This window comes from Dokdonella sp. (assembly GCF_017744955.1).
Lineage (GTDB): Bacteria > Pseudomonadota > Gammaproteobacteria > Xanthomonadales > Rhodanobacteraceae > Dokdonella_A.
The window spans coordinates 115,344-171,955 of record NZ_JAGIAG010000006.1 but is presented as its reverse complement, the minus strand read 5'-3'; the positions used below and the strand labels follow the sequence as shown (position 1 = coordinate 171,955).

The 56,612-nt window shown below is 68.7% G+C and carries 51 protein-coding genes, 1 tRNA gene and 1 other RNA gene (2 of these 53 cut by a window edge); 17 read left to right on the top strand and 36 right to left on the bottom strand.

Annotated elements, in window-relative coordinates; genetic code table 11:
• Positions 1-102, bottom strand: partial view of an alpha/beta hydrolase gene (locus J7520_RS14020; protein ID WP_291189323.1) — the start only. 972 nt of this gene lie to the left of the window's left edge; only the first 102 of its 1,074 coding nucleotides appear in the window; the start codon lies at positions 100-102; the stop codon falls past the left edge of the window.
• A 203-nt stretch (positions 103-305) separates the two neighbouring features.
• On the opposite strand from J7520_RS14020, the gene J7520_RS14015 reads away from it, so the two are divergent.
• Together J7520_RS14015 and J7520_RS14010 are read left to right on the top strand one after the other, a co-directional pair.
• Positions 306-1,325, top strand: coding sequence for a sensor domain-containing diguanylate cyclase (locus tag J7520_RS14015; protein WP_291189321.1), 1,020 nt, complete (start codon positions 306-308; stop codon positions 1,323-1,325).
• 221 nt (positions 1,326-1,546) lie between these two features.
• A complete protein-coding gene (locus J7520_RS14010; RefSeq protein ID WP_291189320.1) occupies positions 1,547-1,942 on the top strand; it encodes a hypothetical protein in 396 nt (131 codons plus the stop codon).
• A 49-nt stretch (positions 1,943-1,991) separates the two neighbouring features.
• Here J7520_RS14010 and J7520_RS14005 read toward each other — a convergent pair whose 3' ends face one another.
• Entirely contained in the window at positions 1,992-2,633 is a 642-nt protein-coding gene (locus J7520_RS14005; protein WP_291189579.1) for a response regulator transcription factor, read from the bottom strand.
• Positions 2,634-2,638: 5 nt separating this feature from the next.
• Positions 2,639-3,781, bottom strand: a complete 1,143-nt coding sequence (locus J7520_RS14000) for a histidine kinase (RefSeq protein WP_291189319.1) — start codon at positions 3,779-3,781, stop codon at positions 2,639-2,641.
• 145 nt (positions 3,782-3,926) lie between these two features.
• Here J7520_RS14000 and J7520_RS13995 point away from each other — a divergent pair, with 145 nt between their 5' ends.
• Positions 3,927-5,012, top strand: coding sequence for a serine hydrolase (locus tag J7520_RS13995; protein WP_291189318.1), 1,086 nt, complete (start codon positions 3,927-3,929; stop codon positions 5,010-5,012).
• 21 nt (positions 5,013-5,033) lie between these two features.
• On the opposite strand, the gene J7520_RS13990 is transcribed toward J7520_RS13995, so the two are convergent.
• Positions 5,034-6,377, bottom strand: coding sequence for a M20/M25/M40 family metallo-hydrolase (locus tag J7520_RS13990; RefSeq protein ID WP_291189316.1), 1,344 nt, complete (start codon positions 6,375-6,377; stop codon positions 5,034-5,036).
• A 214-nt stretch (positions 6,378-6,591) separates the two neighbouring features.
• Between J7520_RS13990 and J7520_RS13985 the strand changes: the two genes are divergently transcribed.
• Positions 6,592-6,678: transfer RNA gene (locus J7520_RS13985), tRNA-Leu, on the top strand.
• Positions 6,679-7,288: 610 nt separating this feature from the next.
• Here J7520_RS13985 and J7520_RS13980 read toward each other — a convergent pair.
• From J7520_RS13980 to J7520_RS13970, 3 genes are all read right to left on the bottom strand, one after another.
• Entirely contained in the window at positions 7,289-8,293 is a 1,005-nt protein-coding gene (locus tag J7520_RS13980; protein WP_291189314.1) for a hypothetical protein, read from the bottom strand.
• A gap of 599 nt (positions 8,294-8,892) precedes the next feature.
• The gene (locus J7520_RS13975; protein ID WP_291189313.1) at positions 8,893-9,150 is read right to left on the bottom strand and encodes an RNA-binding protein; all 258 of its coding nucleotides are present in this window, start codon (positions 9,148-9,150) and stop codon (positions 8,893-8,895) included.
• A gap of 80 nt (positions 9,151-9,230) precedes the next feature.
• Positions 9,231-9,506: a hypothetical protein gene (locus tag J7520_RS13970; RefSeq protein ID WP_291189311.1), complete on the bottom strand. Its 276-nt coding sequence runs from the start codon at positions 9,504-9,506 to the stop codon at positions 9,231-9,233.
• An 805-nt stretch (positions 9,507-10,311) separates the two neighbouring features.
• On the opposite strand from J7520_RS13970, the gene J7520_RS13965 reads away from it, so the two are divergent.
• Together J7520_RS13965 and J7520_RS13960 are read left to right on the top strand one after the other, a co-directional pair.
• Positions 10,312-10,872 carry an isochorismatase family cysteine hydrolase gene (locus tag J7520_RS13965; protein ID WP_291189309.1) on the top strand — a complete coding sequence of 187 codons (561 nt, stop codon included), beginning with the start codon at positions 10,312-10,314 and terminating at the stop codon, positions 10,870-10,872.
• A 41-nt stretch (positions 10,873-10,913) separates the two neighbouring features.
• A complete protein-coding gene (locus tag J7520_RS13960) occupies positions 10,914-11,387 on the top strand; it encodes a YetF domain-containing protein (protein ID WP_291189307.1) in 474 nt (157 codons plus the stop codon).
• Positions 11,388-11,447: 60 nt separating this feature from the next.
• Here the strand turns inward: J7520_RS13960 and J7520_RS13955 are convergent, their stop codons facing one another.
• The 8 genes from J7520_RS13955 to J7520_RS13920 form a co-directional block, all read right to left on the bottom strand.
• Positions 11,448-11,957 carry a hypothetical protein gene (locus J7520_RS13955; protein WP_291189305.1) on the bottom strand — a complete coding sequence of 170 codons (510 nt, stop codon included), beginning with the start codon at positions 11,955-11,957 and terminating at the stop codon, positions 11,448-11,450.
• Between the two features lie 105 nt (positions 11,958-12,062).
• Positions 12,063-13,595 (bottom strand): DHA2 family efflux MFS transporter permease subunit, encoded by a 1,533-nt coding sequence (locus J7520_RS13950; protein ID WP_291189303.1) that lies wholly within the window; start codon positions 13,593-13,595, stop codon positions 12,063-12,065.
• A gap of 122 nt (positions 13,596-13,717) precedes the next feature.
• The gene (locus J7520_RS13945) at positions 13,718-14,932 is read right to left on the bottom strand and encodes an HlyD family efflux transporter periplasmic adaptor subunit (RefSeq protein ID WP_291189301.1); all 1,215 of its coding nucleotides are present in this window, start codon (positions 14,930-14,932) and stop codon (positions 13,718-13,720) included.
• Positions 14,933-15,041: 109 nt separating this feature from the next.
• On the bottom strand, positions 15,042-16,505 hold the full coding sequence (locus J7520_RS13940) for an efflux transporter outer membrane subunit (RefSeq protein WP_291189300.1): 1,464 nt from the start codon (positions 16,503-16,505) through the stop codon (positions 15,042-15,044).
• A gap of 23 nt (positions 16,506-16,528) precedes the next feature.
• Positions 16,529-16,987 (bottom strand): MarR family transcriptional regulator, encoded by a 459-nt coding sequence (locus J7520_RS13935; RefSeq protein ID WP_291189298.1) that lies wholly within the window; start codon positions 16,985-16,987, stop codon positions 16,529-16,531.
• Positions 16,988-17,243: 256 nt separating this feature from the next.
• Complete coding sequence (locus J7520_RS13930; RefSeq protein WP_291189296.1) at positions 17,244-17,822, bottom strand: cysteine dioxygenase family protein; 579 nt, start codon at positions 17,820-17,822, stop codon at positions 17,244-17,246.
• Between the two features lie 100 nt (positions 17,823-17,922).
• Positions 17,923-19,023 carry a homoserine O-acetyltransferase gene (locus tag J7520_RS13925; protein ID WP_291189294.1) on the bottom strand — a complete coding sequence of 367 codons (1,101 nt, stop codon included), beginning with the start codon at positions 19,021-19,023 and terminating at the stop codon, positions 17,923-17,925.
• Positions 19,024-19,201: 178 nt separating this feature from the next.
• Positions 19,202-21,991 carry a PA14 domain-containing protein gene (locus tag J7520_RS13920; protein WP_291189293.1) on the bottom strand — a complete coding sequence of 930 codons (2,790 nt, stop codon included), beginning with the start codon at positions 21,989-21,991 and terminating at the stop codon, positions 19,202-19,204.
• A 337-nt stretch (positions 21,992-22,328) separates the two neighbouring features.
• Here J7520_RS13920 and J7520_RS13915 point away from each other — a divergent pair, with 337 nt between their 5' ends.
• From J7520_RS13915 to J7520_RS13905, 3 genes are read left to right on the top strand one after another with little or no spacing between them, the layout of a single operon-like run.
• Entirely contained in the window at positions 22,329-22,949 is a 621-nt protein-coding gene (locus J7520_RS13915) for a CDP-alcohol phosphatidyltransferase family protein (protein ID WP_291189291.1), read from the top strand.
• On the top strand, positions 22,946-23,890 hold the full coding sequence (locus tag J7520_RS13910) for a phosphatidate cytidylyltransferase (RefSeq protein ID WP_291189289.1): 945 nt from the start codon (positions 22,946-22,948) through the stop codon (positions 23,888-23,890). Before J7520_RS13915 ends, J7520_RS13910 begins: the two co-directional genes overlap by 4 nt.
• Positions 23,890-24,531 (top strand): lysophospholipid acyltransferase family protein, encoded by a 642-nt coding sequence (locus J7520_RS13905; RefSeq protein ID WP_291189287.1) that lies wholly within the window; start codon positions 23,890-23,892, stop codon positions 24,529-24,531. The genes J7520_RS13910 and J7520_RS13905 overlap by 1 nt, the downstream gene beginning before the upstream one ends.
• Positions 24,532-24,740: 209 nt before the next feature.
• Here the strand turns inward: J7520_RS13905 and J7520_RS13900 are convergent, their stop codons facing one another.
• From J7520_RS13900 to J7520_RS13880, 5 genes are all read right to left on the bottom strand, one after another.
• Positions 24,741-25,571, bottom strand: coding sequence for a M48 family metallopeptidase (locus tag J7520_RS13900; protein WP_291189285.1), 831 nt, complete (start codon positions 25,569-25,571; stop codon positions 24,741-24,743).
• A 127-nt stretch (positions 25,572-25,698) separates the two neighbouring features.
• Complete coding sequence (ccmI, locus tag J7520_RS13895) at positions 25,699-26,928, bottom strand: c-type cytochrome biogenesis protein CcmI (protein WP_291189283.1); 1,230 nt, start codon at positions 26,926-26,928, stop codon at positions 25,699-25,701.
• A complete protein-coding gene (locus J7520_RS13890) occupies positions 26,928-27,356 on the bottom strand; it encodes a cytochrome c-type biogenesis protein (RefSeq protein ID WP_291189281.1) in 429 nt (142 codons plus the stop codon). Before J7520_RS13890 ends, ccmI begins: the two co-directional genes overlap by 1 nt.
• A gap of 134 nt (positions 27,357-27,490) precedes the next feature.
• Entirely contained in the window at positions 27,491-28,036 is a 546-nt protein-coding gene (locus J7520_RS13885; RefSeq protein ID WP_291189279.1) for a DsbE family thiol:disulfide interchange protein, read from the bottom strand.
• Entirely contained in the window at positions 28,033-30,057 is a 2,025-nt protein-coding gene (locus tag J7520_RS13880; RefSeq protein ID WP_291189277.1) for a heme lyase CcmF/NrfE family subunit, read from the bottom strand. The genes J7520_RS13885 and J7520_RS13880 overlap by 4 nt, the downstream gene beginning before the upstream one ends.
• Before the next feature lie 277 nt (positions 30,058-30,334).
• On the opposite strand from J7520_RS13880, the gene J7520_RS13875 reads away from it, so the two are divergent.
• Positions 30,335-32,368, top strand: a complete 2,034-nt coding sequence (locus J7520_RS13875; RefSeq protein ID WP_291189275.1) for a S8 family serine peptidase — start codon at positions 30,335-30,337, stop codon at positions 32,366-32,368.
• 238 nt (positions 32,369-32,606) lie between these two features.
• Here the strand turns inward: J7520_RS13875 and ssrA are convergent.
• The 7 genes from ssrA to J7520_RS13840 form a co-directional block, all read right to left on the bottom strand.
• Positions 32,607-32,958, bottom strand: a transfer-messenger RNA (tmRNA) gene (gene ssrA / locus J7520_RS13870).
• A 36-nt stretch (positions 32,959-32,994) separates the two neighbouring features.
• Complete coding sequence (locus J7520_RS13865) at positions 32,995-33,426, bottom strand: MmcQ/YjbR family DNA-binding protein (RefSeq protein WP_291189273.1); 432 nt, start codon at positions 33,424-33,426, stop codon at positions 32,995-32,997.
• 105 nt (positions 33,427-33,531) lie between these two features.
• Positions 33,532-34,887, bottom strand: a complete 1,356-nt coding sequence (locus tag J7520_RS13860) for a HAMP domain-containing sensor histidine kinase (RefSeq protein WP_291189271.1) — start codon at positions 34,885-34,887, stop codon at positions 33,532-33,534.
• Positions 34,884-35,558, bottom strand: coding sequence for a response regulator transcription factor (locus J7520_RS13855; protein WP_291189269.1), 675 nt, complete (start codon positions 35,556-35,558; stop codon positions 34,884-34,886). The genes J7520_RS13860 and J7520_RS13855 overlap by 4 nt, the downstream gene beginning before the upstream one ends.
• Positions 35,559-35,679: 121 nt before the next feature.
• Positions 35,680-36,924: a TCR/Tet family MFS transporter gene (locus tag J7520_RS13850; protein ID WP_291189267.1), complete on the bottom strand. Its 1,245-nt coding sequence runs from the start codon at positions 36,922-36,924 to the stop codon at positions 35,680-35,682.
• 322 nt (positions 36,925-37,246) lie between these two features.
• Entirely contained in the window at positions 37,247-37,915 is a 669-nt protein-coding gene (locus J7520_RS13845) for a dihydrofolate reductase family protein (protein WP_291189265.1), read from the bottom strand.
• Positions 37,916-38,170: 255 nt separating this feature from the next.
• Complete coding sequence (locus tag J7520_RS13840; RefSeq protein ID WP_291189262.1) at positions 38,171-38,722, bottom strand: hypothetical protein; 552 nt, start codon at positions 38,720-38,722, stop codon at positions 38,171-38,173.
• Between the two features lie 129 nt (positions 38,723-38,851).
• On the opposite strand from J7520_RS13840, the gene J7520_RS13835 reads away from it, so the two are divergent.
• Positions 38,852-39,784, top strand: coding sequence for a DUF3667 domain-containing protein (locus J7520_RS13835; protein WP_291189261.1), 933 nt, complete (start codon positions 38,852-38,854; stop codon positions 39,782-39,784).
• Positions 39,785-39,818: 34 nt separating this feature from the next.
• On the opposite strand, the gene J7520_RS13830 is transcribed toward J7520_RS13835, so the two are convergent.
• The 3 genes from J7520_RS13830 to J7520_RS13820 form a co-directional block, all read right to left on the bottom strand.
• Positions 39,819-41,195, bottom strand: a complete 1,377-nt coding sequence (locus J7520_RS13830) for an amidohydrolase (RefSeq protein ID WP_291189259.1) — start codon at positions 41,193-41,195, stop codon at positions 39,819-39,821.
• Positions 41,196-41,271: 76 nt separating this feature from the next.
• Entirely contained in the window at positions 41,272-41,631 is a 360-nt protein-coding gene (locus J7520_RS13825) for a DUF1428 domain-containing protein (protein ID WP_291189257.1), read from the bottom strand.
• Between the two features lie 87 nt (positions 41,632-41,718).
• Positions 41,719-42,669, bottom strand: a complete 951-nt coding sequence (locus tag J7520_RS13820; RefSeq protein WP_291189255.1) for a DMT family transporter — start codon at positions 42,667-42,669, stop codon at positions 41,719-41,721.
• Positions 42,670-42,964: 295 nt separating this feature from the next.
• Between J7520_RS13820 and J7520_RS13815 the strand changes: the two genes are divergently transcribed.
• The gene (locus tag J7520_RS13815) at positions 42,965-43,774 is read left to right on the top strand and encodes an aminotransferase class IV family protein (RefSeq protein ID WP_291189253.1); all 810 of its coding nucleotides are present in this window, start codon (positions 42,965-42,967) and stop codon (positions 43,772-43,774) included.
• A gap of 195 nt (positions 43,775-43,969) precedes the next feature.
• Positions 43,970-44,971: a hypothetical protein gene (locus tag J7520_RS13810; protein ID WP_291189251.1), complete on the top strand. Its 1,002-nt coding sequence runs from the start codon at positions 43,970-43,972 to the stop codon at positions 44,969-44,971.
• Here J7520_RS13810 and J7520_RS13805 read toward each other — a convergent pair whose 3' ends face one another.
• A complete protein-coding gene (locus J7520_RS13805; RefSeq protein WP_291189249.1) occupies positions 44,972-45,826 on the bottom strand; it encodes a DUF72 domain-containing protein in 855 nt (284 codons plus the stop codon). It abuts the gene before it with no gap.
• 72 nt (positions 45,827-45,898) lie between these two features.
• On the opposite strand from J7520_RS13805, the gene J7520_RS13800 reads away from it, so the two are divergent.
• A complete protein-coding gene (locus tag J7520_RS13800) occupies positions 45,899-46,567 on the top strand; it encodes a Pr6Pr family membrane protein (RefSeq protein WP_291189247.1) in 669 nt (222 codons plus the stop codon).
• A gap of 4 nt (positions 46,568-46,571) precedes the next feature.
• Complete coding sequence (locus J7520_RS13795) at positions 46,572-47,858, top strand: NAD(P)/FAD-dependent oxidoreductase (RefSeq protein WP_291189245.1); 1,287 nt, start codon at positions 46,572-46,574, stop codon at positions 47,856-47,858.
• Between the two features lies 1 nt (position 47,859).
• Here the strand turns inward: J7520_RS13795 and J7520_RS13790 are convergent, their stop codons facing one another.
• Positions 47,860-48,297: a VOC family protein gene (locus J7520_RS13790; protein ID WP_291189243.1), complete on the bottom strand. Its 438-nt coding sequence runs from the start codon at positions 48,295-48,297 to the stop codon at positions 47,860-47,862.
• A gap of 79 nt (positions 48,298-48,376) precedes the next feature.
• Entirely contained in the window at positions 48,377-49,192 is an 816-nt protein-coding gene (locus J7520_RS13785) for a helix-turn-helix domain-containing protein (RefSeq protein WP_291189241.1), read from the bottom strand.
• 84 nt (positions 49,193-49,276) lie between these two features.
• Between J7520_RS13785 and J7520_RS13780 the strand changes: the two genes are divergently transcribed.
• Complete coding sequence (locus J7520_RS13780; RefSeq protein ID WP_291189239.1) at positions 49,277-49,564, top strand: GNAT family N-acetyltransferase; 288 nt, start codon at positions 49,277-49,279, stop codon at positions 49,562-49,564.
• A 42-nt stretch (positions 49,565-49,606) separates the two neighbouring features.
• Here J7520_RS13780 and J7520_RS13775 read toward each other — a convergent pair whose 3' ends face one another.
• From J7520_RS13775 to J7520_RS13765, 3 genes are all read right to left on the bottom strand, one after another.
• Complete coding sequence (locus J7520_RS13775) at positions 49,607-52,426, bottom strand: serine/threonine-protein kinase (RefSeq protein ID WP_291189237.1); 2,820 nt, start codon at positions 52,424-52,426, stop codon at positions 49,607-49,609.
• A 115-nt stretch (positions 52,427-52,541) separates the two neighbouring features.
• Positions 52,542-55,304, bottom strand: coding sequence for a serine/threonine-protein kinase (locus J7520_RS13770; RefSeq protein ID WP_291189235.1), 2,763 nt, complete (start codon positions 55,302-55,304; stop codon positions 52,542-52,544).
• Positions 55,301-55,885, bottom strand: a complete 585-nt coding sequence (locus tag J7520_RS13765; RefSeq protein ID WP_291189233.1) for an ECF-type sigma factor — start codon at positions 55,883-55,885, stop codon at positions 55,301-55,303. Before J7520_RS13765 ends, J7520_RS13770 begins: the two co-directional genes overlap by 4 nt.
• A 119-nt stretch (positions 55,886-56,004) precedes the next feature.
• Between J7520_RS13765 and J7520_RS13760 the strand changes: the two genes are divergently transcribed.
• Positions 56,005-56,612 carry the beginning of a hypothetical protein gene (locus tag J7520_RS13760; protein ID WP_291189231.1) on the top strand. It continues 850 nt past the right edge of the window, so 608 of the gene's 1,458 nt are visible here — the first part of the coding sequence; the start codon lies at positions 56,005-56,007; its stop codon lies off the right edge, out of view.

Genomic DNA, 56,612 nt, shown 5'->3' with positions numbered 1-56,612 from the left:
GGGCGCCACGATGCGGTCGAGGTCGCGCACGATCGCGCGCGCGTCGGCGTAGGGCGCGGTGTCCTTGCATTCGGCGAAGGCCGTTCCGGCGGCGGACGACATCAGAAGCGCGAGCGAGGCGAGAAGGCGGTTCATACGGACCTGTGCGACGAGACGGACGGAGCGCCGCATCGGAGGCGCGAAAGCATCCTCCCACGAATCGTGCGGAGTGCAAATTCGCGTAACGCAAATCGTGCATCGGGTTGCCGGGCGAGGCGCCTGCGGATTTAATCGCGCCGCCGTCCCTCGCCTACCGCTCATCTCCGATGTCCCCGAACCGCGATTTCCTCGACAAGCTCGCCGACTCGATCACCCACGCGCACACGCTGGAACAGCTCGTGCGGCCGCTGCTGGAGCTGCTTCAGGCGGTGACGGGGCTGGAGTCGACCTACCTGACCACGATCGACGACGGTGCCGGCGTGCAGCACGTGCTGTTCGCGCGCAACAGTCGCCGGCTGCAGATTCCCGAAGGCTTGTCGGTGCCGTGGGAGGGCACGCTGTGCAAGCGCGCGCTGGAAGAGGAGTGCGCCTACACCGACGACGTCGCCAGTCGCTGGAGCGATTCGGACGCCGCGCGCGCGCTCGGCATCGCCACCTACGCCAGCACGCCGGTGCGTACCGGCGACGGCGCGCTGTACGGCACGCTGTGCGCGGCCAGCGACGAACGCACGCCGCTGGCCGCGGGGGCGCCGAAGGTGCTGCAGATGTTCTCGCAGCTGATCGCCCAGCAGGTCGATCGCGAACGCACGCTGCAGGCGCTGCGTCATGCCAACGACCTGCTCGCGCGGAGCGCGCTCACCGACACGACCACGCAACTGCCCAACCGCCGCGCGCTGATGGAGGAAATGCACCGGCGCCGGGCCGCGCATGCGAGCGACGGCGAGGTGCTGGTCGCCGCTTTCGTCGACCTCGACGGCTTCAAGGCGATCAACGACCGCTACGGCCACGATGTCGGCGACCGTTTCCTGAGCGCGATCGCCGGCCGTTTGCAAGGCGCGCTGCGCCTGGACGGATTCGTCGCGCGGCTCGGCGGAGACGAATTCGTCGCCTTGTCGAGCGTGCGGCGCGAGGCGGCCGCCGAGGCGACGGCGTCGATGCAGGCGCGCCTGCTCGCGGCAACCATCGGCGCGTTCGACCTGGACGGCGTGCGCATCGACTATGCCGGTCCCAGCATCGGCGTGGTCGCGGCGGAGTCCGCCGACGCCGATCCGCTGGCGCTGCTGGCGCGTGCCGACCAGGCCATGTACGAGGTCAAGCGCCGGCGCAAGGCGGCGCGGCCGCACTGACGCCTCGTCGCGCTATGCTGCGCGGGTTTCGCCCTGTGCCCGGTGCCGCCTCGTATGGACGCTTTCAGCTACCTCTCGGTCCTGATCTCGCTGATCCTGGGGCTGGCGATCACGCAGGTGCTGAAGGGCGTGCGCGGACTGATGCAGTCGCGCGCGCGGCTGAAGGGCTACTGGCCCGCCGTGCTGTGGGCGGTCCTGATCGTGGTGATCGCGGTGCAGTCGTGGTGGTCGATGTACGGCCGCGCCACTACGCGAACTGGACCTTCCTGGCGTTTTCCGCCGTGCTCGCGCAGACGATCGTGCTGTACCTGCTCGCGGCGCTGGTGCTGCCGGACGCCTTCGGCGATGCCGCGGTGGACCTGCGCGAGCACTACTACGGACATCGCACCTGGTTCTTCGCGCTGCTCGTGTTGCTGATCGTCGCCAGCCTCGGCAAGCAGCTCGTGCTGTTCGGCACGGCGCCGCGCGCCGCCGATCTCGCCTTTCACCTCGGCTTCGCCGCGATGGGCGTCAGCGGCATCGCGATCGCGCGGCCGCGCTATCACCAGCTCCTGGCGCTCGCCGCGACCCTGCTCATCGGCGCGTACATCGCGCTGCTGTTCACGCGCCTGGATTGATTCGAGCGCCATCGGATCGCATCGGCGCCTGCCGGCGAAAAAGCCTCGCCTAGATGAGCTTCAGCGTGATCGCCTTCAGCACCGCCCGCGTGCGGTCGCGCGTGCCGAGCTTGTCGAAGATGTCCATCAGATAGTTCTTCACCGTGCCCTCGGTGACGTGGATGGCCTGCCCGATCTCGCGGTTCGTGTAGCCGCCGGCGAGCAGGCGCAGGATGTCCAGTTCGCGCTTGTTGAAGGTTTCGCCGGAAAGCTCGCGGTCGCGATAGGCGTAGCGTTCGCGAATCGCGTCGGTGGCGACCGGCGCGACGATCGAACGGCCGGCGGCGACTTCCTCGATCGTCTCGACCAGTTCGAGCGGCGAGGCGTCCTTCAGTAGGAAACCCTTGGCGCCGGCCTCGATCGCGCGCAGCGCGAGATCCGCATCGTCGAAGGTGGTCAGCAGGATCACCGGCGGCGCGTCGGCGAGACGGCGCAGGCGCGCGCAGACGCCGAAGCCGTCCAGCCGCGGCATGCGCACGTCGCAGAGCACGACGTCGATCGTCACCGCAGGCAGCTTGTCCAGCAGCTCCTCGCCATCGCTGGCCTCCAGGACGATCTCGAACTGCGCGAAGCCGCCGAGCAGGGCCTTCAGTCCGCCGCGCACCAGCGCCTGGTCGTCGGCGAGGGCGATGCGGATTGGCGCGGGCTCGATGCGTTTCACGCGGGCGACCGCGCTTCCGGCAGGCGCGCCTGCAGATGGAAGCCGTCACCGGCGCGCTCGAAGCGCAGTTCGCCGCCGAGCGCCTGCAGGCGCTCGCGCATGCCGGACAGCCCGCCGCCGGCGCGGACCTCGCCGTGGCCGCGACCGTCGTCGCGCAGATCGAGCACGATCTCGCCGTTCTCGCGGCGCAGGCTGACCAGCAGCTCGCCGGCGTCGCCGTGCCGCACCGCATTGGTCAGGCCTTCCTGGAACGCACGCAGCAGGGCTTCGGCCTGCTCCAGCGTGCCGACGCGCGCGTCCGCGGCGACGTCGAAGCGGACGCGCGGGCGCGGAAACGGAGCGGCCATGCGCCGCAGGGTCGCGCCGAGGTCGAGGCCGTCGTGCAGGCGCAATTGATGCGCGACCGAGCGCAGATCGTCGAGCAGTTCCTCGGACAGGCGCGTGCACAGCGCGACGATCTCGCCGGTGTCGAGCTGTTTGTTGTGCGCCAGCGCGGCCAGATTCAGGCGCAGCGCGGTCAGCTTGTGTCCGGCGACGTCGTGCAGCTCGCGCGACAGACGCAGGCGCTCCTGGCCGCGGGCGATCTCGGCCAGCATGCCGCGCGTGGCCAGCAGTTCGGCATGCGTGGCGGCGAGTTCGTCGCGCGCCTGCTCGGTTCTGCGCGCCGAGCGCACGAGCAGGATCGCGAACAGCTGGAACCCGGCCTGCAGGCCGACGTAGGTGAGCGGAAAATCCATCTGCCGGAACGCGACGACGACGGCGAGCAGCGCGACGTTCGTCGCCACGTAGGCGCAGGCCAGCGCGCGCAGGCCGAGCAGGCCGGCGAATTCCAGCATCGGAATGACCAGCAGCGCCGCGGCGGAGTTGTAGCGGTAGAGCGCGACCAGCACCAGCGCAATCGCGCAGAGGAGAATTGCCGAAGCGAGCCTCGCCGGGCGACGCGCGCGAAGCCCCAGCGAGATCGCGACCACCAGCCCGAAGGCCAGATGCAGGGCGCGCGCGAAGCCGTGCACCGGCAGCGAGGCGCCGATCGCGGTGGCGACGACCGGTCCGGTCCACAGCTCCAGCCCGACCGCCGCCCAGGCGATCGCGGCGGCGATCGCCGCGAGCGGATGGGCGTAGGCGGTGCGGCGCGACATGCGGCCAGCTTCGCGTTCGCGCGCGACGAAGGCAAGCCGATTTGCGAAGTGGTGACTTTCGTCATCCGCTTCGATGACTTCCGTTATCTGGGCGCATCCGGCGCCGGCGCGGACAGTACGCGTCGTCCTCCCGGAGCGATGCCGCATGAACCCGAAAATCCGCAAGACCCTGAAGATCGCCGCATGGGCGCTGCCGTGCCTGATCGCCGCCGCGACTGCGCTGAGCGCGATTCCGGCGATCCGCGTCGGCGAGCGCAACGCGTTCGGCACCGATCTGCCGGCCGCGACCGTGACGCATCCCGATGCGATCCGGGAGGCATACGCCTACCTGCCGCAGCAGACGCGCTTCGACGCCTTCGTCGCGCTGAAGGACGGCAAGCGCCTGGCGCAGTGGGGCGATGCCGACCTGCCGATCAACACGCATTCGGTGCGCAAGAGCCTGCTCAGCGGGCTGTACGGCATCGCGATCGAGAAGGGCTACCTGCGCCTGGACCAGACGCTGGCCGAGCTCGGCATCGACGATGCGGTGGTGCCGCTGACCGCGACCGAGAGGACGGCGACGATCCGCGATCTGCTCGAGTCGCGCTCGGGCATCTACATCGAGGCGGCCGGCGAGGCCAAGGGCATGAAGGACGGCCGTCCGCGGCGCGGTTCGCACAAGCCGGGCGAGGCGTTCTACTACAACAACTGGGGCTTCAACGTGCTCGGCGTGATCTTCGAGCGGCGTACCGGCATGAGCATCGGCCAGGCGTTGTACGACTGGATCGCCAAGCCGACCGGCATGACCACGTTCAAGCCCGAGCACGTCATTTACGACCAGCCCGGCTACACCGAGCACCGGCAGTTCGTGATCTTCCTGTCGGCGGCGGACCTCGCGCGCTTCGGCGCGCTGTACGCGAACGGCGGTCGCTGGGGTGCGACGCAGGTGATCCCGCAGCACTGGGTCGAGGAGAGCACGCGGGCGTACTCGCAGGTCCGCGACATGGCCCCGTTCGACGCCTATGGCTATCTGTGGTGGATCGACCGCGACGCCGACACGATCTGGGCCGACGGCTGGGGCGGGCAGTTCATGATCGTCGACGCGAAGCGCCGGCTCGTGCTGGTGTCGCGCAACGACACCGGCCGCAGCCTGCTGCAGCTCGGCCTGTTCATGCTGTTCGACGGCGACGGCTGGCGCAGCCACCATCAGAAGCTGCACCAGCTGATGATCGCGGCGTCGCGGGACACGTGACGGCGCCCCGCGACGGATCGCCTACGGCTCGAAACCGTCCGCGAAGATGCGATCGTCCGGCTCTGCCGCGTGCGTCTTCGCCAGTTCGCCGATGAAGGCGAGACCGAACTGTGCGAACTTCACGCTGTGGATCGCCGAGTCGTCCATGTTGGCGAGCGTGTCGCCGCTGGAATGGATGTAGGGGAAGTCGCCGAGGTCGAACGGATTGTTGGGGTCGCGCGTCCGGCCGGCCTCGAACACCATGCCGGCCGGATAGCCGGCCTCGGTCCAGGATGCGTGGTCGGAGCAGCCGTAGCCGCAGGCGAGCGGCGAGCGGACCAGTCCGAGCGGCGCGAGGTAGGCGTCGAACAGTTCGGCGAAGTACGTGAGCAGGGCGGCGTCGGAGTTGTCGGAGATGATCTGCAGGTCGTACGGCGCGTCGGTCTTGTAGTTGGTCATGTCCAACTGCAGCACGCCGACGACGTTCACGTCGTCGGCACGAAAGCGCGTGGCGATCGAGTTCGAGCCGTACAGGCCGACTTCCTCGGCCGCGTAGCCCATGAACTTGACCGTGCGCTTGGGTTGCCAGCCGCTGGCCATCGCGATGCGGATGATCTCGGTGATCGTGGCGATGCCGGACGCGTCGTCGTCCGCGCCGGGCGCGAGGTCATTGGGGCCGGGATTGCCGGTGGACCAGTTGATCGAGTCCAGGTGCCCGCCGACGACGACGACCTCGTCCGGCAGCTCGGCGCCTTGCACGGTCATGATGACCGACGGCTGCGTCGAGCACTCGGCGCAGTCCTCGAACAATTCGACGCTGGCGTCGCTGCGGCTGCCGGCGAGCGCCACCCAGCTGTCGCGGATCGATTCGGCCGCTTGCCGGCCATAGGTCGAGGCGTAGTAGCGATTGCGGAACGCGGACAGGCTGGCGATCGAGGCGCGGATGTTCGCTTCGGCGACCTGCGGCAGCCACGCGTCCACCGTGACTTGATTGTCGATCGTGTAGACGACGCCCTGTGGCCGCGCGAGCGCATCGCTGGCGCGATCCCGCGCGACGAACGCCTCGGCTTCCGGCCGCGAGCCGAACGCGAAGAAGCCGCCGCAGCGCCGTTCGTTCTCGTGTACGTAGCGGCTGACCACGCCGATCTGCGCGCGATCGAGCTGCGCGACGACGAGGTCGCGGCCGAGATGGTCGATCCACATCGTCGCGTCGCGCGTCGACGGACGCGCGCCGTCGAAGGTCCGGCGCGACATCACCACGTAACTCGAATCGTCGGCGGCGAGACGTATCGACGGATCGGCGTGATGATCCATCGAGGTCTGGGCGGAGGCGAGAGGGGTGGCCGACACGACGGCGGCCGCGAGCAGGAGGCGAGCGAGATTCATGGTTCCCCGGCGACAGGTTCCGGCGGCAACGGTGCCGGATCGCCACCATCCTACCGAAGAACGCACGCGCAGGTCCGTGTACGCACCAGAGCGTTGGTACCCGACTCCGTCGTCCGCGACGGGCACGTCGCGACGATCCGGGCTGGTGCGGCTCGACTCGGCCACAAAACCGCTTATACTGCGCGACCCGCGCGGCGCCCGTCGCGCGATGCCAGCCGAAGTGGCGGAATCGGTAGACGCAGCGGACTCAAAATCCGCCGCCCTTAAAAGCGTGTGGGTTCGAGTCCCACCTTCGGCACCATCCCAGGATTTCGGTACGTTGTACTGAGTCCTGCGGAGCACACGGCAAGTCGAGAACCCGCAGAAAATGCGGGTTTTTTTGTGTCTGGCATTCGGATAGGTCTCGCTCCGTCTCGTTGCGGCCGGCGCGCTGAATGAGTAGCTGTTGAGTAACTTCCAGGTTGGGGTTGGCGGCGCACGGAAGGTTACTCACATGCTCGCCAAATGAAGTCGCGCGCACTGAAGCGTCAGCAATCGCTCTATCGCGTCGCCGATTCGCGAGGTCGTGCAGTGAAGATTCCGCCGTCCGGCACGCTACGTTGACGCTTCCGCCATCGCTCTGGCGAGAAGGCGGAGATACTCAGCCTCGGCACCTATCCTTCGTGCGGTTGAGCGGGGCACAGGTCTTCGCGACGAAGCTCGCGGGCTGCTGCGCGGCAGCACCGATCCGAGCGCCGATCGGCAAGAGCAACGTAGGACTCCGACGGTTGCGGATGGGCGCTCTCGCCGCAGCAGGCGGGCGGGCTTCATGCCTCGACAATGCGCTGACCCGTCGGCTGGCCATGCAGGGGACTCGATCGTTTACTCGGCGGTGGTTGGAGAAAACGGCACGTCCCTGTGCCGGGGGTTTCTCACGGGGTGGCATCGAAGCCGTTGCAGAAGATCGTGTCGCCGGTCCGGCAGGTGAGGGGGATGGCCAGGGCGACGAGGTCTGCTTCGTCCTGACCGACGTGGGGCACGTCGATGAAGGTTGCCGTTCCGGTGTTCTTGTCGACCCGATACACGCCATTGCCGGCGAACTCGAGGTTGGAGAAGTAGAGCGTTCCGCTTTTCGGATCGAACGCGAGGCCGGAGGTGAACAGCGCATTGACGCCGAGAGGGCCAACCACGGTGGCGGCAGCGGTGGCCTTGTCGATCTTGATCAGATTGTCGTTCTGCTGCTCGATGCCGTAGAGCTGTCCCTGCGCATCGACGGCGATCGCGGTGATGTTGATCGGCGTCGCGAGTCCCGAGATCGCCGCGATGAAGTTCGTCGCGCCCGTCGCCGGATCGATCGTCGACAACCGTTCGCCGAAGGCGCCTCCGATCCAGTACAGCGTTTGCGTCGTCGGATCGACGGTCATGCCCCAGATCTGATCGACCGGCGGCGGCGCATCGGAAATACGCGTCAGCGCACCCGTCGTCGTATCGATCGTGTAGAAGCCGGTGTCGCCGAGTGCGTACAGCTTGCCGCCGAGGAAGGCGGAGCCCCAGATGGTGGCGCCGTTCGGCGAAGCTCCGATCGGCGTCACGGTGCCGGGTGCGTTGAAGTCGAGCGACACCAGCGTGCTCGCCTCGTTTCTCGTCACGATGGCGTAGCCGTTCACGGCACTGCCGAGCGGCGCGGGCGAGACGGACGATGCAGCGGCCGGAAGCGCGGCGGCGAGGCCGGTCAAGGCGACGACGGCCAGACCAAGCATCGCTCGGGAAAGCCGGCCTGCGGTGCGGTCGAGGTGAGGTTGCTTCGGGTGCGGGGAGGGAAAATGTCCACCGGATTCAGCGGCGGTTCGCGTCCTTATCATGGTGCGTCTCCAATCAGGGGTGAGTTGAAGCGAGCGACCTTGGCAGGCTGCCGAAAACCCGTCTATTAGGGACATCCATAGGTGGTCCGCCGATGGAGCCGGCCGGATTTCCTTCGTGTGAATCGCCGACCGTCGCTGCGCGCGAGGAGTGAGGGCGCGGCAAGTGGCGGTAGGCGAAAGGCAAACGCGTCAGGTGAACGGGAGTTGTCGCGAAACCAAGCGTCATTGACGATCTGGAACTGCCAGATTTACGAAACAGAAGTTTTCAATTTCTATAGTTCCGTTCGGCGGCAATGGAGATCTTCAGATTGCCCGCCGAGGAAACCGGCATGAGGGCACATGCTCCTCCACAGATTCTTCCAATGGACGCGAGACCGTGGGCCTCTTCGCAGAATTGCCTCGCAGGAGGGCTTCCGCTGCAAGGACGTCCACATGAAAACCCGCCGTCGGCGGGTCCATCTCGCGGATGCTCAGTCCGCGAGCCAGGTCGCGCTCCTTCTCGACGATGACGCCCGGTCGCATCACAGTGAGCGCGAAATTCACCTGCTTCATCAGGTGTACCAAGTAAAGTAAGAGCCCCGCTCAGCGCGGGGCCTCTATTGGAGCTCACGTAGCTCCGGCATCGAGAGGCTGACGATGGGCCTCTGCGGCGCTCCCGGATGCGCGCTTCTTCTCTATCGCCTCGGATGTTTCCGCTCGCTGTGAACGGATACCCGCAAGGCCGACCCTTCGTGCACGGAGCCGTCCAGAGCTGCGATGGCCTGCCGGCCTTCATGCCCTTCCATTTTCAGTTCCGCGAAACCCTTGCATTCGCCGTTGAACAGGTCTTTGGACATGCGCAGCCCGAATACCTTTCCATGGCTGGCGAACAGGGTTTGCAAGGCGTTTTCGGTCATCGATCGTGGAAGACCGCGGACGTCGATGGTGATCATGGAGTTCTCCTTGAAAGGTCGTGCAAAGATGCCCGCGACGGCCGGGCCGGGCGAGCGGATGAGAATCAATCCGTCAGACTTCAAAGTCGCTGCAGGACGACGGGCATCGAGGGATAGCGAGCCCGCAGGAAAAGGACCATGCGCGATTCCGCCAGCGTCCGGTTGAACACGAGCGTCGGCGGGTACAGAGAGTAGAGATATTCGGGGTTTCCGGAGTGGTTGGTGCCCACCCATGTTCGTGATACGACGACCTTCTCGTGGTCGCAGGCGGCGGACCACATGCGCTTCAGCGCATCCGGCCCAATCGAATGACCGTCCCAGAGTCGGAACTGAAAGACCGGTGACGAAAATTTCATGTCGCCTCCCTTACTGCGTGCGCTGGGCGAAGGACAGGCGTATCGGGTCACGACTGCGTCGTCACCGAATGCGGACGAAAACGCTTCGCGAGCTTTGCGGCTACCAGGCGCAACAGCTCACGGGAAAGAAGGACGGATCATCCCGACGTGCGGAGACGCTGACCGTGCATCGTCGGACGAATGTGCGGAAGCAATCGTCGGTGTGAGTGCTTCCGGCGCTCGGCCAGTGTGCGCCCGATCGTCGTTGAAGTCACGAACGGCGTGCGAAGGAGCGCGCGACCGGCTTGCGGTGAGCGCGGATGAACTGCGAGAGCCGGTGCTCAAGGCGGCGCCGTCGGCGATGCGCTCGGCGGAGGTGGCTCAGCCATTGCGGCTCAGACGAACGTCGCTCGCACTTGGATGGGCGGGTATGGAAATCGGGCACTGCGGTGACCCGATACTTGCGCCGGCGTGCGAAAGCATCATGATGATCGCGCCTCTCTCTCCATGACCCTGGCGCTCGACATTTCGCAGCGAGATCGCTTTCCCACAGCGCGCCGACAGCACCCTGCAACTCGAGCTGAGCGCCACTCCTTCTCATTCGGCATCCAGTCATTTTCGGAACGCAACGATTCGATCGTACTCACAACGGACGATTCCATGCTGCGTACGATCGCACTGGTCCTGTTGATCCTGCTGATTCTCGGTGCGCTGCCTCTGTACCCTACAGCGCAGGCTGAGGATACTACCCGAGCGGTGGCGGCCTGTTGCTGCTGATCGTCCTGCTCCTGCTGCTGTTCCGATAAGGGCGATCCGAGGAGGTTCCGTGTCCCGCGGCAACAGCGCCGTACTCGCCATCGACCTCATCAACCCGTTCGACTATCCGGGCGCTGTCTCGCTGCTCCGGGAGACGACGAAGGCGTTGCCGACCATGCGGCGCATCCTTCGCCGCGCCCGAGCGGCGGGCGTGCCCGTCATCTACTGCAACGACAACTTCGGTCAATGGCGTTCGGACTTCCGCACCAACGTCGACCATTGCGCCGCGGAAGGGGCCATCGGGGCGGAGGTCGTGCGCGAACTCGTGCCCGCTCCTGGCGACTATTTCATACTGAAGCCCAAGCATTCCGCGTTCTTCGAGACTCCGCTGCGGATCCTCCTCAATCAGCTGACGGTGAAGCGGATCGCCTTGCTGGGCATTGCTACCGACTCGTGCATCCTCAACACGGCGCTCGACGCGCACATGCTGGAGTTCGAGGTAGTCGTCGTGCGCGATGCGGTCGCGGCGCAGACGCCGGCGCGGTCGCGCAGGGCGCTCGAGGTGCTGCAAACGGATCGGCGGATCCGCGCGGTCGCTGCGCGATCCGTTCTTCGCTGGATCGGTGCCTGATGTGATTCCGCGCGGACCCAGATTCGGCCGGGAGTTCGTCCATGGGTGAATTTCTCCACTTTTCGATTTCCCCGTACGAAGTAATCGTGCGCGGAACCGCCATGTACTGGCTGCTCCTGCTCATTTTCCGCTTCGTGTTGCGCAGGGACTTCGGCACCGCCGGCGTGCCGGGCCTGCTGTTCGTCGTGCTTCTCGGAGACGCGGCGCAGAACGGCATGATCGGCGAGGGGCACACCCTGGCGGACAGCGCGCTCCTGGTCGGCGTGCTGGCGGGGTGGAACTATCTGCTCGACTTCCTCGCCTACCATGTGCCGTTCGTTTCCCGACTCACCGATCCGCCGGCGACGCTCATCGCCAAGGACGGCCGTCTCCTCCAGCGCAACCTGCGGCGCGAGCACATCACGCGGGAGGAAATCGACTCGGCGCTGCGCAGCGAAGGCCTCGACGATCTGACGCGGGTGCGGAGGATGTACGTGGAACCGGACGGCAAGATCACCGTGCTCAAGAAGCGCTAGGCAGGCCCTGCCGGCATGCAGTGCGTCGGCGGTGCCAGGCCTATCCGTGGAATCCGCGAGTCACTGGTGGCTGACGTTCAGGCACGTCAGCACGAGGATGCCGTTCTCGTACTTCGACGAACAGTAGCCGTCACCCGAGACCCATTCACCCGGCGCGTCGCGTTCGAGCGCGATGATCCAGCGCCATTTCCGAAGCATCTCGAAGTCCGACACGGAGATGAAATCGTTGCGGACCGGCGCCGGCGCGCTCGCGGCGATGCGTACCCCGACTTCGGCGAAGCCCGCGAGGGGAGTGGGGTCGTAGCGGAAGATGACGCCGGTGTAGACGTAGTTCCACCCGCCGATTTCGCGGACGACCAATCCCGCGGCGCCTGCCGAGGATGCTGCGGTAACGGCGAGCAACGCCGTCAGTGCGACGAAGATGCGCATAAGGCCCCCATTTGCCTTCGTTCCCATTCTATGCCCTGTCGGCACCGTGAGCACGCTCGGCGTCGAACCGCACGCACGCCCCGGCTCCGGCTGGGCTTCACCGATGCCGACTCCGGCCTCACCTGAGGCGACCAGACCCATCGCCGGAGCGACGCCCGGCGCGTTTCGTGCCGTGGTTCAGGAGGTTCGCGGCCGGATCGAAAGTCCCGCGCGCCGTCTTCCGTTCGCGTGGAGCGGCTGCGCTCGTCAATGTCCTCCGCCGCCGGCGGCGCCGACCTTGGCGACGAACGGCGGCCGCGTCAGCCAGAGCACGAGGATCAGCCCGAGGAAGATCCAGCCGAGCACGAAGAACAATTCGTTGAACGAAAGCTGGTAGGCCTGCTGGTTGATCGTGCGTTCGAGCATTGCGTAGGCGGCGTCGCTGTTGCCGTGGCCGAGCGCGGCGATCGCCTCGCGCGAACCGGGGTCGTAGGGAGTGACATGCTCGGTCATGCGCGCGTGATGGAAGATCGCACGGTTCTGCCACATGTAGCTGGTGATCGAGGCGGCGAAGCTGCCGCCCATGTTGCGCACGCAGGTCGCCAGGCCCGTGCCGGCGGCGATTTCATGGGAGTGCAGCGGCGACAGCACGATCTGCGTGAGCGGCATGAAGTAGATCGCCACGCCGAGTCCGGCGATGAACTGCGCCATGGCGACGTGATAGAAGTCCACCTCGGAATAGAACTGCGAGCGCAGGAAGCACGTCACGCCGAGGATCGTGAAGGAGACGCTGGCGACCAGGCGCAGGTCGAAGTTGTTGACGTAGCGGCCGACCAGCGGCGTCAGCAGCACCGGCAGGATGCCGATCGGCGCCGCGGCCAGGCCGGCCCAGGTCGCGGTGTAGCCCATGTACTGCTGCAGCCACTGCGGCACCAGGATGTTGATCGCGAAGAACGCCGCGTAACCCAGCGTCATCGCGAACGTGCCGGCGCTGAAGTTGCGGTGGCGGAACAGGCGCAGGTTGACGATCGGTTCCTTGTCGGTCAGCTCCCAGATCACGAACACGACCAGCGCGATCGCCGAGACGACGGCGCAGGCGACGATGAACGGCGAGTTGAACCAGTCCTCCTCGTTGCCCTTGTCGAGCAGGATCTGCAGTGCGCCGATGCCGACCACGAGGGTGGCGAGGCCGACGTAGTCCATCTTCGGCCGCGTGGTCACGTCGCCGCGATGGCGCATCTGGTTGAACACGATGAAGGCGGCGAACATGCCGACCGGCACGTTGACGAAGAAGATCCACGGCCAGGAATAGCTGTCGGTGATCCAGCCGCCGAGGATCGGGCCGACGATCGGCGCGACGATGACCACCGTCATCAGCAAGGCCAGTGCCTGGCCGCGCTTGTGCGGCGGATAGATCGACAGCAGCAGGCTCTGCGTCACCGGATACATCGGCCCCGCGACCGCGCCCTGCAGCGCGCGGAACGCGATCAGCATCGGCATGCTCTCGGCGATGCCGCACAGGAACGAGGTCAGGCTGAACAGCAGGGTCATGCCGATGAACAGGCGCACCTCGCCGATGCGGCGCACCAGCCAGCCGGTCAGCGGCAGCGCGATCGCGTTCGACACCGCGAAGGAAGTGATGACCCAGGTCGACTGGCTCGCGTTGGCGCCGAGGTCGCCGGCGATGTGCGGCAGCGCGACGTTGGCGATCGTCGTGTCGAGCACCTGCATGAAGGTCGCCAGCGACAGGCCGATCGTGGTCAGGGCGAGATTGGGCGGACGAAAACTTTCGGTGCTCATGGCGGAGTCTTGTGCATCGGCTGGCCTGTGCCGCGTTCACGCGCGGGGCAGGCGGCGGCTCGTGAGGAAGCGGATGGCCGCACGGCTTTCGCAGTCGATGCGAACGCCGCGCGGCCGGACCTTCACCGCTGCGACACCCGCCGGTCGTCCTCGCCGGCGTGCGCGGCGTTCTCGTGCACGATGCGCTCGATCACGGCTTCGGCGCCCTGCGCCTGCCCGGCGTACACGTCGGTGGTGAACTTCGGTTCGCCCGGCGCGTGCGCGGCCAGGGCCGGACCGGAGCGGTCGTGCAGGTCGACTTCGGCGCGCATCGACAGGCCGATGCGCAACGGACTCTTCTCCAGCTCCTTCGGATCGAGCGCGATGCGCACCGGCAGGCGCTGCACGATCTTGATCCAGTTGCCGGTCGCGTTCTGCGCCGGCAGCAGCGAGAACGCGCTGCCGGTGCCGACGCCGAGGCTGTCGACCTTGCCGTGGTAGACCGCCTCGCCGCCGTAGAGGTCGGACTTCAGCGTGACCGGCTGGCCGATGCGCATCTGCGCGAGCTGAGTCTCCTTGAAGTTCGCGTCGACCCAGATCTGCCCGGCCTGCTGCAGTGGCACCACTGCCATCAGCGCGGTGCCGGGCTGGATGCGCTGGCCGACCTGCACCGTGCGCTGCGCGACGTAGCCGTCGACCGGCGCGTAGATCTTCGAGCGCACGTCGGCGAGCCAGGCGGTGCGCAGCGTCGCCGCGGCGGCGAGCACGTCCGGATGGCGCGCGATCACGGTCTCGTCGACCAGCGCCTTGCTGGTGCTGAGCTGCTGCTGCGTCGAGGCGAGCTGGCTCTCCGCCGCGGCGAGCGCGTCGCGTGCGTGCGCGAGTTCCTCGGCCGAGATCGCGCCGGTGGTCGCCAGTCCCTTGCGGCGCGCGTAGTCGGCGCGCACGCGGTCGAGCGTGACCTTTTGCGCGGCGACCAGCGCCTGACCGCTCTCGACGTTGCTGTACAGGCCGCGCACCTGGCGCACCGTGCGGGCCAGGTTCGCCTCGGCCTGCTGCAGCGCGATGCGCGCGTCGCTGCCGTCGATCTCGACCATCACGTCGCCCTTGTGCACCAGGTCGCCGTTGTCGGCCTGGATGCGCACGACGGTGCCGGCGACCTGCGGCGTGATCTGCACGACGTTGCCGTTGACGTAGGCGTCGTCGGTGCTCTCGTACCAGCGGCTCACCGTGTAGTACCAGAGGCCGACGCCGATCGCGGCGAGGACGACGGCGAGCAGGACGAGGCGCAGCAGGAAACGGCGCCGGCCGTTGGTCGGCACGGCGGTTTCGCCGGCGGTGGGGTTCGCAGTGCTCATGGCGTTGTGCTCGTGAAGTTGAACTGTGTAGAAGTGCTGATGTGGAAGCGGCCCGGCCGGGGCGGCGACGCCGCTCGCGGCGGATTGCGTCGCGCGTCGGCGCGTTCGCCTACGGCGGCGGTGCGCCTGCGGCCATCGACGGCACGTCGCCGGCCGCCTCGAAACCGCCGCCGAGCGCCTGGACCAGGCGCACCGAGGTGTCGAGCCTCTGCGCATCGAGCGCGGCGGCGCGCTGTTCGGCGGCGAGCAGCTGCTGCTGCACGCTGAGCGCGTCGAGGTAGTTGCCGATGCCGGCCCGGTAGCGCTGCTGGCTGAGATCCCAGGCCGAGCGCGCGGCGGCGACGGCACGCTGCTGCGCGGCGATCTGCGTCTGCAACGAGTCGAGATTGGACAGCTTGTCGGCGACGTCGTTGATCGCGCCGACCAGGGTCGTGTTGTACTGCGCGACGGCGAGGTCGTAGCCGGCGTCGGCGCGATTCAGGTCGGCGCGGCGACGGCCGCCGTCGAAGATCGGCAGGCTGATCGCCGGTTGGATCATGAAGAAGCGCGCCGGCAGCGAGAACAGCGTGTCGACGGTCGAGGAGGTCAGGCCGGCGAAGGCCGACAGCTCCAGGTTCGGCAGGAACTCGGTCTTCGTCGCGGCGATGCTCCGGTTCGCCGCCTCGACGCGCCAGCGTGCCGCGACGAGATCGGCGCGACGTCCGATCAGGTCGGCGGTCAGGTTCGGTGGTAGCGCCAGCGCGGCCGGCTGCAGGGGCTTCGGTCGCGCGATGTCCAGGCCGCGATCCGGCCCTTTGCCGAGCAGGACGGACAGCGCGATGCGTGCGGCGTCGATCGAACCGTCCGCGTCCGCGACCTGTTGTTCCGCGCTGGCGATTTCGGTTTCGGCCTGCTTGATCTGCAACTGGTTCTCGATGCCGGCGCGGACGCGTTGCTCGACCAGGCCGTGCGACGCCTTCGCGCGCGCGAGCTGCGCGTCGGCGACGTCCTTTTCGGCGAAGGCGTAGCCGAGCTGCACGTAGGCGCGCGCGACGTTGACGGACAGCGCGAGCCGCGCGGCATGGGCGTCGATCTCGGCGGCGCGCGCCTGGCCGAGCGCGGCTTCCCAGGCGGCGCGCTTGCCACCCCAGATGTCCAGGCCCCAGCTGAAGCTCGCGTAGACGGTGGGATAGGTGTTGAAGCGGCCGCCGACCGGTTTCGGTGCCGCGGTGGTCGGCAGATGCACGCCGGCGACGTTGGCGGCGGAGTTCACCGTCGGCAGGCGCTCGGCGTAGCGCGTGTCGACCTGGCTCTGCGCTTCCTTCGCGCGAGCGTCGGCGCTGGCGAGGTCGGGATTGTCGCGCAGCGCCTCGGCGACCAGGGCGTCGAGCTGCTCGTCGCCGAGCGTCCTCCACCAGTCGGAAGCCGGCCACGCCGCGGGACTCGTACGGATGTCGGCGAAGCTGCGTTCGCCGTGCAGGGCGGTCGCGTCGATCGGTGTGCCGTCGGTGTGCAGGCCGCGCGTGCTGGCACAGCCGGCCAGGGCGAGCGCGGCTGCGGCGGCAAGCGGGGCGAGGAAAGCGGAGGAGCGCATGGAGGGCTTCTCGGAGAGGAAGGTCATGGGATGTCTTCGAGCGCGTCGCGCACGTGCGTGAGCAGTTCGAGCAGGCGCGCACGGTCGGCCGCGGACAGGCCGCGCAGGGCCAGCTTCTGCATGCGCTCGGAATAGCCGCTCATCGTGCGCCAGAGCCGCTTGCCGGCCGGCATCAGCTCGATCGTCAGCGCGCGGCGGTCCTGTCCGTGCGGTTCGCGCCGCACGTAGCCTTCGGCTTCGAGCTGGTCGATCAGCCGCGTCATCGCGCCGGCGTTGTGGTCGAGGTAGCGGGCGAGGTCGCCCGGCCTCTGCGGGCCGTACTTGTCGAGGATCTTCACGACCAGGTACTGGCTGAAGCTGATGCGGATGCCGTCGGCCTCGAGCTGGCGCTCGATCTGGTGCTGGCAGCCGTCGCGGATCTGGCGCACCAGCAGCGCGAAGTTGCCGTCGTCGCGGACGCCGTGCAGGGCGGTTTTCTTCATGCGCGCTGTAATGTTGCCTAGGCAACAATTTTCAAGGCAACGACAGACGATGAAGTTTATTTAATGAAGCGAGGCGATCCGGTCGCGCGAAAAGGGGCGATTGGTCCGCGCGCGGACGCTTCATCGGCGAAGGCGCCGTCGTCGAGGCGCGAGTCGGCGGCAGCCGCCGTCAGGCGGAGAGAGCGTCCGCCCGGCGGCTACGTCGAGGAACTCGCGGCTGCCGTTGCGGGACGGGCAGCCGGGGGCGGAACGCGGATCAGTGCGTGCGATCGAGCGACAGCTTGCGCTCGTCGCGCATGTACCAGCCGCTCTCGGTCGGCTGGAACACCGAGCAGGCGTTCATCGGGCCGCGGTAGATGTGCAGGGAGACCGCGATCGAATCGTCGCTGGGATTGCGGATCGTGTGGTACTCGTGCGGCGGGATCAGGCTGCCGGCGGAGCCGGGGCCGGCGTTCATGGTGCCGCGCGATTCGAAGCGGTAGCGACCGTCGCGTGTTTCCAGCAGTTCGTACGGCGTGACCTCGAGGAAGCCTTCCCAGACTCCTTCGACGCACCACATGCCGGCATGGTCGTGGATCGGCGTGCCCTGGCCCGGACCCCAGGTCATCGCGATGATGCTGTAGCCGTGCTCGTCGCTGCGATACAGCTCGCGCCGCGCGTAGTGGTCGCTGACGCGCTGGAACACACAGTCGGGCAGGCGTACGCCCGGATCACGGATCAGTCGGCACAGTGCGGTGCGCAGCGCGTCGGCGATCGCGGCTTCCTCGCGCTGCGACACGGCACGGTCGACCTCGTCGACCAGATGGCGGGCGCCGGGGAACTCGAGCGATAACATCGGGCGATCTCGATAGGGAAAATGGTCATTTGCATTCTAGAGCCTGTCCGTGCGATCCGCCTAGTTCGCGGATGCCGCAGGCCCCGGAACGCACGGACGCCTACAGCGCGGCCAGGAAGCGCGCGATGGCGGCGCCGAAGCGCGGAATGTCGACCAGGAACGCGTCGTGCCCCTGCGGACTGTCCAGCGCGACGAGCTCGACCGCGGCGCCGCCGGCGCGCAGGCCGTCGGCGATCTGCTCCTGCTGGGGCAGCGGGAACAGGATGTCGGTCTCCACGCCGATCACCAGCGCGCGTTCGACGTCGATGCGCTCGAGCGCGCTGTCCACGCTGCCGCCGGCGTGCTCGCCGAGGTCGAACCAGTCGCTGGCGCGCGACAGGTACAGGTAGGAGTTCGGGTCGAAGCTGCGCACGAAACGCCGCGCATGGCCGGCCAGATAGGATTCGACCTGGAATTCGACCGCGAACGGTTCCTCCTCGCGCTGTTCCGAATCGAGCCGGATGCGTGCGAAGCGGCCGACCCATTCCATCGCCGAGCGATAGGTGATCACGCCGAGCTTGCGCGCGATCGACATGCCGGCCTCGGGATAGTGCGCCTCGTCGTAGTGGCCTTGCCGCCAGTTCGGATCGAGGCGGATCGCCTCGCGCTGCAGCGAGCGGATCGCGATCGCGAACGGCTGCGCCTGCGCGGCGGTGGAGATGCTGACGTGCGCGCGCGCGCTGCCGGGATGCAGGGCGAGATAGGCGAGGGCGGTCATGCCGCCCATCGAGTTGCCGAGCAGGCAGGCGAGCCGTTCGATGCCGAGGCCGCGCACCAGTTCGAAGCTCGCGTTGGCGGCGTCTTCGAGCGTGAGCTCCGGAAATTCCAGGCGATACGGCTGGCCGGTCGCCGGATCGACGTCGGCCGGGCCGGTCGAGCCCTTGCACGAACCGAGCGTGTTGACGCAGATCACGAACCAGCGGTCGGTGTCGATGTGCTTGCCCGGACCGAGCATCTCCTCCCACCAGCCCGGCGAAGGATCCTCCGCGTTGGCGGCGGCGTGCGCGCTCGGCGAGAGGCCGGTCAGGATCAGGATCGCGTTGTCGCGCGCGGCGTTGAGTTCGCCCCAGGTCTCGTAGGCGAGGCGCGCGCCGATCAGTTCGCCGCCGCGCTTCATGCGGAATGGCGAGGACAACGCGAACCAGCGGCGGGCGTCTGACATGCGGGGCTTCGGATCGGAACGGACTTTCCAATGTAGCCGGCCGCATGCTCGCCGCCAAGCCGCTTGCGGCGCGAGGAAACGTGCGCGAGGCCGTTGGCATCCCGATCGCAGAAGCGGCCTGCGCGCGGCACGGGCCGCTTCCTGTGCGGGCCCGTGCCGGATGTTCGACGCGTGGTTCCTAGCGCGGTGTTCCCAGCACCTGGACCTCGGCGAGCGACAAGGGATTGGTGCCTTCGAGCTGCACTCTCACGTAGCGCCCGCTGCGGTTGACGTTGAACGTGGCCGAGCCGTTGACGGTGCCGGAGAAGGCATAGTTGCCGACTCCGGACTGATACGTCGTCCAGAACAGGCTGGTCGAGGTGAACGGCGAGTCGGAGACGAACACGCGGAATTTGGCCAGTCGCTCGGCGCAGCAGTCGGTCCGGTTCCAGACCTTGATCTGGGTCAGGTCGTGCACGCTGCCGAGGTCGACTTGCCACCAGGGCTGATAGCTGGAAGCGGTATGCGTGACCGAGCCGTCGGTGAAGACGCCGTTCGTGTTGCCGTCGACGGCGCGGGAAGCGTTGCCGTCGTAGGCGGTGCTGCTCTGCGAGGCCGGCTTGCCGACGGCGACGCCGTTCAGCGCCGGCGCGGCGGCGGGGTAGAGGCGATCCGTCGGCACCGGTGTGCGCGCCATCGTGGGCGTCGACCATTCGAGCTTCGCCGTCGCCGAGCCGGTGGCTTCGTAGTACTCCATCACCAGCGGATATTTCACGCCGGCGGTCAGGGCGATCGTGCCGCTGTTCACGGTCGCGCCGTGCGCCGTCCAGTTGTTCACCAGCGACTGGCCGTTGACCGAGAGCCGCACGCCGTCGTCGCTGGTGGTGTAGAACGTGTAGGTGCCGGACACCGGTGCCTGCACGTCGCCGAGCCAGCGCACGCTGTAGTTGTCGGCCGGCACGCCGGCCGCCGGCGCGGCGCTTCCCCAAGCGAAGTTCACGGTCGGATCGACGCGCGTGGCGAGGAGCGTACCGAACGCGGTGCCGGCGTAGTAGTTGCCGCGCAACCCGCTGCCGGTGCCCGGCGACAGGCCGGCGTCGACGGTCACCTCGTCGGCGTCCGGTCCTGGCGTGCTGCCGCTGTAGGCGAGGACGGTGAGGTAGTTGCGTGTGCCCGGAGCGAGATTGGCGAGCGTGTAGCTGGTGACGTTGCCCGCCTCGACGGTCGTCGTGTAGCTGCCGCTCGCGGTGCCGTACTTGATGCGATAACCGGTGGCGCCGGGCACCGGCACCCACGACAGGCTGGCCGAGGTTCCGCTGCCGCTGGACGCGACGATCAGCGGAGCGCCGAGCCCGTTGGCGCGGACCTGCACCATTTCCGCGACCGACGGCACGCCGTCGGCGTCGACGATGAACAGCATGTAGTAGCCCGGCGGCGCGAGATTGGCATTGGCCGGTGCGGTCGCCTGCAGGACGCCGTCGACCACGCGGTGCTGCAGCGGCACGCGCCGCTGTTCGAAGTCGACCGAATGGGTGACCGACGATGCGCGCATCAGCACGACGCTGGCGATGGCGTTCGGCGCGGACGTCAGGATCGGGAAGGTTTCGTCGTACGCGACCGCGGTCGGTGCCTCGAGGATGCCCGGCTGCGGAGCCAGCTCGCCCGAACCGTCCTTCTTGTAGAGATAAGGCGGCGTGAAGATCTCGAAGTTCTTCTCGAGATAACCGACCTGGTAGCACGTGCCGCAGATGCCGCCGCCGCCGGTGAAGACGCGGCCGTCCGGCAGCAGCATCGCGGTGGAATGGTACTGGCGGGTGCGCGCCGCCGAACTCAGCGTGCGCCAGGCGCCGCTGGCCGGATCCCACAGTTCAGCGGCGTAGACGCCGGCGTTGCGGTCGATCAGCGATGCGCCGTTGTAGTTGCCGCCGGTCGCCAGCACGGCGCCGTCCGGCAGCACCGTGAGGTTGTGCTGCCGGCGGCCGTTGGCCATGCTGCCGGTCGTCAGCACGGCGGGATTGAGGCCGGGATTCTTGAAGTCGACCACGACGCTGCTCTTGACCGACGCGCCGCCGCCGCTGGCCAGCACCTTGCCCACGTCGAACATCGCGAACGAGCCGTAGTCGCGATTGATGCCGTCGCGCCCGCCCATGTGGCGCCACGATCCGGTGCCGTTGGTCTTGAGGTAGCTGAGGCGATTGTCGGGGCCGAGATAGAGCGCATCGCCGGCCGGCGCCGCCTGGAACCAAGGGTAGAGCGGCAGTTCCAGGGTCGCGCTGCTCAAGGCGCGAAGCGTCGCCGCGGTGGTGAAGACCTCGTGCGTGTTGGTGGTCGGGCTGCCCGAGGTGATCAGCATCTCGCCGTTGGCCAGCGGCGTCACCGAGGGATACCAGCGACCGCCGAACAACTGCAGCGGACTCAGCGTCCAGGTGTCCGTGGTGGCGTCGAAGTAGTGGATCGTGCGCGTGCCTTCCAACTGCGCGTTGAGGTTGCCGCCGGCCAGCAGCGGCCGGCCGTCGGGGAGATGCGCGAATCCGGCGCAGAACAGGTTGTAGCCGGTCTGGTTGTCGACCCGCACCAGCGAATAAGTGGCGGGATTCCAGACCGCCGCGCGCGTGCGATCGTGCACAGGGACGTTCTCCGACGGCAGGTCGGATACCGAATCCCAAAAGAGAACCCGGCCGTCGACCAGCAGCGTGGTGTGGATCGGCACCACCGGCGACTCCACGACAGGACCCCAGGAACCCACCAGATGCGCATTCGCCGCCGCCGCGGCGGCAGCCTTTGCGGCCTGCGTGGCCGCCCCCATCGCGCTCGTGTCCGGCTCGCGGAAGTCCTCGAAGGCTTCGGTCAGTTGCCGGTTGAGCGTCTCGAAGCCCGGAAAGCCGAAGTCGAGCTTCCAGTGTTCCTCGACGCTCTTGTGCTTGGACGCGTTCGACGCGGCGTCCGCGTGAAGGTCGTGCGCGAACGACGCGGAAGAAAGCTGGAACATTGCGACGGCGATCGCAACGGCGATCTCGAAGCGGTGCGGCCGCTGCGCGCCGGCGATGCGGGAAGACGGCTTCGACGTCGATGCAGGCGTTCCCGGGGGACCGGACGGATTCTTGCTGCTGCCACGCATAGCGATCGCTCCATGAAATGACCTGGTCATCCTATGTGAATGGTTCGTGAAAAATATGGCGGAAATCCGCCAAGTTACTGAAATTGAAGATCATCACGGCGACGGGTTCGAGCCGGCGACGACGTGCTCCGCGCGCCCGGGCCGTCATGTCGACGACGGTGGATGCGCCGAGGTCTGCTATGTTTTCGCGTTGTCGTCGGGGACGTTCATGCCGAGCATCTATCAACTCAAGCCGGCCTTTCAGGGCCTCCTGCGTCCGCTCGTGCGCGCGCTGGCGCGTGCCGGCGTGACGGCCAACCAGGTCACGATCGCGGCCGTGCTGCTCGCCTTCGCGGTCGGTGCGGCGCTGCTCGTCTGCGCCGATCGCGCGATCTTGCTCTTGCTGCCGGCCGCGCTGTTCCTGCGCATGGCGCTGAATGCGATCGACGGCATGCTGGCGCGCGAACATGGCCAGGCGTCGAAGCTCGGTGCGATCCTCAACGAACTCGGCGACGTCGTCGCGGACGCGGCGATGTACTTGCCGCTGGCGTGGCGGCCGGAGTTTCCGGCGGCGCCGGTCGTGCTGCTCGTCGTGTCGGCGATCGTGGTCGAGATGGTCGGCGTGGTCGGCGTGCAGATCGGCGCGAGCCGCCGCTACGACGGTCCATTCGGCAAGAGTGATCGCGCCTTCGCGTTCGGCGCGCTCGGTCTGCTGCTCGGCCTCGGCGCGCCCGGCGGCGCATGGATCGCCTGGCTGCTGTGGCTGCTGGTCGCCGCGTCGCTGCTGACGATCGTCAACCGCGCACGGCAGGCGCTGGCCGAGATTGCGACCAAGGAGGCGAGCGCGTGAACCTCGACTTGTGGATTCCGCAGAGCGTGCAGTGGACGCTGGCGGCGATCGTCGCCTTGCTGGTGTTCGCCAGCGTCGTCGTCGCGCTGATGCGCCGCGGCGATGCAGCCGACAAGCACGTCGAGCTGGCGGCGCGGGTGAAGTCCTGGTGGGCGCTGGTGGCCGTGTTCGCGGTGGCGATCGCGTTCCGCCGCGGCGTCGCGATCGCGTTCTTCGCCGTGCTCTCGTTCCTCGCGCTGAAGGAATACCTGTCGCTGATCCCGACGCGCCGCGCGGATCGGCGCGTGCTGTTCTGGGTCTACCTGTGCGTGCCGATCCAGTACTGGTGGATCTGGCAGCACTGGTATCACATGTTCCTGATCTTCGTGCCGGTATGGGCGTTCCTGTTCGTCGCCGCGTTGATGGTGCTGCGCGGCGATACCAAGGATTTCCTGCGCGCGGCCGGCACGCTGCACTGGGGGCTGATGACGATGGTGTTCGGCCTCAGCCATCTGGCCTACCTGCTGGTGCTGCCGGACGGGCAGCCGACCGCTGCGCACGGCGCCGCGCTGCTGTTGTTCGTCGTGCTCCTGACCGAACTCAACGACGTCGCGCAGTACATGTGGGGCCGTACGCTCGGCCGCCGCAAGGTGATCGAGTCGGTCAGTCCGAAGAAGACCGTCGAAGGCCTGCTCGGCGGCGTGCTGACGACGACGCTGCTGTCGTTCCTGCTGGCGCCGGTGCTGACGCCGCTGACGGCGACGGATTCGATCGCGGTCGGTCTGATGATCGGCATCGGCGGCTTCCTCGGCGACGTCACCGTCTCGGCGGTCAAGCGCGACATCGGCGTGAAGGATTCCGGCGCGCTGATTCCCGGCCACGGCGGCATCCTCGATCGCATCGACAGCCTGCTGTTCACCGCGCCGCTGTTCTTCCACTTCATGAAGTACTTCTACTTCTGATGGGCTTCCTGCTGCGCCTGTTCTTCTACGGCGTGCTGGTGCGCCTGGTGGTGCTGTTCGTGCTCGGCCTCAACGTGCGCCATCGCGAACGCCTGCCGACGAAGGGGCCGGCGATCCTCGCCGCGAACCATAACAGCCATCTCGACGCGATGGCGCTGATCAGTCTGCTGCCGCTGCGCCTGCTGCCGCGCGTCCGCCCAGTCGCCGCGGCGGACTACTTCCTGCGCAACAAGCTGCTCGCCTGGTTCGCGCTCAACGTGGTCGGCATCGTGCCGTTGAACCGGCAGCGCCAGCATCTGCACGACGACCTGCTCGCGCCGGTCGCCGCCGCGCTCGATCGCGGCGACATCCTGGTGTTTTTCCCGGAAGGATCGCGCGGCGAGCCGGAACTGATGGCGGAGTTCAAGACCGGCCTGGCACGGATCGCCGAACGCCGGCCGGACGTGCCGGTGATTCCGGTGTTCACGCACGGTCTGGGCAAGGCGCTGCCGAAAGGCGAGTGGGTGATCGTGCCGTTCTTCGTCGACATTTTCGTCGGCGCGCCGCTGCGCTTCGACGGCGATCGGGCGGCGTACATGCAGCGCTACGTGGAGGCGATGCGCGGCTTGGCCGAGCAGGAGAGGCGGGCGGAGTGGTTGTGAGCGGGCATCCGCGTGAAAGATCGGCTCAGAGAGCCCTCACCCCGCGCGGAGCGCCGACCTCTCCCGCAGGCGGGAGAGGTAAAGGTCCGCAGTGCCGTCGGAGGATGCGCTTTTCCCCCTCTCCGGCTTGCGGGAGAGGGTCGGGGTGAGGGCGCTTTCGAGACGCCGCCGCGACTTTCCTCGCCGCGGCGCTGCGCTCCGAACGACGCTCAGTTCTTAGCGATCGCCTTCTCCAGGCGCTCGACGCGCTTGGCCGACGGCGGATGGCTCGAAACGATGCTGCTGGCGCCGCCCTTCTTGCCGCCGTCGAGCTTCTCGAGCTTCTGCATCGAGGTGACCGCGGCCTTCTGGTTCAGGCCCCTTTTCTTCAGCAGGGCGAGGCCGTACTGGTCGGATTCGAGTTCGTTGCTCTGCGAGAACTGCGCGTTGATGACGTTCTCGACCACGCCGCCGAGGTCGGACGAAGCGACCGCGCCGGCCGCATTGCCCTGGCTGGCGACGCCCTTGCGCGCAGCCTGCGTCAGGTAGGCGGTCTTGAAGCGCGCCTTGGAATGGCCGTACTTGACGTGGCCGATCTCGTGGCCGATGACGAAGCGCAGCTCGTCGTCGTCCATCAGGTCCATCAGGCCGGTGTAGACGCGCACCGAACCGTCCGGCAGGGCGAACGCGTTGACGGTGTCGGACTGATAGACCTTGTAGTTGAGCTTGAGGCCGTCTTCGCTGGTGTAGCCGGAGGTGATCTTGGCCAGGCGCTGCGCATACTTGTTGCCGGCCGGAAGCACCTTGCTCTTCTTGTCGTAGGCGAGCGCCGATTCCGCGCCGAGCTTGGCGATGTCGGCGTCGGACAGCGTCAGTCCCTTGACCGCGTCGGAGCCGGCTTCGAGCAGCTTGCCGGTGTCGGTGCCGCCCTTCTTGCCGCCGAGCAGGCCGCCGATCCCGCCGAGCACGCCTTTCTTGTCGTCGTCGGCGTGTGCGGCGGTGGCGAGGGCCGCGAACGCGACGGCGGTGGCGAGTGCGAGTTTGCGCAGCTTCCAATTCACGAGCAGTTCCTTCTTGCGGGTGGGTTTTCGAAGCTAGCATCGCGTTCGAGACCGCCGCAATCGGAGTTGCCCCTAGCTTGCGCGGGCAATTGCAAAAAAGTTATTCGGCGGCGGATGCCGCGGTGCTCTAGGGAACGACCTGGTCGATGGTCAGCGTGACGGCCTGCTCGCCGCTCGTCTGCAGCGGCGCCGACACGGTCTGCAAGTCGCCGCTCTGCGGCATCGCGTTGCCGGATTTCGACACGCGCGCGCCGACCACCACCTGCGGAAACGTCGACAGCTTCATCGTCGGCATCATCGCCATGCCGTCGTCGAGCGTGACGGTCAGCGGCAGCTCGCCGGCCTTGCGCTTCTGGATCGCGAGCGGCATCGGCGGGCCGCTGGCCGCGCGCGCGAATACGAACAGCGTCGCTTCCGGATCGAACTTGTCCTTCAGCGCCGGCGAGAGCGAGACGCTGACGCGGATCTGCGGCGCCGGCGTCGCATCCGCGGCGCCGGTCGCGGCGGTTTCCGCCGCCGGCGCCGTTGCCGGCAGCGGCGCCGGCTTGCCGTCGCGTTTCGCCTCGGCGTCGGCGATCTGCGCCTGCACGCTCTGCGCGACCTCGGAGCCGGGCTGCAGCAACGGCAGCAGGAGGTTCCAGCGCGAGATCGCGGCGTCGTAGCGGCCGGCCTGGTAGTCGCTGATGCCGAGCAGCCACAGCGCGCGCTGATTGGTCGGCTCGGTCTTCAGCGCGTTTTCGAGCAGCGCGCGCGGCTCGCCGTCGATGCGCTGGCCCGGCACGGACAGCGCCAGCGCCTGGGCATATTCGACCGCCAGCGTGGCGTTGTCCTTGGCGAGTTCGTGCGCGCGCTTGAACGCGTCCAGCGACTCGGCGGCGCGGCCCATCGCCTGATACGCGCGACCGAGCAGGGCCCAACCTTCGACGTCGTCGGGCTGCTGCTTCAGGCGCTCGGCGAGCAGCGTGATCGCTTTTTCCATTTCCGGACCGCGATCGCCGCCGTGGGGCGGGGCCGTGGCGGCGAGATTGGCCGGATCCAGCGCCTGCGGCGCGCCGACCAGACGATAGAGCAGGATCGCCGTCGCCGGCAGCAGCAGGGCGGCGAGCAGCAGCGCGCCGAAGGCGAGCCGTGATGGCGGCACCGGCGTCGCCTTCGCGGCGGCGCCGAGTTCGGCGCGCTTGGCCGCGTATTCGTCGGCGTCGACGACGCCTTCGGCGAGCGCGTCGTCGAGCGCGCGCAGGCGCCGTGCGGTGGCGTCGCGCGCGGGCGCGCTGCGCGCGTGGCGCAGCAACGGCACGACGACGAAGGCCAGCGCGGCGCCGATCATCAGCGCCGCGAGCAGGAAGAATGCAGTCATCACCAATCGTCCTCGAGATCGCTCGTCGGTCGCGTCGCCGCGGCTGCCGGCCGCGTGGCCTTCGCGCGGCGCCGTACCGTCACGAATACGGCGCCGGCGCCGGCGGCCAGCACCAGCATCGGGCCGAACCAGAGCAGCCAGGTCGCGCCGCGCAGCGGCGGGTCGTACAGCACGAAATCGCTGTAGCGCGCGGTCAACCACTGCTTGATCTCGTCGTCGTTCTTGCCGGCGCGCATCTGCTCGAACACGTCGCGGCGCAGGTCCGCGGCGAGCGGCGCGCTGGAATCGTTGAGGCTTTCGTTCTGGCACACCAGGCAGCGCAGCTGCTTGGTCAGGTTCTGGAATCGCAACTCCTCGGCGCGATCCTTGAACGGCAGCGGGTCGACGGCGGCGAGCGCGGCCGTGCTCAACGCGAGTGCGGCCAGCAATGCCCAGAGCGCTCGCTGCAGCGAGACCGCGCGTCGCCCGGAAGCGACATGCCCGTGGGAGCGTGCCTCTTCGGCGTGCTCCGCGACGGATCCCCGCGTCCGCGGGGACGACGGCGAATGGGAGAGCGACGATTTCATCGCGCCGCCTCCTTCATCTTCGCGATCCGCGGCAGCAACTGCGTGGCGATGACGTTCGGCGTGATCGGGCTGATGTACTTGTAGACGATCACGCCCTGCGCGTCGACGAGGAAGGTCTCCGGCGCGCCAGTCACGCCGAAGTCGATCGCGACGTCGCCGGGAAGGTCGGCGACGACGAGGTCGTAGGGATTGCCGTACTGCGCCAGCCAGCGCTTGGCGTCTTCCGGCGGATCCTTGTAGTTGAAACCGACCAGCTTGATGCCGAGCTGCTTGCCGAGCCCGCTCAGGATCGGATGTTCTTCACGGCAGGCGAAGCACCAGCTGGCGAACACGTTCAGCAGGTACGGCTGGCCGGCGAGGTCCTGGTTGGCGATGCGCCGCTCCGGGTCGTCGAGCGTCGGCAGCGAGAACGCCGGCGCCGGCTTGCCGATCAGCGGCGAGGGGACTTCCTGCGGGTTCTTGTACTGGCTCCACCAGACGCCGAAGCCGAGCAGGGCGAGCACGAGGACGAAGCCGGCGAGGGGGAGGAGGCGCGCGTTCATGCGGTGGAGCCGGGATTGGGGATTGGAGCTTCGGGATTCGGAAAAGCGGCTGGTATTCGGGCTTCATCGCTCCTGCGACTCCCGACTCCCGACTCCCGAATGCCGGCGATCGCGCGAAAGCGCCGATCGCAAGCCGCGACGAAGCCGCCGAGCATCATCAGCAGCGCGCCGAGCCAGATCCAGCGCACGAACGGTTTGACGTAGATGCGCACGGCCCAGGCGCCGTCGTCGCCCACCGCTTCGCCGAGCGCGACGTAGACGTCGCGGAACAGGCCGGGGTCGATCGCCGATTCGGTCTGCACCTGCTGGTTGCGCGTGTACTGGCGCTTCTGCGGATGCAGCACCGCGACGACCGCGCCGTCCTTCGACACCGTGACGGCGCCCTGTTCGGCGGAGTAGTTCGGGCCGGGCACCGATTTCACGCCGTCGAAGCGGAAGCTCAGCGCACCGATCTCGACGCTCTGCTCGGGCGCCAGGCGCACGTCCTTCTCGACGCTGGTCGCCTCGACGATCAGCACGCCGGCGAGGAACACGGCGACGCCGAAGTGCGCGCAGATCATGCCGAGCATTTCCGGCGTGAAGCGGCGCCCGCGCGGCGCGTGACGCCAGCGCGAGAGCGCGTACAGCGCGATGCCGATGCCGACCCAGAGCGAGGCGGCGACGCCGAACAGCGCCTTCCACGGCAGCTCGCCGGCGATCAGCCAGGCCGCGATCGCGGCGAGCACGGCGACCGCCGCGGCCGGCCGCAAGGCGCGCAAGGCCCCGTCGAGCTGGCCGGCGCGCCATTTCAGCATCGGCCCGAACGGCAGCAACGCCACCACCGGCAGCATCAGCAGCACGAACATGAAGCCGAAGTACGGCGGTCCGACCGAGATGCGCCCGAGATCGAACGCCTCGCCGATCAGCGGATACAGCGTGCCGAGCAGCACCATCGCCGCGGCGCAGGTGAACATCAGGTTGTTCACCAGCAGCACGGTCTCGCGCGAGACCGCGGCGAACGGCTCGCCGCCGGCGACCTTCGGCGCGCGCAGCGCGTACAGCAGCAGCGAGCCGCCGATGACGACGGCGAGGAAGCACAGGATGAACAGGCCGCGTTTCGGATCGGCCGCGAACGAATGCACGCTGGTCAGCACGCCCGAGCGCACCAGGAAGGTGCCGAGCAGCGACAGCGAGAACGCGAAGATCGCCAGCAACAAGGTCCAGGCGCGGAACGAGCCGCGCTTTTCGGTGACCGCCTGCGAGTGGATCAGCGCGGTGCCGACCAGCCACGGCATGAACGAGGCGTTCTCGACCGGATCCCAGAACCACCAGCCGCCCCAGCCGAGCTCGTAGTACGCCCACCACGAGCCGAGCGCGATGCCGAGCGTGAGGAAGCCCCAGGCGACGTTGGTCCACGGCCGCGCCCAGCGTACCCAGCGCACGTCCAGTTCGCCGCCGATCAGCGCGGCGAGCGCGAACGCGAACGCGACCGAGAAGCCGACATAGCCGGTGTAGAGCATCGGCGGATGCACGATCAGGCCGAAGTCCTGCAGCAGCGGGTTGAGGTCGACGCCGTCGGCCGGCATCGGCAGTTCGCGCGAGAACGGGTTGGATGTCAGCACCGTGAACAGCAGGAAGCCGAAGCTGACGAAGCCGAGCACGCCGATAACGCGCGCGATGAAGTCGTCCGGCAGCTTGCGGCTGAACGCGGCGACCGCGACGGTCCAGACGTTCAGGATCAGCACCCACAGCAGCAGCGAGCCCTCGTGCGCTCCCCACACCGCCGAGAAGCGGTAGTACCAGGGCAGCAGCGAATTGGAGTTCTGCGCGACATAGGCGACGGAGAAGTCCTGCGTGGCGAACGCGTAGGTCAGGATCGCGAACGCGAACACCACGAACACGGCCTGTCCGGCCACCGCGGGTCGCGCGACCGCCATCAAGGCGCGGTTGCCGGTTTGCGCGCCGAGCAGCGGCAGCACGCACTGCGCGACCGACAACAGCAGGGCGAGGATCAGGGCGAGTTGACCGAGTTCGGGGAGCATCGCGGGGGAGGGCGGGACGGACGGACGCGTAGATTACGCTAGCCGACCGGGGTGGCAACGCTTCTGCGACGATAGAGCGCGATCCGGCGCCCCGCGGGAGGCTGAAGGGACGCTCGGCACGACGAGCGCCGCGCCGTCGTGAACGCATCCGGGCGAGACACGCGCAGGCTTCGCCCTCGAAAAATCTTTCTGCCGTGTCGATTACGGCGCCTTTCGCTCGATTCCGCACCGCGGGATTTTCATTCTTCTATTTTGCCAATCCACGCACCAATATCGTGTGTTCGAAGCGGCGTATGCTCCCGCCGCGGGTATTGGGGACATCAAGGAGAACGATCCGATGTTGAGCAGGAAATGGTTGCAAACGTATTTCCGGAAGGTTGCGAGGACATCCCTCCTGGGCGGTTGCGTCACGGCGCTCGGGATTCCGGTTTCCGCGCTTGCGTTTCAAGACCTCCCCGAATTCCAACAGGCCGGCGAAGAGGCCAAGAGCGACGGATTGATTCGGGACGATCTCGGCCGAATCGCTTTCATCGTCGAACTTCGCGGAGATTCCGCGAAGGGTTTCTCGTCGAACTTCGCTTCCGACAAGCGATTCCAAACGTATCAAAAAGGCGAAGCGGTCAATCTCGTGCGGTCGATGGAAAGCCAATACCGGCTGGAGGCCACGTCGATGACGAGCTGGTCGTCGACGAGCTTCACGGCATTTCTGGACGACCGGCAGTTCGATCGGCTGTCCAGGGATGCCCGGGTCGTCCAGATCCTGCCCGACGTCGCGATGACGTTCAGCGCGGACTCGACCGCCGTATGGAGCGACTCGGCGGCCACGCTCGCCGCACCTCCCAATGCGCTGTGGAACACGCTGGTTTCGCAATCGAGCGAAATGCAGGCCTGGGGAAAGCGCGCGATCAACCAGTCCACCACGTCGAGCAGCGGATCGGCGATCGTCTACGTCGTCGACGCCGGTGTCGGCCAGCACGTCGATCTGAACGTCGTTCAATGGGTGAATGCGGTGGACCACACGAACGACTGCGGCACGCGAGCGGGAGTCGCGCCGCCGCTCGCCGCTTGCACGGCGGCGAAATTGAAGAAACTCGTCGGGTGTTATACGCACGCGACGGCCGTCGCGGGAATCGTCGGCGCAAAGAGCAATGGAACCGGTGTGGTCGGAATCGATCCGGGCGCCAAGATCGTTTCGGTTTCCATTCTGGATCCGGCCGCCTATCCGAATACTCCGTCCTCTTCGTGCGTGAATCTTCCGACGGCCTCAGGCGCGACGATTCAGGCATCGCGCGTCAAGACGGCATTGGATTGGGTGGCCAGCGATATTGCCGCGAACATCCATACCGGACGACCGAGCGTGGTGAATCTTTCCCTGAATTGGGTCACGCCGAGTCAATGGCCCGCCAGTGGAATCGCCGCCGTGAAAGCCGACATGGCCGCATTGGGATCGAGTACGCCGGGCGCATTCGTGGTGCAGTCCGCGGGCAACCAGTACGCAAACGCGTGCACGTATTCCTACGGCCCGGCTTCGGCCAGCGACGGCGTGATGGTGGTGGGCGCGATCAACAACCACGGGCAGCCCGTCGTTCCGTTGCACGGCGCTCCCGGGTTCTGGCGCGAGCTGGTCGGGTTCGGGCACGAAATGGGGTCGAACTACGGCGCATGCGTGGAGGCGTGGGCGCCGGGCGACGCGGTGTTCACGACGGCTGCGCCGGTCACCAGCCAGCAGGGAGACGTCGTATACAGCACCTACGCGTACGGCGCCGGTACCTCGTTCGCGGCTCCGCATGTCGCCGGGCTCGCCGCCTATCTCATTGAAACGCGCGCGTTGACTTCGCCGAGTCAGGTCGAACAGAACGTGAGGGGGACCTTGTTCGATCTCGGCTCGCTCGATCCCGGCGGCGCCGCGATCAAGATTCCCACCTTGAATCCGATCGTCGGATCTGCGCCGCGCAACACTCCGTACGCGGAGTTCGTCCTGGCCAATCGCTGCATTTGGCCGAACTTCGCCACCGGGACGCCGCCGGCCGGCTGCCGCGTCCTGTCCGCCACCCAGGATCCGTCGTTCATCACGGGTGTCGCCCGGAATTTCGGATCGCTTTCGATGGCGGGCCAGACGAACGTCTGGGCGTCGTTCGATTCGTACGGAACGGGCGCGTACTCGTGCAAGGTTCAGATACTGGATGCGTTGGGCACGCCGCGTACGCTCTACACCGGCAAGCAGTACTACGACCCGGCCTCCTTGTTCCGGGCGAATACCTACGCAGCGTCTGCGGACTGCCCGTCCGCTTCCGGCGTCGTGGGCAACTAGCGCGGCGTTTTCCACGCGCCGTGGGCAAAGGCGGCTTCGGTCGCCTTTGCTTCCGGTCGGGACGCGCGAGGATGTGACGTCTCGCAATGCGTGGTTCGCGGCGAACGCTCGATCCGCGCTGCTCGAACCGTGTCGGTGCGGGAAGTGGGAAACGTACGCAGACGCGGTTCCGCCGATGCGAAGCCATAAAAAACCCCGCTTGCAAGGCGGGGTCGTGGGCTTTGCGCGAAAGCCGAATTGGTGGAGGCGGCGGGAATTGAACCCGCGTCCGAAGGCGCTCCGCGCCCGGCGCTACATGCTTGTCACGCTGTTTGATCTCATCCTGCGGCAACACAGCGTGCCAAGCGCACCGCAGGACCAGCCTCTTGGATTTGACCCGCCACCGAAAGGCGCCGGCGCGGGCGATCTCGTGATAATGACCCTACATCCACGAGCACGAGCACAAGTGGGTTCGGGGCTAGGCCTTAAGCGGCCAGAGCGTAGACGTCGTCGTTCGCGTCTAGTTTTTTGCCATCGGATTAACGAGGAAGATGACGCCCTCGGCATGCTCCAAGCTACTTTGCGTCCCCCGTCGAAACCATGTCGCCCCCGGGGGACCGACATAGTGGCGTCGGCGCGGCGGCAAATCAAGGCCGGCGCCGCGATGGCGGACAGGCGGGCCGGACCAGAGCGGCAAGTTTCCTCGGCGCAAGCACGCAATAGCTCTCGACCAGCAGTTCCTCGATCTCGTCCCAGTCCGCGTCGGGGGCGAGGCGCAGTCCGAGGATGTCGGCGAACCAGACCGGCTTGAAGTACGGCTCGCGGCGAAATTTCGGCGCCTCGATCCGAGCGATCGGCAGGCGGAACGTCAGTACGGTGATCGGCCCGTCGTCTCGCGCTGCCTCGGCGTAGGCCGGCGGCCAGCCGTCGTCGACGGCGATCACGTGGGCGAAGTTCTTCTTCGCCACGCACCAGCGCGTGCCGGCCCACGCCGTTTCCTCGCGAGCCTCCGGCAGCCCCAGGCAGATCGCGCGCAGCTTGGCGAGGATTTCCGCGGCGACTTCCGGACGACCGTTCATGCTCGCTCCTCGCCAGCGGGGTGCTGCGCTGTCGGATCGGCATGCTACGCCTTCCTCTCCGACGCCTGGGTTCGAGCGCGCCTCGCGTTGCCCGCGGCAGGCGTTTCAGCAGGGTGGGAAGTTCATGCGGAAGCAGGCGCCGCCGCCGGACGAATCGACCACGGCCACGTCGCCGCCGTGCACGCGCATGATTTCCCGCACCAGATTCAGTCCGAGCCCGGCGCCGCGTCCGTCGGCGCGCAGGCGGCGGAACGGTTCGAAGACCTGTTCGCGCTCCGCCGGCGGGATGCCGGCGCCTTCGTCGCCGACTTCGATGCGGCCGGGACGCAGCACGCGCACCGCGATGGTGCCGCGGCGGCCGCCGTGCTCGATCGCGTTCTGCACCAGATTGGTCAGCGCGCGTTCGATCGAGGTCGGGTCGCCGCGCACCTCGAGGTAGCCGGCGTCGGCGTCGAAGCTCATCTCGTAGCCGGCGGCGAAGGCGAGCGGCGCGAGGTCGGCCATCACGCGCCGCGCCAGTTCGACTAGGTCCACGCGCGGGAACGGATGCTGCCGGTCGAGACGCTGGCGATCGAGCAGCTGGCCGGCGAGCGTGGAAAGGCGGGCGGCGTCTTCGAGCAGGCGCGCCTTCTCCGGCCCCGGCGGCAGCGTGGACAGCCGCGTCGTCAGGATCGCGATCGGCGTACGCAGCTCGTGCGCGGCGTCGATCAGGAAGCGCTGCTGCTTCTCGTAGCCGTCGTCCAATCGCGCCAGCGCGTCGTTGACGGCGTGCACCAGCGGCGCGACCTCGTCCGGCACCGCGTCGACCGGCAACCGCACGCCGCGCTGGTCGATGTCGATGCGCTGCGCCTGCGTCGCCGCCTCGCCGAGCCCGCCCAGAGCGCGCCGCACGACCCACGGCGTGACGGCCAGCGCGGTCAGGGCCATCAGCACCAGCAGGGGCAGGATGACGATCAGATAGCTGGCGGAGGCGCCGGCGACCAGCCGCCCGAACGAGAGATTGCCCTGCGTGCCGCCGAGGATCTGCACGTCGCCGGCCGCGCTGTGCTCCCAGCTCACCAGCGCGTCGGGCCGTCGTTCGCGCCGCGCGGGATCGCGGCCGAGGCGCGCCTGGTGGACGCTGCCGAGCAGGTCGAGGATCGGTGCGAAATCCGCCGGCACCGAGCCTTCGGACAAACGCTCGCCCTGCAGGTCACGGATCACGAACCACAGATCCGGCGACTCGGCGCGCAGCCGCGCCAGCTCCGGCGTCGGCTGCAGCGCGAGCGTGCCGCCGGGTTCGCGCACCAGCGCGTCCTTCAGCACGTCGAGCGTGCCGCCCTCGTAGTCGTCGACCAGATAGCCGGTCGCCCACAGCGCGCCGACGGCGAGCGCCATCAGGAGGCTCATCAGCACGGTCTGGAACGCGACCAGGCGCAGCACCAGCCGCCACTTCAGGGAACCGCCGTGCGCCGCGTTCACGGCGTCTCCCGCAGCAAGTAGCCGACGCCGCGGATGCCCTGGATGGTGACGCCGGCGGCCGACTCGGCCAGCTTGCGGCGCAGCCGCGAGACGTGCGTGTCGAGGGCGTTCGACTGGATCTCATCGTCGACGCCGAACACCGCTTCCATCAGCACCGGTCGCAGCACCATGCGACCCGTGCGCCGCAGCAGCGCCTCCATCACCAGCAGCTCGCGCCGGCGCAGGGCCAGCGGCGCGCCGCCGACGCTGATTTCGCGGTGGCCGAAATCGAACGCGAGCCGGCCGACGCGCACGACTTCGGATTGCAACTGCGCCGGCCGGCGCAACAGCGCGCGCAGGCGCGCCAGCAACTCCTCGAGCGCGAACGGCTTGCCGAGATAGTCGTCGGCGCCGTGATCGAGCCCGGCGACGCGGTCGGCGAGATCGCCGCGCGCGGTCAGTACCAGCACCGGCACCGCGTTGCCGCGCGCGCGCAGCTTCGCGATCAGCGACAGCCCGTCACCGTCCGGCAGCTGGCGGTCGAGCACGACCGCATCGTGCACCTCGTCGACCGCCATCGCCATCGCCTGGGCGAGATCGGCGGCGTGGTCGACGAGCAGGTCGTTGCGCGCCAGCGCGCTGCGCAGCGCCGCGACCATTTCCGGTTCGTCCTCGACCAGCAGAATGCGCATGAAAATCCGTCGTCGGTGGGGCGAGTCGGTTTAGCGCCCCGGCATTGCCGCAGCCTTGCACGCGCGTGGCGCGCCCTCGTACGCCGCGTTTCCACGACGGACGAGGGCGGCGCGACGTCGCTCAGCGTGCCGCGGCGGCATCCCTGCGCACCGCGCGCCGTGCCACATGGGCCCCGAGCAACGCGCTCGCCAGCAGCACCAGCGCGGCGACGAGGAACGCGGTGCCGGGATGCGGGAACGGCGCATCCGGACCGATCGAGGCGGCGTAGACGCTGCCGAAGAACAGCGGCGAGACGACGCCGGCGATGCTGCCGACGCTGTTGTTCGCGCCTTGCAGCTGGCCCTGCTCCGATTCGGATACGCGCTGGGTCATCAGCGATTGCAACGTCGGCATCGCCAGCGCCCACAGCGCGTTCGGGAACAAGGCCAGCGTGAAGCCGAGGCCGTTCGGCGCCAGCCCCATGCAGGCGATGCCGACGGTGCCGGCGAACAGCCCGAACACCATCACCCGGCGATCGCCGAAACGCTTCACGGCGTGTCCGGTGAGCACGCCCTGCACGACCAGCTCGAGCGCGCCGGCGAGGGCGAGCAGCAAGCCGACCTGCCACGGACTCATGCCGTAGCGATAGCCGGCGTAGAGCACGAACACCGCCGAGAACACGTGATGGGCGAAGTAGAGCAGGAAGTTCACCGTCGCCAATCCCGTCAATTCCACGTGCGAGCGCAACAGGCGCAGCGCGCCGAGCGGATTGGCGCGGCGCCACGAGAACGCCATGCGCCGCTCCGGCGCCAGCGACTCGGGCAGGATGAAGGCGCCGTACAGGAACGCGATGCCGCTCATCGCGGCGGCGGCCCAGAACGGCGCCCGCGGCGACCATTCGCCGAGCACGCCGCCCAGCAGCGGTCCGGCGACGAAGCCGGCGCTGAATGCGGCGCCGACCAGGCCGTAGCCGCGTGCGCGGTTTTCCGGCGTGGTGATGTCGGCCATGTAGGCGTAGACGGTGGTGAAGCTGGCCGAGGTGATGCCGGCGACGATGCGCCCGAGCGCGAGCCACCAGAGGTTCGGTGCGACGGCCATCAGCACGTAGTCGGCAGCGAGTCCGGCGGTGGAGAGCAGGATCACCGGCCGGCGGCCGTACTGGTCGGACAGCGAGCCGATGATCGGCGAGGCGACGAACTGCATCAGCGCCCACAGCGCGACGAAGACGCCGTTGACGACGCCGGCGCGTGCGCTGGAACCGGAGAACTGTTCGATCAGCGGCGGCAGGACCGGGATGACGATGCCCATCGCCACGATGTCGAGCATCGCGGTGACGAGGATGAACGCGATCGCGGCCTTGCCGGCGCGAAAGGCAGGTTGGGTCATGAGAAAGGTTTCCGTGGTGCGCGCGCGACCGCGCGCGTGAGAAGACGGCGGACGCGTCAGGCGTTCGCCAGGATGCTGTTCAGCGGCGACGGACAAGCGGCATACGCGGCCTTGCCGGCGCAAGAGGCAGTTGAGGACATGAGGAGTTTTCCGAGGCGTGCGCGCGGCGGCGCGCGGAGGAGGGCGACGGACGCGTCAGGCGTCCGTCAGTGCGCTATTCAGATGCGGAAGACACTTTGCATAGCGGCGGACCTCGGAACTTCGTGTTGCAACCGCGCGGATCATACACGAGCGCCATCTACGCGCCAACGCGGCGGCGTGGTCAGGACTCCAGCGCGCTTTCGATCCTGCGCCGCCGTTCGACTTCGTCGCGCGAGGGTCGTTCGAGCGCGAACGAGCCGTAGTCCGGTTTTCCGACGCGCCGGTACAGATGGATCGCCACGCCGGTGCTGGAGGTGATCGTGTCGGTCAGTGTCAACGCGCTCGGCATCGCGCCGTCGCCGAACAGGCGCTTGCCGCGGCCGAGCACGAGCGGGAACACCCACAGGCGGAACTCGTCGACGAGATCGTGACGGAACAAGGTCTGGATCAGCTCGCCGCTGCCGGTCACCTGCAGCTCGCCGCCGGGCTCGCGCTTGAGCCGCGCGACTTCGGCGGCGACGTCGCCGCGCAGCAGTGTCGAGTGGTTCCAGTCGAGCCGTTGCAGCGTGCGCGAGGCGACGTACTTGCGCGTGCGATTGAGCTTGGCCGCGATCGGGTCCTCGTCGCCGACGTGCGGCCAGTGCGCGGCGAAGATCTCGTAGGTCTTGCGGCCGAGCAGCAGGGCGTCGGCGGCCTCGCTCCATCCGGTGACCAGTTCACCCATGCGCTCGTCGAAATACGGCACCAGCCAGCCGCCGTGCTCGAAGCCACCGCTGCGATCTTCGTCCGGGCCGCCCGGCGCCTGCATGACGCCGTCCAGGGTGATGAAGGTTCCTACGACCAGTTTCATGGCAGGCCTCTCGATTCGAAGGGATCATCCGGATGACGAACGAGAGCGGCGCGGATCGACATCGGGCGCGGACGGTATCGCGCCGTTTCCGCGACGCGCGATCGTGGCCGGTGTTCGCCATCGGGCGAATCGAGGTGTGCCAACGAGGAGAGCGTCGGCGCGCGGTGTTCCGCGTTTCGACCTGGCGCCGTGTCCGTTCGAGCGGCTGGCCGTCGCGGTTCGGAGGGAAGCGTTCGCCCTGCCGGGCGGGATGCTCTACTCGCGCCGCTTCGGAGCGGCAGCGGGATCGGACAGCGACGGCATCCGCGCCTGGATCTCGTCGAGCGCGCGCCGGCGTGCGCGCACCGCCTGGCGTTCGGCCCAGCGCTTGAGCACGCGTGCGCGGCGCGCGCCGGTCTGCGGATCGCGGACGGCCTCTTCGATGCGGGCGAGCAGGACGTCGACGTTCTCGCGCGAAGGTTCGCCTTCGGCCCGCGCGCCGGACCAGATGTCGATCCACTCGTCGAAGCGCTCGCCCCAGTGCAGCACGGTTCTGAGGTAGCGCGGCTCGCGGTCCTTCAGGAAGGCGAAATCGATCAACGCGGCCACCAGCGTCAGCGGACTCAGGGCGAGATCGCGCGCCGCGCCGAGCAGCAGCTTGACCTGCAGCATGGCCACGGTGCGAACCAGCGCTTGAGCCTTGCGATCGTGTTCGGTTTGCATGCGTCGAGCCTGGTGGGTTGGCGGGGTCCGGAAAACGAGGGCTTGTCGCAGGTCGGCAGGCGAATGCCGCAAGCGCCGGATGGCGCATCGCGCTCCGGCGTCCACCCGGACGCTCCGGCGCGAATTGATACGATCACGATCCGACGAAAGCAACCGGGAGATCCGCGTGCCTCACTCCGGCCTGGCGGCGTTCCGCTCCGGCTTCACTCCCGCGCACGGTCCCGTCCGCACCTGATGGATCCGGGCGAAACCTGCGCGAACTGCGGCGCCGTGCTCGGCGGCGAATACTGCCACGCCTGCGGGCAGAAGCGCTTCGTCGCGAGCGACCGCCGGTTCGGCCATCTGCTGAGGCAGTTCCTGGCTAGCGCGACCGATCTGGACGGCCGCATCTGGCGCACCTTGCGCGCCTTGCTGCTGCGCCCCGGGCTGCTCTCGCGCGAATACATGGAGGGGCGTCGCGCGGGCTGGATCTCGCCGGTCTCGCTGTTCCTCGCGGTCAGCGTGGTGTACTTCCTCGCGCCCCTGCACGGCGGCGATTTCGCCTTGCAGTTCATGCAGCAGGTATCCGGCCGCGTACGCGCCCTTGCGGCGAGCCCCGACGAAAGACTGAGCGCCGAACAGCTCGCCGGAACCGGCCAGGCGCACACGCGCTTCACCGAACGCTGGGTCGACGCGCGCGTGCGCGCCCGCGACGCGGCCGCGCGCCAGGCCTCGAACGGCGCGGCCGGCTACGGTTATCGCGACTACCGCAATGCCTACGATGCCAAGGCGGACGAGGTCAGCAAGGCGCTGGTGATCCTGCACGTGCCGCTGGCCGCGCTGGTGCTGGCCGTCTTGTTCGCGCGGCAGCGACGCTATTTCGCCGAGCATTTCGTGGTCGCGCTGCATTACTTCGCCTTCGCGCTGGCCTCGCTGCTGATCGTGATCCAGATGCGCGCGCTGCTGCGGTTCTCGCTGCCGGCGGCCTGGCTGCCTCCCGAGGCGACGTACGACTGGACCATGCGCGTCCTGCTGCCGGTGTACGCCGTGCTGGCGCTGCGACGCAGCTACGCGGTGGGATGGGGCGCGGCGATCGCGGCAGCGGCCGCGATGCTGGCCGTCATCGTCGCGGCCAACCTCTACGTGTACCGCGCGGTGCAGTTCGCGGTCACGTTCGCGTTGACCTGAGTCCTCGCCGGCGTCGTGCGGCGCGCCGCTCATCTCAGTGTGCCGGGGAGGCGCTCTCGTAGCGCTTGGCGATCTCGTCGAGCAGGCCTTGCAGGTCCTTGCGCGTGTACCAATGGCCGTTCGCCATCACACCGAGCGGCTTGCGCAGTGCGTCGAGATCGTCGAGCGGATTGGCGTCGAGCAGCAGCAGGTCGGCGCGCTGGCCCGGTGTGATCGTACCGAACCGTTCCGCATCGGGCATCGCGCGGTGGATGAATTCTCCGGGCGTGCGCGTGGCCGTCGCCAGCGCGCGGTAGCGGCCGAGTCCTGCCTGTTCGAGCGCGCGCAGGTCTTCGTGCAGCGAGAAGCCTGACGCGACGCCGGGAATCGTCGGCGCATCGGTGCCGGCGAGCAGCGGCACGCCGGCGTCGGCGAGCGCCTTGGCGAAACGTCGGAGGAAGTCGAGCCTGGCGTCGAGGCTGCCGCGGCGCCCGGCGTAGCCGCTGCCGGCCCATTCGAGGCGCCGCTCCGGCGCCAGGTAGCGGACCTCCGGTTGGCGCAGGAAGCCGGCGACGACCTCGGGCTTGCCCCATTGCCGCGCGATCGCCGCATAGGTGGCGAGGTCGGCCGTGACGAAAGCGCGGTCGCGCCCGAGCAGCTCGATCGCCGCCGGAATGCGCTGCACGTCCGGCGCGGCATCGCCCGGGTCCTGGCCGGGATCGACGAAGAACGCGTAGAGGAACTCCTCCAGGTGCGCGACCATCAGCTGGCCGGCGTCGAGCTGGCGCCGGAGTCCGACGCGCGTGACGCCGTGGCCGACGACGGGGAGGCCCTGCGCGCGACCTTCCTCGATCAGCGCGGCGAACGCCTCCGGCGAGAGGTCGTTGTAGACCTTGATGAACTCATAGCCGTTGCGCTTGGCCAACCGCACGATCCAGCGCGCTTCGTCCGCGTTGGTCACCGCGAAGTGGCCGTACCGCGGCGAGCCGTCGACGACGAACGCGGCGTAGACGTGTGGTCCCGGCCGGCGGCCTTCGTGGATGGCCGGTCGCACCTGCCCCATGAACGCATTGGATGCTTCGCCCATGTGCAGCACGCTGGTCACGCCGTTGGCGAGATAGACCTTCATCTCCTCGGCGCTGTTCGCGTGCGTGTGCATGTCGGACAGGCCCGGCGTCAGCCAGGCGCGGCCGCCGCCGTCGACGACGTGCGCGCCCGGTGGCACCGCCAGCGCCTCGCCGACGGCGTCGATGCGGCCGTCGCGGACCAGCACGGTCCGATGCGGCAGCACGCGCTCGGCGTCCATCGGCAGCACGTTGACGTCGACGAAGGCGGTGACGGTGCCGCGCGTCGCGGCCGTCTCCGCTCCGGCGGGCGCTGCCGGAGCGGCCATGAACAAGAGGGCGAAGCAGGCGAGGCGAGCGATGCGCATCAGGACCATCCATCGAGGCGCGCGAACGCACGCCGGCACCGCTTCGATGCCTCGAAGCGGCGCGGGGTTTGCACGCTCAGAGCTCGATGATCGGCTTGAAGCCGCCCCAGAACATGCGCTTGCCGTCGAACGGCAGCTTTTTGGGGTCCATCTGCGCGCCCAGGCGCGGATCGGCCATCACCTTCGGCACGATGCGGTTGCGGTCGGCGCGCGATTTGTAGACGACCCACGAGAACACCACGATCTCGCCGGGCTTCAGCTTGACCGCCTTCGGGAACGACGTCACCTTGCCTTCCGGCACGTCGTCGCCGATGCACTCGACGTAGTGCAGCGCGCCGTGCTCGCGCCAGATCTTGCCGGCCAGGCGCGCCATCTTGCGGTAGGCGGCGAGATTGGCTTTCGGCACCGGAACGATGAAACCGTCGACGTAGGACATGCGAACCTCCTCGGGAGACGACCGCCGGCGGCGGCCTTCCCTAGAGCGACGATCCGCGAAGGCTGAAATCGACACGTCCGCGAACCTTCATTCAGCGATGCCTTTCGCCTCCGCCGTGGCCGCCAGCTCCGGATGGGCGATGCGCCGCGGGCGCGCGATCAGCGGATGCACGAACACCACCGCGAGGATGATCGCCGCGCCCGCGTAGAACATCGGCGTGAGCTCGTTCTGTTCGCCGAGCAGCAGCGCCGCCAGCGCGATCGCGTAGACCGGCTCCAGGTTGGTCGCCAATTGCGCGGCGAACGCGCTCATGTGGCGCAGCGCGATCATGTACAGCGTGAACGGCAGCAGGGTGCAGGTCAGCGCCAGCGCCACCAGCAGGGCGCCGTCGCGCGGACCGGGCAATACGAACGGATTGCCGCCGAGCGCGGGATGCACGAGCGCGAGCAGCGGCGCCAGCAGCATCAGCGACAGCGTGCCGGCACCGAGTTCCAGGCCGGTCACCGCGAACGCGTCGCCGTGCTCGACCATGCGCTTATTGAGCGAGCCGAACAGCGCGACCAGCACTGCCGACACCGTGCCGACCAGAAGACCGAGCCGCATCTCGGTCGGCATGCCGCCGGCAACCAGGGCGACACCGGGCAGCACGGCGATGCCGAGCAGCAGTTCGCGCAGCGAGAAGCGGCGCCTCGCCAGCTTGGGCTCGATCAGCGCGGTGAACGGCGTCGCCAGCGCGATGCAGGTCGCGCCGACCGAGGCGTTGGCGAGCTTGATCGAGGCGTAGAACGTGAGCCAGTGCAACGCGACCAGCACACCGATGCCGGCATAGGCGAGCATCACCCGGCCCGACATCGCGCGCAGTCCGCGCCAGGCGCGCGGCAGCAGGGCCAGCACGGCGACCACCAGCAGCATGCGCCACCACACCAGCGGCAGCGCGTCCAGCGTGATCAGCTTGCCGAAGATCGCGGTGAAGCCCCACAGCACGACGCAGAGGTGGATCTGCCACTGGGCCTTGGCGGTGGGGGAGAGTGCGTGCACGACGATGTGTCCTCGGACGATCCATTCGGGAGAAGCGTTGAAGCCGCGCGGCTCCGCTGCACCATGCCGGCAGCGGACATGGCGCGGAGCGACCGCGAATTGCCGCGCTCATCGCAGCCGAGGCATCGCTTCAGCCGGCTCCACGTCGATGATGCGGTGCATCATTCTAGCGTGGCGCGCCTGTCACAGGCGTCGTCTCGTGGAAACGCGCTCGCGAGTGCCATCGTCATCGAAAGCCGCGACTGGCGTTGCCGGTGCATTGGCAAACCGCACCGGTCGCCGGGACAATCGACGCATGAATCGTCACGCCCGCACCCTTGTCGAGCTCAACGGCCAGCCGGCCGGACTCGACGACCTGCGTCTGCTCGCCGTGCAGAACTACGGCCACTTCACCTCGATGCAGGTGCGCGATGGCGGCGTGCAAGGCCTCGACCGGCATCTGGACCGCCTGCAGCGCGCGACGCAGGAGTTGTTCGCGCATGCGCTCGATCTCGACGCGACGCGTGGCTGGATGCGCCAGGCGGTCGCCGGCGCGGGCGAGCTCTCGCTGCGCGTGAACGTGTTCTCGCGCCGGTTCGACCGCGAGCGCCCGCTGACGCCGGCCGCGCCCGACGTACTGGTCACGACCGCGCCGGCGCGTGCCTCGGCGAGCCCGCCGCTGCGCGTCGGCAGCGTGCACTATCAGCGCGAGGCGCCGCACATCAAGCACGTCGGCACCTTCGGCCTGTTTCATCAGCGCCGCCTCGCGCAGTCGCGCGGCTACGACGACGCGCTGTTCGTCGCGTCCGACGGCGCGGTGTCGGAAGGCTCGATCTGGAACGTCGGCTTCTTCGATGGCCAGCGCGTGATCTGGCCGGACGCGCCGATGCTCGAAGGCGTCTCGATGCAGCTGCTGCAGGCCGGACTGCGCGAGAGCGGCGTCGACAGCGTCGTGCGCCGCGTCGATCTGGCCGAGGTCGCGAACTTCCGCGCCGCGTTCTTCACCAACTCCGGCTGCGCGGTGCAGCCGATCGCGGCGATCGACGAGAAGATTTTCGCCGCCGCGCCGGAGCTGGTGCAGGCGCTCGACGCCGCGGCGCGGATCGCGCCGTGGCAGGCGATCTAGATCGGCCGTCTCTTTTACCCAGGGTCGACGCCGCCGTCTTGGGACGAGCGGGAGGAAGCGCGCCACCAGGCGGATGCGCGCAGCGACTCGGGTCGTCGCACCGGAGGCTCGCTTCGTCGCAACACGTGCCGCGCCGGCTGGAATTGCGGCCGCGGCCGCCGATCATCGGCCGATCTTCCTACCCGGAGCCGGCGCATGCCGATAGTTTCCACGCGCTTGTCCGCGCTGTGCCTGGCCGCGGTGTGCCTCGGCACGGTTCACGCTGTCGAACCATCCGTGCCGCAGGTGTTCGCACCCGGCGTTCTATCCGGCCCTGCGCACGATTCGGCGCCGGCGTTCACCCCGGACGGCGACACGGTGTACTTCGGCCGCAGCAGCGCCGCGCAATCGACGATCCTGGTCGCGCATCGGCGCGGCCGCAGCTGGTCGACGCCAGAAGTCGCATCGTTCTCCGGCGAGTGGGGCGACATGGAACCGGCGATGGCACCGGACGGTTCGTACCTGGTCTTCGTGTCGAGCCGGCCAATCGCTGCCGGCGGAGCGGAGATCCAAGGTCGCTTCAACGGCGCGATGCAGAAGGGCGGCAATCTCTGGCGCGTCGATCGCCGCGGCGCCGGATGGGGCACTCCGGTGCGTCTGCCCGACGCGGTCAACATCGGCACCGCCACGTTCGCGCCGAGCGTCGCCGCCGACGGCAGTCTCTGGTTCATGGCCACCGATGCGGACAGCGGCAAGTTCCGCCTGTTCCGTTCGCAATGGCACGATGGCGCGTTCGAGAAGGCGCAGCCTTTGCCGTTCAGCGACGGCAAGGTGACCGACGTCGATCCGGTCGTCGCGCCGGACGAGTCGTTCGTGGTGTTCGGTTCCGGCCGCCTGAAGGGACGCGGCATCGACCTGTTCGTCGCGTTCCGCGACGGCGGCGGCTGGGGCGAGCCGATCTGGCTGGGCGACGTCGTCAACAGTTCCGGTTCCGACGCCGAGCCGCGCCTCGATCCCGATCGGCGCACGCTGTACTTCAGCAGCGAGCGCACGCTGCCGGTGGCGTTCCCGCGTAGCCGCGAGCAGGCGATCGTCGACCAGGCGCGCCTGCTCGCCTGGGACAACGGCAACTACAACCTCTGGAGCGTGTCGCTGGCGCCGTGGCTGGACGCGCATCGCGACGGCACGCCGATGCCGGGTGTCGCCGCGGGACCGTGATCAGGCCGTGCTGCGCAGGCGTTCGAGCAGGCCCATCGCCGCGTGCGGCGCGCGTTCCTTGGCGCCGTTGATGAAGAAGACGAACACCTCGCGGCGCGCGGACGTCGGCGCCGCCGGCAGCACGCGCGGCAGATCGTCCGGTTCGTCGCCGGCCGCCCAGGCGTTCGCGCGCGCGGCCCAGCGGTCGAGCGCGGCGGGCGGGTAGCCGCTGGCGAGGTTCGCGTCGCTGCACATCAGGCGCGCGTAGACGAAGTCGCCGGTGACGTCGGCGAACGACGGATGCTTCGGCGAATCGGTGAATACGGTCGCGACGCGGTAGCGGCGTGCGAGTTGGAGATACTCGTCGCTGCGGAAGCTCTCGTGGCGCACCTCGGCGACGTGGCGCAGCGCGCGCCCGTCGAGCTCGCGCGGCAGCAGCGCGAGGAAGGTCTCGAAGTCGTCGCGGTCGAACGCCTTGTTCGGCAGGAACTGCCAGTTGATCGGGCCGAGCCGGTCGCCGAGTTCGGCCAGGCCGCCGTGGACGAAGTCGGCGACCGTCCTGCCGGCGTCGGCGAGCGTGCGCCGATCGGTGGCGTAGCGCGGCGCCTTCAGCGAGAACACGAAACCGTCCGGCGTCTCCGCGCGCCACTTCGCGTAGGTCGCCGGTTTCTGCGCGCCGTAGTAGGTGCCGTTGACTTCGATCGCGCTGAGCGCACGGCTGGCGTATTCGAGTTCGCGCCGCTGCACGAGCTTGGCCGGATAGAAGTTGTCGCGCCACGGCGCGTAGGTCCAGCCGCCGATGCCGACGCGAATGCCAGTGGCGGCGGAGGGACGGGCGACGAACAGGTCGGTGTCTTCGGTCTTGCGGGTCGGCATGGGCGGTCCGGTCGAGGCGGGCGGCGGCGGGCGTCGCTATGATGCGGCGTCTCGCCGTGGAAGCGTAGCCGCATGTCGAAATCGGCCCGACCGCTCGCGTTCGCCGTCGCCGTGATCGCCTGGCTGGCGCTGGTCGCGCAATACGTCCTGTTCGTCGCGGTGACCTGGAGCGATCCGGGGCCGTGGGTCGCCACGCTGCGCTACTTCAGCTTCTTCACGATCCTCAGCAACGTGCTGGTCGCCTCGACGACGGCCTTGGCGGCGATCGGTTACGGTTCGCGCACCGGCCGGTTCCTGGCCGACGCGTCGGTGCGCGGCGGCGTCGCGCTCTGCATCGGCGTGACCGGTCTGATCTATTTCTTCGTGCTGAGTTCGACCTGGGCACCGACCGGCGCGCAGTGGCTGGTGGACAAGGCGCTGCACTATGCGACGCCGCTGTCGTACTTCGCCTGGTGGACGGTCGGCGTCGAGCACGGACGGCTGCGCTGGAGCGATCCGCTGCGCTGGGTGCTGTTTCCGGCGGCCTTCCTGCTGTGGGCCTTGCTGCACGGCGCCTGGACGCATTGGTATCCGTACCCGTTCCTCGACGTCGACGCGCTCGGCTACGCGAACGTGCTGCGCAACGGCGTGCTGATCGGCGGCCTGTTCGTCGCACTCGGTTTGCTCGTCGTCGCGCTCGATCGCGTGCTGTCGCGGCGCGTGCCGGTCGTGCCTGCGGTGGCGGACGATCGGGCAGAATAGGCGCATGAGCGATTCAATCCCGTCGGCGACGGAAGCGCGCCTGCCTCACGTCGTGATCCTTGGCGGCGGCTTCGGCGGCCTGTGGGCGACGCGCGCGCTGGCCTCGGCGCCGGTACGCATCACCCTGGTCGACCGCACCAATCACCATCTGTTCCAGCCGCTGCTGTACCAGGTCGCGACGGCAGGCCTGTCCTCGCCGGACATCGCCGCGCCGCTGCGCCACATCCTGCGCCGGCAGCGCAACGTGACCGTGCTGATGGACGAGGCGGCCGGCATCGACACCGCCGCGCGTCGCGTGGCCCTCGCCGACGGCGGCGTGATCGACTACGACTATCTCGTCGTCGCCACCGGCGCGCGCCACGCCTATTTCGGTCATGACGACTGGGCCGCGCACGCGCCGGGCCTGAAGACGATCGACGATGCGTTCTTCATCCGGCGCCATCTGCTGGAGGCGTTCGAATTCGCCGAGCGCGAAACCGATCCCGCGCGGCAGGCTGAATGGCTCAACTTCGTCGTCATCGGCGGCGGCCCGACCGGCGTCGAACTGGCCGGCACGCTGGCCGAGATCGCGCGCCACACCTTGCCGAGCGAATTCCGCCGCAGCGATCCGCGCAAGGCGAACGTGCATCTGGTCGAGGCCGGTCCGCGCGTGCTGCCGTCGATGCCCGAATCGCTGTCGGAAAAGGCGCGCGTGCAGCTGCAGCAGCTCGGTGTCGAAGTGTCGACCGGGCAGGCGGTGACCGAGATCGACGAGCACGGCGTCACGCTCGGCGACCGCCGCATCGCCGCGCGCACCGTGCTGTGGGCGGCCGGCGTCGCCGCTTCGCCGCTGGGCGCGCAGCTCGGCGCCGAACGCGACCGTGCCGGTCGCGTGAAGGTGGCGCCGGACCTGTCGCTGCCCGAGCATCCGGAAGTCTTCGTGATCGGCGACCTCGCCAGCGTGACGCAGGACGGCAAGCCGGTGCCGGGCGTCGCGCCGGCGGCGAAGCAGATGGGCGCCTACGTCGGCCGCGCTGTCCGCGACCGCCTGGCCGGCCGCGAATCACGACCGTTCCGCTATCGCGACTACGGCAATCTCGCCACCATCGGACGCATGGCGGCGGTGGTGGACTTGCGCGGCCTGCACCTGTCGGGCGTGATCGCCTGGCTGTTCTGGCTGGTCGCGCACGTGTTCTTCCTGATCGGCTTCCGCAACCGCATCGTCGTGATGTGGGACTGGGTCTGGTCGTACTTCACCTACCAGCGCCACGCGCGCATCATCCTCGGCGGCAGGCGCGAGCCGCCGCAATGACTCACTCGGCGGCCGGCTTCCACGGATCGTAGCTGCCGAAGCTCCACAGGTGTCCCTCGAGGTCGCGGCAGCTGTAGCCGGCGCCGCCGTAGTCCTTGACCTCGTATTCGTCGACGATGACCGCGCCGGCCGCCTTCGCGTGCTCGTAGTGCGCCTTGCAGTCGGCGACGATCACGCACGGCGCCTGCGTCTCGCGGCCGCCGATTTCGTCGGGCTGGGCGATGCGTGCACCCCAGGCGCTGTGCCGGTCGGTCGAGCCGAGCATGATCATGCCGTTGCCGAACACGAGCTGGGCGTGATGCACGACGTCGCCGTCCGCGTAGACGGCCTGCTTCTCGAAGCCGAACGTCTTGCAGAGCCAGTCGATCGCGGCGAGTGCGTCGCGATAGCGCAGGCAGGGAATGACCGTGGAAACCGTGTTGGCGGCGAAGCGGGACATGGAACGTCTCCGGAAGAGTGGACGTGCCGGCAGCGTAGTCCGTCACGATGCGCGCGTCTTGTAGATTCCGGCAATGCGTTCAGGTCAGCGGCACGTGATTGACGTGCGGGCCGCGCATCGAGACGTACTCGCCCGGCGTCATCCCTGCGAACGCGCGGAACTCGCGCACCAGATGCGGCTGGTCGTGGAAGCCGCAGTCGGCCGCGACCTGCGCCCATTCGACGCGGCGGCCGTGCTGTACCGCCGTCACCGCCGCGCGGAACCGCTGCAGGCGCGCGTAGCGTTTCGGCGCGACGCCGACCTGGTCGAGGAACAGCGTGCCGAAGCGGCGCGCCGAATAGCCGCTGGCCTCGATCAGGGCGTGCACGCGCGACGCGCACGGCGCTGCGTCGAGCGAGCGCAGCGCGTGTTCGACCGCCGGATGCAGCGCCGATGGAGCGAAGCGCGCGCGCAGCCACGCCTCGAGCGCGCGCAGGCGCGTCGGCGCGTCGCGCGCGGCGAGCAGGCGCTCGCGCAGTTCGGCGACCCCGCGCAGGTGCAGCGCGGTCAACGCCGCATGACGATCGGCGAGGTTGTGCATCGGCTCGCGCAGAAAGCGCACGGCCGCGCCGGGCTGGAATTCCACGCCCATCACCGCGACCTGTTCGGCCGTGTCGATCAGGAAACTGCGCGTGGCCTGGCCGCTGAACACGCAGCCTTCGGTGCGCTCGCAGCGCCGCGCGGCGTCGTCGGCGTAGACGCGCGTCTCGTCCTCGAGCAGGTTGACGATCATCTGCGTGCCGGGCGAGGGCAGGATGCGCTCCAGGCGGAACGCGCCCGGCTCGACCTGCCAATCCCAGATCGCCGAGATCGACTCGTGCAGCGGCGCGGCGGGACGGATGCGGACGAAAGCCATGCGACACCTCGAAGGAGCGCGCAGGTTACACCCGCGCGCGAAAGCCGCTAGCCTCGCGTTTTCCGACCGGCGACGGAGCCGCACATGGCACAGGACTACGCGATCGTCCGCAACGACGCGCTGAATCGCTTCGAGACCACCGTCGACGGCGTGCTCTGCGTGCTCGACTACCGCCTGCGCGACGGCGTCCTCACCATCACCCACACCGGCGTGCCCGATGCGGTCGGCGGCCGCGGCATCGCCGCCACGCTGACCCGGACCGCGTTCGATGCGGCGCGGCGCGAAGGATGGCGCGTGGTGCCGGCCTGTTCCTACGCCGCGGTCTGGCTGGCGAAGCATCCCGAATACGCCGATCTGGTGGATCGCCGCTAGATCGGCGCTGGCGTCGCGCGCGGACGCGTTCGCGAGTCGCCGCTAGCGTGCGGCGACTTCGCCGAGCTGCCGCGCCATCGCGAGATGGCGCGTGCGCACCGCCGACTGCGGCACGAAGCGTTCGGCGAGCAGCGGCGCCATGCGCTGATGCAGCGCACGCGCGTCGTCGACCTTGCCGCGCATGAGCAGCACCTCGGCGAGGTCGAGTTCGGTTTCGATCGTGTTGTTGGCGTTCCGGCCGATCTTTTCCGACAGCATCTCGGCGGCGCGGCGCAGTTCCGTCTCCGCTTCGGCGAGATGGCCGCCGTCGCGCAGGATCAGGCCGCGTGCGCGAGCGAGATAGCCGAATCGCGGGTGCGTCGGCGGCTCCAGCGTGCTCAGCGCCGCGGCCAGCTGTTCGGTGTGCGCGAGCGCTTCGTCCAGCCGATGGCTGCGGCGCATCCATTCGGCCAGGCGGAACAGGCGATTGACGCGCGCGACGTTGACGTCCCTGGAGTCGTCGCTGCCCTTGACGGGGGCGGCGATCAGCGGGAGCGCGGCGTCCATCTGGCCGTTCTTGAGCAGATTGAAACCGAGATTGAGGCGGTAGACGGCGAGCGAGGGACTGTCGGGATCCTCGCTCTGTTCCTTCAGCAGATCGAAGGCCTCGCGGAACATCGGCTGCGCGCCGGCGAAATCGCCGGCCTGCTCCAGCGCGCTGGCGAGGTTGTTCAGGACCAGCGAATACGACGGGGATCGGCGCTGGCCGCTGGCGCGCAGCAGCTCCTGCGTCTCGCGCATCAGGGCGATCGCCTCGACGATGCGGCCCTGCAACTGGACCATCTGCGCCAGGTTGATGCGCGTGGTGACCACCCACAGGCTGGCCGGATCGAGCGTGCGCAGGCGCGCTTCCAGCATCCGGCGCAGCACGCGTTCGCCGTCGGCATAGCGGCCCTGCTGCTCGTACACGGTCTCGAGAATGCCCTGCGCATTGAGCACCTCCGGCGCGTCGATCGGCAGCAGGCTCTGCAGCAGGGCGATGCTGCGCTCGGCCTCGCGTTCGGCGTCGTCGAGATGGTTGAGGCGGATCTTCACCTCGGCCAGCGCGTAGAGGCTGCGCGCATAGGCGATGCGGTCGCGGCCGGTCATGTCGCTGGCGTAGTCGAGCGCGCGGCGCACGTGAGCCTCGGCGGTCGCCGGGTCGCCGTTGCGCGCCTGCGCGATGGCGAGCGTGGAAAGGATTTCGGCGGCGAGCTTGCGTTCGTCCCGCGCCGCCGCGCCGAGCGTGTCGATCGCTTCCTGCAGCGTGGCCTGGGCGAGATCGGTGCGTTCGGCCAGGATCATCGCGAAGCCCTGGTCGGCCAGATAGGCCGCGCGCTGGCGCGGCGTTCCGTGCGCGCGCGCCAGATCGACCGCCTGGCCGAGCGTGTCGATCGCCGGCTGGGTCGATCCGAGCTCGGTGTAGAGCTTGCCGAGCGTGGCGAGCAGCCGTGCCTGATGCTCGGGCGCGTCATTGAGCCGCGCGCCGATTTCCTCGCGCCCGCGATCGACGAGATCGCGCGGGGTGATCGAACGGTTGCCGCTGTTCTCCGGCGATGCCGAGCGGAACAGCGCGACCAGGTAGTCGACCACGTCCTCCGCCGCCGCCGAACGCCGCTCGGCGATGCTTTCCGCCTGCCGCGCGCGATCGCGTTCCTGTGCCAGGCGCCAGGTCAGCCCGGCGCCGACGACGACGGCGCAGGCCGTCGCCACGACGGCGAGCCGGTTGCGGCGCACGAATTTGACCAGCCGGTAGAGCGGCCGGTCGCGAGCCGCGAGCACCGGGCGGTCGCCGAGAAAATTCCGCAGATCCTCGGCCAGCGCCGCGGCGGTGGCGTAGCGGCGCTCGGGTTCGGCGTGGGTGGCCTGGGCGATGATGCGGGCGAGGTCCTTGCGCACGCGCAGACGGCTGGAGCGGTCCGGAAGCGGCAGTTGCCCGTCCGCGGCCGGCGCCACGCCGTAGACGATCTCGTGCAGCAGGACGCCGAGGCTGTAGACGTCGGTCGAGGTGTCCACGCGCTGGCCGCGCCGCTGCTCGGGGCTGGCGTAGGCGGGCGAGAGCCAGGGCAGGCGAGTGGTCTCGGCCGGCGCGTCGGAGTGATCGAGCAGCTTGGCGATGCCGAAGTCGAGCAGGATCGGTTCGCCGTCGGCGCGCACCAGCACGTTGGCCGGTTTCAGGTCGCGATGGATGACCAGGCGCTGGTGCGCGTACTGCACCGCCGCGCAGATCTTGCCGATCAGCTGCAGCCTGGCGGCGAGCGGCGGATCGCGGCGGCGGCAGAACTCGTTCAGCGGCACGCCGTCGACGTGCTCCATGACCAGATAGGGCTGCCCGTCCGCGGTGCTGCCGCCGTCGAGCAGGCGCGCGATGCCCGGATGGTGCAGGTCGGCGAGGATCTGCCGCTCGCGCAGCATGCGTTCAGTCGAGTCGCGCGTCGGGAATCCGCGCAGCAGCTTGATCGCCACGTTCTGGTCGAAGCTGCCGTCGGCGCGCTCGGCGAGGAACACCGTGCCCATGCCGCCGTTGCCGATTTCCTCGACGAGGCGGTACGGGCCCAGGCGATGGCCTGGCGGCAGCGCGTAGGCGCGCAGGCCCGCGTGCAGGAAGCCGGCGACGCGGTCTTCGCCGGCGTCGGCTTCGACCAGGCGCAGCGCCTCGCGCTTCAGCGTCTCCTCGTCGCCGAGGCCGGCGAGCCACGCCTCGCGCGCCTCCGGGGCACGGGCGAGCAGGCCGTCGAACAACTCCTGCAGGCGCTGCCAGCGAGCCGGATCGATGCCGGCCGTCCGCGACGAACGGAAGGTCGCGACATCGGCACCGGCGGGCGGGATTTCGGGATTGTGCATGCGCGGCATCGCGTTCTGGTGGCGGCTCTCCGCCGCGAAGCGGCAGATCCGACGGATGAATACGGGGTCCGGCGCCCAATCCCATCGCCGTCTCGTCGCACGGGGTGCGAATTCGTTAGCGAATTGCGACCGGCTTCACTCCCGCGAGCCGCTTGCCCAGCGCGGCATGCTGCGCGCGCACGCCGGACTGGGCGACGAAGCGTTCGTCCAGCAGCGGCGTCACGCGCGCGTGCAGCGCGCGCGCCTCGTCGGCGTGGCCGCGCGCGAACTGCACGTCGGCGAGCTGCAGTTCGACTTCGATCGTCGGGTTGGCGTCCTTGCTGCCGGTGCGCGCGAAGTTCTCGGCGGCGAAACGCAATTCGCGCTCGGCTTCGTCGAGACGATTCTGGTCGCGGTAGATCAGGCCGCGCGTGCGCGCCAGCGCGCCGCGGCTGGAATGCTGGTCCGGGAACAGCGCGGCGAATGCGGCGGAGGCCTGATCGAGGTAGCGCAGCGCTTCCTCGTAGCGATGCTTGCGCCGCATCCATTCGGCCAGGTGCAGCAGGCGGCGGGCGTTCTGCATCGCCGCATCCGCCCCTTCGACCGGCGACGAGAGCAGCGCGTAGGCTTCGTCGAGACGGTCGTTCAGCACCAAGCTGCGCGCGTGGTTCTGACGCATCGACGCCGGCAGCGAGGCGTTGCCGGCGGTCGCGTCGGCGGCGGCGCGCCGTTCCATTTCCTCGAACAGCGCCAGCGAGCCGGTGTAGTCGCCGGTCTGCTCGAGCAGGCTGGCGAGGTTGTTCAATCCGATCAGGTAGGACGGCGTCTGCTCCTGCTTGCGCGCACGCAGATGCTCGATGTTCTGCCGGAACAGGTCGCTGGCCTCGATCATGCGGCCCTGTTCGTAGATCGCCCGCGCCAGGTTGTTGCGCGCGGTGATCGCCCAGGCGCTGTCCGGTTCGAGGGTGCGCAGGCGCACCTCGAGCATGCGGCGCAGCAGGCGCTCGCTCTCGGCGTAGCGGTCCTGCTGGTCGTAGACCTGGGTGAGGAAGCCGCTGGTGGCCAGCACTTCGGCGGAATCCTCCGGTTTGTGCCGGCGCATCAGCTCGAGGCCTTTCACCGCGGCCGCTTCGGCCTCGCTCAGCCGGTTCGCGCGCAGCTGCGTTTCCGCCAGGCCGTTCAGTGCCTGCGCGTAGAGCACGCTGTCCTCGCCCGCGCTCTGTGCCGCATAGGCGAGTCCGCGCTGCACGGCCTCGTCGCCGGCTTCGATCTCGCCGTTGCGGGCGAGCGCGATGCCGAGCGAGGTCAGCAGTTCCGATGCGGCCGCGCGTTCGTCCGCGTCGATCTCGCCGAGCAGGCTTTCCGCCTCGCGCAATATCGGTACCGCCGCCTGCGTGCGCTCGGCCAGGTTCAGCGCGTAGCCCTGCTCGGCGAGATAGTGCGCGCGCTGAGCGATGGTGCCGTGCTCGCGCTCGATCGCGGCGGCGTCGGCGAAGCTCTGCGCGGCCTCGTCCGGCAGGCCGAGTTCGTTGTAGATCTGGCCGAAGGTGCCGAGCAGGCGCGCACGCTGCTGCGGCGCGTCGGCCAGGCGCGCGTCGATTTCCTTGCGGCCGCGATCGACCAGGTCGCGCGGCGCGATCGTGTCGGTGCCGGTCACGTCGGGCGAAGCCGAACGGAACAGTGCGACCAGGTAGTCGACGACGCTTTCGGCGGTCGTCGACTGTTCCTGCGCGACGGCTTCGGCGCGCAGCGCACGGTCGCGCTCGCGCGCGAGCCGCCAGGTGAACAGCGTCGCCAGCACGATCGCGGCGAGCACCGCGGCGCTGGCCAGCCGATGCCGGCGCACGAACTTGCCGACGCGATAGGGCAGGCGGTCCGGCGCCGCGTGCACCGGCCGGCCCTGCGCATGGCGCTGCAGATCCTCGGCCAGTGCCGCGGCCGAGACGTAGCGGCGTTCCGGTTCGGGATGCGTCGCCTTGGCCACGATCAGGTCGAGTTCGCGCTCGACGCGATGCGCGGCGACGCGGCTCGGCGGCGGCAGGCGTCCGTCGGCGTCGAGCGCGGGCGTGACGCCGGTCAGCACCTCGTACAGCAGCACGCCGAGGCCGTGCACGTCGGTCGCGGTACTGACGCGCTCCTGCCGGCGCTGCTCCGGGCTGGCGTAGGCCGGCGTGAACCAGGGCAGGGCGGTCTGCGCGGCGTCCGGATCGCCGTCGGCGAGCAGCTTGGCGATGCCGAAGTCGAGCAGGATCGGCTCGCCGTCGGCGCGCACCAGCACGTTGGCCGGTTTCAGGTCGCGATGGATCACCAGGCGCTGGTGCGCGTACTGCACGGCGGCGCAGAGCTTCTGCACCAGTTGCAGGCGCGCCGCCGGTGACGGTTCGTGACGCACGCAGAACTCGTTCAGCGGCACGCCGTCGACGTATTCCATCACCAGGTACGGCTGGCCGTCGGAGGTGCTGCCGCCGTCGAGCAGGCGGGCGATGTGCGGATGGGCGAGGTCGGCCAGGATCTGCCGTTCGCGCCGCATGCGTTCGGTCGATTCGCGCGTCGGGATGCCGCGCAGCAGCTTGATCGCGACGCGCTGGTCGAACGCCTCGTCGACGCGCTCGGCGAGGAACACCGTGCCCATGCCGCCGCTGCCGATTTCCTCGACCAGCCGGTATGCGCCGAGGCGGTGGTCGCGCCACGGTGTGGACATGCGGTGCGCGACGGCGTGCAGTTGCGCGGTCACGCCGCCGGCGTTGCCTTCCTCGGTTTCGATCAGCGACAGCGCTTCGCGCTTGAGGTCGTCGTCGGCGTCGAGTCCGGCCAGCCAGCCGGCGCGCTCCTGCGGCGCGCGCGCGACGAGGCCGTCGAACAGTTCCTGCAACCGCTGCCAGCGTACGGGATCGCTCATGTGGTGAGCTGCTGCTTGAGCCAGGCGCGCGCGAAGCGCAGTTCGCGATCGACGGTCGGCACCGAGACGCCGACCACCTCGGCGATTTCCTCGCGCTTGAGGCCGAGCAGGTAGTTCAATTCGATGATCTCGCACTTGCGCCCGTCGACCGCGCGCAACGTGTTCAGCGCCTCGTCGAGCGCCAGCGCCTCGCTGTTTTCCTGGCCGGCGGCGTCGTCGGCGGCCGACAGGGTGACGTGGACCTGACCGCCGCCGCGCCGCTCGCTGCCGCGCGCGCGCGCGGCGTCGACCAGGATGCGCCGCATCGCGACGCTGACCACGCCGTAGAAGTGGCGCCGGTCCTGCCAGTCGACTTCGCTGCCGATCAGGCGCAGGAACAGCTCGTGCGCGAGCTCGGTCGGCTGCAGGGTCAGAGGTCCGCTGAACTGGCGAAGATGCTTGCCGGCGATCGCGCGCACCTGCGCGTAGACCAGTTCGGTCAAGCGCTCGGCGGCAGCGCTGTCGCCGCCGCTCCAGGCGTGGAGCAGGCGGGTCACGTCGCGCGCCGCGGCGGATTCCGCCGCTGCTGGGAGGTCGTTCATGAAGCGCCGCACCCGCTGATAGGAAATTCCCTGCCGCTCCGTACTGGAAACACGAGCGCCTCCCGAAGTGCGGTCGCTCGACCGCCGCCCATGGCGCTTTTCCCGAATGGAGCAATGAGATGAAGTATACGAATGCAATCCGACGCGTGCACGGCATCGCCGCCGCGATCGCGCTGTCGTTTGGCGCCGCCGCGGCCCCGCTGCACGCGGCGCATCCGGGCGATCCCGATCCGTCCTTCGGCCAGAACGGCTACCTGTGGACGGACTTCTTCAATAGCACGGAAGAAATCTACGCGCTCGCCCCGATGGCCGACGGCCGTTTCCTCGCCGCCGGCATGGTGGTCGGCGCGAACGCCGCTCCCCCCGGCACCAGCGAGAACCTCGCGGTGGCGCGCTACCTGCCGAACGGCGCGCTCGATGATTCGTTCGGCGACGGCGGCCTGATGCAGCTCGACATCCAGTCCGGCCCGGATTCCGCGCAAGCCGTCAAGCTGATGCCCAACCGCGGCATCCTCATCGGCGCGAAGCTGACGACCGGCGCGTACGCCGATTTCGGCCTGGTCAAGCTGCGCCACGACGGCAGCCTCGATACGACCTTCGGCGAGCTGGATGCCGGCTCCGCCCGCAAGGGCTATGCGCGCCTGGACATCGGCGGGCCGAGCGTCCACGACGACCTGGAGGCGCTGGCCGTCACCTCCGAGGGCCGCATCGTCGCCGCCGGCGTCAC

Bases quoted from the DNA above. Each gene is read 5' to 3' on its own strand.
- J7520_RS13955 (WP_291189305.1), bottom strand. From the start codon at position 11,957: ATGGGTCTGGTCGCCTCAGGTGAGGCCGGAGTCGGCATCGGTGAAGCC.
- J7520_RS13825 (WP_291189257.1), bottom strand. From the start codon at position 41,631: ATGTCCTACGTCGACGGTTTCATCGTTCCGGTGCCGAAAGCCAATCTC.
- J7520_RS13795 (WP_291189245.1), top strand. From the start codon at position 46,572: ATGAGCGATTCAATCCCGTCGGCGACGGAAGCGCGCCTGCCTCACGTC.
- J7520_RS13990 (WP_291189316.1), bottom strand. From the start codon at position 6,377: ATGAATCTCGCTCGCCTCCTGCTCGCGGCCGCCGTCGTGTCGGCCACC.
- J7520_RS13940 (WP_291189300.1), bottom strand. From the start codon at position 16,505: ATGCGCTCCTCCGCTTTCCTCGCCCCGCTTGCCGCCGCAGCCGCGCTC.
- J7520_RS13845 (WP_291189265.1), bottom strand. From the start codon at position 37,915: ATGAAACTGGTCGTAGGAACCTTCATCACCCTGGACGGCGTCATGCAG.
- J7520_RS13865 (WP_291189273.1), bottom strand. From the start codon at position 33,426: ATGAACGGTCGTCCGGAAGTCGCCGCGGAAATCCTCGCCAAGCTGCGC.
- J7520_RS13805 (WP_291189249.1), bottom strand. From the start codon at position 45,826: ATGCCGACCCGCAAGACCGAAGACACCGACCTGTTCGTCGCCCGTCCC.
- J7520_RS14015 (WP_291189321.1), top strand. From the start codon at position 306: ATGTCCCCGAACCGCGATTTCCTCGACAAGCTCGCCGACTCGATCACC.
- J7520_RS13765 (WP_291189233.1), bottom strand. From the start codon at position 55,885: ATGAACGACCTCCCAGCAGCGGCGGAATCCGCCGCGGCGCGCGACGTG.
- J7520_RS13790 (WP_291189243.1), bottom strand. From the start codon at position 48,297: ATGTCCCGCTTCGCCGCCAACACGGTTTCCACGGTCATTCCCTGCCTG.
- J7520_RS13770 (WP_291189235.1), bottom strand. From the start codon at position 55,304: ATGAGCGATCCCGTACGCTGGCAGCGGTTGCAGGAACTGTTCGACGGC.
- J7520_RS13980 (WP_291189314.1), bottom strand. From the start codon at position 8,293: ATGTCCCTAATAGACGGGTTTTCGGCAGCCTGCCAAGGTCGCTCGCTT.
- J7520_RS13995 (WP_291189318.1), top strand. From the start codon at position 3,927: ATGAACCCGAAAATCCGCAAGACCCTGAAGATCGCCGCATGGGCGCTG.
- J7520_RS13780 (WP_291189239.1), top strand. From the start codon at position 49,277: ATGGCACAGGACTACGCGATCGTCCGCAACGACGCGCTGAATCGCTTC.
- J7520_RS13800 (WP_291189247.1), top strand. From the start codon at position 45,899: ATGTCGAAATCGGCCCGACCGCTCGCGTTCGCCGTCGCCGTGATCGCC.
- J7520_RS13855 (WP_291189269.1), bottom strand. From the start codon at position 35,558: ATGCGCATTCTGCTGGTCGAGGACGAACCGGAAATGGTCGCGGCGCTG.
- J7520_RS13810 (WP_291189251.1), top strand. From the start codon at position 43,970: ATGCCGATAGTTTCCACGCGCTTGTCCGCGCTGTGCCTGGCCGCGGTG.
- J7520_RS13930 (WP_291189296.1), bottom strand. From the start codon at position 17,822: ATGTTATCGCTCGAGTTCCCCGGCGCCCGCCATCTGGTCGACGAGGTC.
- J7520_RS13880 (WP_291189277.1), bottom strand. From the start codon at position 30,057: ATGCTCCCCGAACTCGGTCAACTCGCCCTGATCCTCGCCCTGCTGTTG.
- J7520_RS13775 (WP_291189237.1), bottom strand. From the start codon at position 52,426: ATGCACAATCCCGAAATCCCGCCCGCCGGTGCCGATGTCGCGACCTTC.
- J7520_RS13815 (WP_291189253.1), top strand. From the start codon at position 42,965: ATGAATCGTCACGCCCGCACCCTTGTCGAGCTCAACGGCCAGCCGGCC.
- J7520_RS13950 (WP_291189303.1), bottom strand. From the start codon at position 13,595: ATGAGCACCGAAAGTTTTCGTCCGCCCAATCTCGCCCTGACCACGATC.
- J7520_RS13945 (WP_291189301.1), bottom strand. From the start codon at position 14,932: ATGAGCACTGCGAACCCCACCGCCGGCGAAACCGCCGTGCCGACCAAC.
- J7520_RS13915 (WP_291189291.1), top strand. From the start codon at position 22,329: ATGCCGAGCATCTATCAACTCAAGCCGGCCTTTCAGGGCCTCCTGCGT.
- J7520_RS13970 (WP_291189311.1), bottom strand. From the start codon at position 9,506: ATGAAATTTTCGTCACCGGTCTTTCAGTTCCGACTCTGGGACGGTCAT.
- J7520_RS13935 (WP_291189298.1), bottom strand. From the start codon at position 16,987: ATGAAGAAAACCGCCCTGCACGGCGTCCGCGACGACGGCAACTTCGCG.
- J7520_RS13785 (WP_291189241.1), bottom strand. From the start codon at position 49,192: ATGGCTTTCGTCCGCATCCGTCCCGCCGCGCCGCTGCACGAGTCGATC.
- J7520_RS13905 (WP_291189287.1), top strand. From the start codon at position 23,890: ATGGGCTTCCTGCTGCGCCTGTTCTTCTACGGCGTGCTGGTGCGCCTG.
- J7520_RS14000 (WP_291189319.1), bottom strand. From the start codon at position 3,781: ATGTCGCGCCGCACCGCCTACGCCCATCCGCTCGCGGCGATCGCCGCC.
- J7520_RS13960 (WP_291189307.1), top strand. From the start codon at position 10,914: ATGGGTGAATTTCTCCACTTTTCGATTTCCCCGTACGAAGTAATCGTG.
- J7520_RS13920 (WP_291189293.1), bottom strand. From the start codon at position 21,991: ATGTTCCAGCTTTCTTCCGCGTCGTTCGCGCACGACCTTCACGCGGAC.
- J7520_RS13925 (WP_291189294.1), bottom strand. From the start codon at position 19,023: ATGTCAGACGCCCGCCGCTGGTTCGCGTTGTCCTCGCCATTCCGCATG.
- J7520_RS13835 (WP_291189261.1), top strand. From the start codon at position 38,852: ATGGATCCGGGCGAAACCTGCGCGAACTGCGGCGCCGTGCTCGGCGGC.
- J7520_RS13975 (WP_291189313.1), bottom strand. From the start codon at position 9,150: ATGATCACCATCGACGTCCGCGGTCTTCCACGATCGATGACCGAAAAC.
- J7520_RS13885 (WP_291189279.1), bottom strand. From the start codon at position 28,036: ATGAACGCGCGCCTCCTCCCCCTCGCCGGCTTCGTCCTCGTGCTCGCC.
- J7520_RS13830 (WP_291189259.1), bottom strand. From the start codon at position 41,195: ATGCGCATCGCTCGCCTCGCCTGCTTCGCCCTCTTGTTCATGGCCGCT.
- J7520_RS13850 (WP_291189267.1), bottom strand. From the start codon at position 36,924: ATGACCCAACCTGCCTTTCGCGCCGGCAAGGCCGCGATCGCGTTCATC.
- ccmI (WP_291189283.1), bottom strand. From the start codon at position 26,928: ATGACTGCATTCTTCCTGCTCGCGGCGCTGATGATCGGCGCCGCGCTG.